Source organism: Ferrovibrio sp., from assembly GCF_002796975.1.
In the GTDB taxonomy this organism is placed as follows: domain Bacteria; phylum Pseudomonadota; class Alphaproteobacteria; order Ferrovibrionales; family Ferrovibrionaceae; genus Ferrovibrio.
Genome location: NZ_PEKV01000001.1, coordinates 57,672 through 103,147, shown reverse-complemented (window position 1 = coordinate 103,147; position 45,476 = coordinate 57,672). Strand labels below are relative to the sequence as shown.

Annotated in this window: 48 protein-coding genes and 3 pseudogenes (1 of these 51 only partly in view); 23 read left to right on the top strand and 28 right to left on the bottom strand. The window is 63.8% G+C overall.

The features are described from left to right. Nucleotides 1-241 (top strand): hypothetical protein (locus CTR53_RS00495; protein ID WP_290808218.1); only part of this gene is annotated, 241 nt, incomplete at its 5' end. 1 nt (nucleotide 242) lies between these two features. On the opposite strand, the gene CTR53_RS00490 is transcribed toward CTR53_RS00495, so the two are convergent. Beyond that, nucleotides 243-767: a PaaI family thioesterase gene (locus CTR53_RS00490; protein ID WP_290808216.1), complete on the bottom strand. Its 525-nt coding sequence runs from the start codon at nucleotides 765-767 to the stop codon at nucleotides 243-245. Between the two features lie 115 nt (nucleotides 768-882). Between CTR53_RS00490 and CTR53_RS00485 the strand changes: the two genes are divergently transcribed. The 3 genes from CTR53_RS00485 to CTR53_RS00475 all read left to right on the top strand — a co-directional run bounded on the left by CTR53_RS00485 (nucleotide 883) and on the right by CTR53_RS00475 (nucleotide 3,997). Further along, entirely contained in the window at nucleotides 883-1,401 is a 519-nt protein-coding gene (locus tag CTR53_RS00485) for a MarR family winged helix-turn-helix transcriptional regulator (RefSeq protein ID WP_290808213.1), read from the top strand. A gap of 205 nt (nucleotides 1,402-1,606) precedes the next feature. Beyond that, nucleotides 1,607-3,550, top strand: coding sequence for an acetate--CoA ligase (gene acs / locus CTR53_RS00480; RefSeq protein WP_290808210.1), 1,944 nt, complete (start codon nucleotides 1,607-1,609; stop codon nucleotides 3,548-3,550). Between the two features lie 261 nt (nucleotides 3,551-3,811). Beyond that, a complete protein-coding gene (locus CTR53_RS00475) occupies nucleotides 3,812-3,997 on the top strand; it encodes a hypothetical protein (RefSeq protein ID WP_290808207.1) in 186 nt (61 codons plus the stop codon). Here the strand turns inward: CTR53_RS00475 and CTR53_RS00470 are convergent. The 4 genes from CTR53_RS00470 to CTR53_RS00455 are packed head-to-tail and all read right to left on the bottom strand — an operon-like array spanning nucleotide 3,981 to nucleotide 7,802. Further along, nucleotides 3,981-6,164 (bottom strand): FUSC family membrane protein, encoded by a 2,184-nt coding sequence (locus CTR53_RS00470; protein ID WP_290808203.1) that lies wholly within the window; start codon nucleotides 6,162-6,164, stop codon nucleotides 3,981-3,983. The two genes, CTR53_RS00475 and CTR53_RS00470, sit on opposite strands and share 17 nt — an antisense overlap. 47 nt (nucleotides 6,165-6,211) lie before the next feature. Beyond that, nucleotides 6,212-6,733, bottom strand: a complete 522-nt coding sequence (locus CTR53_RS00465; RefSeq protein WP_290808200.1) for a GNAT family N-acetyltransferase — start codon at nucleotides 6,731-6,733, stop codon at nucleotides 6,212-6,214. Next, nucleotides 6,730-7,224 (bottom strand): GNAT family N-acetyltransferase, encoded by a 495-nt coding sequence (locus CTR53_RS00460; protein WP_290808197.1) that lies wholly within the window; start codon nucleotides 7,222-7,224, stop codon nucleotides 6,730-6,732. The genes CTR53_RS00465 and CTR53_RS00460 overlap by 4 nt, the downstream gene beginning before the upstream one ends. Next, nucleotides 7,221-7,802: an XRE family transcriptional regulator gene (locus CTR53_RS00455; RefSeq protein WP_290808194.1), complete on the bottom strand. Its 582-nt coding sequence runs from the start codon at nucleotides 7,800-7,802 to the stop codon at nucleotides 7,221-7,223. Before CTR53_RS00455 ends, CTR53_RS00460 begins: the two co-directional genes overlap by 4 nt. A gap of 121 nt (nucleotides 7,803-7,923) precedes the next feature. Between CTR53_RS00455 and CTR53_RS00450 the strand changes: the two genes are divergently transcribed. Next, entirely contained in the window at nucleotides 7,924-8,169 is a 246-nt protein-coding gene (locus CTR53_RS00450; protein ID WP_290808191.1) for a hypothetical protein, read from the top strand. Nucleotides 8,170-8,438: 269 nt separating this feature from the next. Then, nucleotides 8,439-9,560, top strand: a complete 1,122-nt coding sequence (locus CTR53_RS00445; protein ID WP_290808186.1) for a PQQ-dependent sugar dehydrogenase — start codon at nucleotides 8,439-8,441, stop codon at nucleotides 9,558-9,560. 61 nt (nucleotides 9,561-9,621) lie between these two features. On the opposite strand, the pseudogene CTR53_RS00440 reads toward CTR53_RS00445, so the two are convergent. From CTR53_RS00440 to CTR53_RS00425, 4 genes and pseudogenes are all read right to left on the bottom strand, one after another. Further along, a pseudogene (locus CTR53_RS00440) lies at nucleotides 9,622-11,092 on the bottom strand (TRAP transporter large permease subunit). 5 nt (nucleotides 11,093-11,097) lie between these two features. After that, nucleotides 11,098-11,661 (bottom strand): TRAP transporter small permease subunit, encoded by a 564-nt coding sequence (locus CTR53_RS00435; protein WP_290808183.1) that lies wholly within the window; start codon nucleotides 11,659-11,661, stop codon nucleotides 11,098-11,100. Between the two features lie 262 nt (nucleotides 11,662-11,923). Further along, nucleotides 11,924-12,766, bottom strand: a complete 843-nt coding sequence (locus tag CTR53_RS00430; protein WP_290808180.1) for a hypothetical protein — start codon at nucleotides 12,764-12,766, stop codon at nucleotides 11,924-11,926. A 95-nt stretch (nucleotides 12,767-12,861) separates the two neighbouring features. Beyond that, nucleotides 12,862-14,262, bottom strand: a complete 1,401-nt coding sequence (locus CTR53_RS00425) for an aspartate aminotransferase family protein (protein ID WP_290808177.1) — start codon at nucleotides 14,260-14,262, stop codon at nucleotides 12,862-12,864. 116 nt (nucleotides 14,263-14,378) lie between these two features. Between CTR53_RS00425 and CTR53_RS00420 the strand changes: the two genes are divergently transcribed. After that, nucleotides 14,379-15,314 (top strand): alpha/beta hydrolase, encoded by a 936-nt coding sequence (locus tag CTR53_RS00420; protein ID WP_290808174.1) that lies wholly within the window; start codon nucleotides 14,379-14,381, stop codon nucleotides 15,312-15,314. A gap of 130 nt (nucleotides 15,315-15,444) precedes the next feature. Here CTR53_RS00420 and CTR53_RS21175 read toward each other — a convergent pair. The 11 genes and pseudogenes from CTR53_RS21175 to CTR53_RS00370 all read right to left on the bottom strand — a co-directional run. Beyond that, nucleotides 15,445-15,717 (bottom strand): annotated as a pseudogene (locus CTR53_RS21175) (MarR family winged helix-turn-helix transcriptional regulator); the annotation flags it as partial. Between the two features lie 23 nt (nucleotides 15,718-15,740). Next, entirely contained in the window at nucleotides 15,741-16,133 is a 393-nt protein-coding gene (locus CTR53_RS00415; protein ID WP_290808171.1) for a response regulator, read from the bottom strand. A gap of 103 nt (nucleotides 16,134-16,236) precedes the next feature. Then, nucleotides 16,237-17,289 carry a chemotaxis response regulator protein-glutamate methylesterase gene (locus tag CTR53_RS00410; RefSeq protein WP_290808167.1) on the bottom strand — a complete coding sequence of 351 codons (1,053 nt, stop codon included), beginning with the start codon at nucleotides 17,287-17,289 and terminating at the stop codon, nucleotides 16,237-16,239. A 23-nt stretch (nucleotides 17,290-17,312) separates the two neighbouring features. After that, nucleotides 17,313-18,176 (bottom strand): protein-glutamate O-methyltransferase CheR, encoded by an 864-nt coding sequence (locus CTR53_RS00405; RefSeq protein WP_290808164.1) that lies wholly within the window; start codon nucleotides 18,174-18,176, stop codon nucleotides 17,313-17,315. Between the two features lie 12 nt (nucleotides 18,177-18,188). Continuing rightward, on the bottom strand, nucleotides 18,189-18,710 hold the full coding sequence (locus CTR53_RS00400; protein WP_290808161.1) for a chemotaxis protein CheW: 522 nt from the start codon (nucleotides 18,708-18,710) through the stop codon (nucleotides 18,189-18,191). Between the two features lie 18 nt (nucleotides 18,711-18,728). Beyond that, entirely contained in the window at nucleotides 18,729-20,957 is a 2,229-nt protein-coding gene (locus CTR53_RS00395; RefSeq protein WP_290808158.1) for a chemotaxis protein CheA, read from the bottom strand. Between the two features lie 45 nt (nucleotides 20,958-21,002). Further along, nucleotides 21,003-21,368, bottom strand: coding sequence for a response regulator (locus tag CTR53_RS00390; protein WP_144068627.1), 366 nt, complete (start codon nucleotides 21,366-21,368; stop codon nucleotides 21,003-21,005). Continuing rightward, nucleotides 21,365-21,679: an STAS domain-containing protein gene (locus CTR53_RS00385; protein ID WP_290808150.1), complete on the bottom strand. Its 315-nt coding sequence runs from the start codon at nucleotides 21,677-21,679 to the stop codon at nucleotides 21,365-21,367. Before CTR53_RS00385 ends, CTR53_RS00390 begins: the two co-directional genes overlap by 4 nt. A gap of 188 nt (nucleotides 21,680-21,867) precedes the next feature. Next, the gene (locus CTR53_RS00380) at nucleotides 21,868-22,347 is read right to left on the bottom strand and encodes a hypothetical protein (protein WP_290808147.1); all 480 of its coding nucleotides are present in this window, start codon (nucleotides 22,345-22,347) and stop codon (nucleotides 21,868-21,870) included. A 195-nt stretch (nucleotides 22,348-22,542) separates the two neighbouring features. After that, nucleotides 22,543-23,082 carry a hypothetical protein gene (locus CTR53_RS00375; protein WP_290808144.1) on the bottom strand — a complete coding sequence of 180 codons (540 nt, stop codon included), beginning with the start codon at nucleotides 23,080-23,082 and terminating at the stop codon, nucleotides 22,543-22,545. Nucleotides 23,083-23,191: 109 nt separating this feature from the next. After that, nucleotides 23,192-23,620, bottom strand: a complete 429-nt coding sequence (locus tag CTR53_RS00370) for a hypothetical protein (RefSeq protein WP_290808141.1) — start codon at nucleotides 23,618-23,620, stop codon at nucleotides 23,192-23,194. Nucleotides 23,621-23,983: 363 nt separating this feature from the next. Between CTR53_RS00370 and CTR53_RS00365 the strand changes: the two genes are divergently transcribed. From CTR53_RS00365 to CTR53_RS00350, 4 genes are all read left to right on the top strand, one after another. Next, the gene (locus CTR53_RS00365; protein WP_290808138.1) at nucleotides 23,984-25,174 is read left to right on the top strand and encodes a pentapeptide repeat-containing protein; all 1,191 of its coding nucleotides are present in this window, start codon (nucleotides 23,984-23,986) and stop codon (nucleotides 25,172-25,174) included. Nucleotides 25,175-25,198: 24 nt separating this feature from the next. Then, entirely contained in the window at nucleotides 25,199-25,855 is a 657-nt protein-coding gene (locus CTR53_RS00360; RefSeq protein ID WP_290808135.1) for a chemoreceptor glutamine deamidase CheD, read from the top strand. A 24-nt stretch (nucleotides 25,856-25,879) separates the two neighbouring features. Continuing rightward, entirely contained in the window at nucleotides 25,880-26,431 is a 552-nt protein-coding gene (locus CTR53_RS00355) for a response regulator (protein ID WP_290808132.1), read from the top strand. A gap of 122 nt (nucleotides 26,432-26,553) precedes the next feature. Further along, nucleotides 26,554-26,979, top strand: a complete 426-nt coding sequence (locus CTR53_RS00350) for a DUF2794 domain-containing protein (protein ID WP_290808129.1) — start codon at nucleotides 26,554-26,556, stop codon at nucleotides 26,977-26,979. Nucleotides 26,980-27,046: 67 nt separating this feature from the next. Here the strand turns inward: CTR53_RS00350 and CTR53_RS00345 are convergent, their stop codons facing one another. From CTR53_RS00345 to CTR53_RS00330, 4 genes are all read right to left on the bottom strand, one after another. Beyond that, entirely contained in the window at nucleotides 27,047-27,274 is a 228-nt protein-coding gene (locus CTR53_RS00345; RefSeq protein WP_290808126.1) for a hypothetical protein, read from the bottom strand. 152 nt (nucleotides 27,275-27,426) lie between these two features. Next, on the bottom strand, nucleotides 27,427-28,740 hold the full coding sequence (locus tag CTR53_RS00340) for a tetratricopeptide repeat protein (RefSeq protein WP_290808123.1): 1,314 nt from the start codon (nucleotides 28,738-28,740) through the stop codon (nucleotides 27,427-27,429). A gap of 15 nt (nucleotides 28,741-28,755) precedes the next feature. Further along, nucleotides 28,756-30,261: a M81 family metallopeptidase gene (locus CTR53_RS00335; protein ID WP_290808120.1), complete on the bottom strand. Its 1,506-nt coding sequence runs from the start codon at nucleotides 30,259-30,261 to the stop codon at nucleotides 28,756-28,758. A gap of 177 nt (nucleotides 30,262-30,438) precedes the next feature. After that, nucleotides 30,439-31,164, bottom strand: a complete 726-nt coding sequence (locus CTR53_RS00330) for a Bax inhibitor-1/YccA family protein (protein ID WP_290808118.1) — start codon at nucleotides 31,162-31,164, stop codon at nucleotides 30,439-30,441. A 244-nt stretch (nucleotides 31,165-31,408) separates the two neighbouring features. Between CTR53_RS00330 and CTR53_RS00325 the strand changes: the two genes are divergently transcribed. Beyond that, nucleotides 31,409-32,599: a Bcr/CflA family multidrug efflux MFS transporter gene (locus tag CTR53_RS00325; RefSeq protein WP_290808115.1), complete on the top strand. Its 1,191-nt coding sequence runs from the start codon at nucleotides 31,409-31,411 to the stop codon at nucleotides 32,597-32,599. On the opposite strand, the gene CTR53_RS00320 is transcribed toward CTR53_RS00325, so the two are convergent. From CTR53_RS00320 to CTR53_RS00310, 3 genes are read right to left on the bottom strand one after another with little or no spacing between them, the layout of a single operon-like run. After that, nucleotides 32,596-33,204, bottom strand: a complete 609-nt coding sequence (locus CTR53_RS00320; RefSeq protein ID WP_290808113.1) for a class I SAM-dependent methyltransferase — start codon at nucleotides 33,202-33,204, stop codon at nucleotides 32,596-32,598. The two genes, CTR53_RS00325 and CTR53_RS00320, sit on opposite strands and share 4 nt — an antisense overlap. Next, nucleotides 33,201-35,708: an FtsX-like permease family protein gene (locus tag CTR53_RS00315; protein WP_290808109.1), complete on the bottom strand. Its 2,508-nt coding sequence runs from the start codon at nucleotides 35,706-35,708 to the stop codon at nucleotides 33,201-33,203. Before CTR53_RS00315 ends, CTR53_RS00320 begins: the two co-directional genes overlap by 4 nt. Continuing rightward, on the bottom strand, nucleotides 35,708-36,421 hold the full coding sequence (locus CTR53_RS00310; RefSeq protein ID WP_290808106.1) for an ABC transporter ATP-binding protein: 714 nt from the start codon (nucleotides 36,419-36,421) through the stop codon (nucleotides 35,708-35,710). The genes CTR53_RS00315 and CTR53_RS00310 overlap by 1 nt, the downstream gene beginning before the upstream one ends. Nucleotides 36,422-36,453: 32 nt before the next feature. Between CTR53_RS00310 and CTR53_RS00305 the strand changes: the two genes are divergently transcribed. The 5 genes from CTR53_RS00305 to CTR53_RS00285 all read left to right on the top strand — a co-directional run bounded on the left by CTR53_RS00305 (nucleotide 36,454) and on the right by CTR53_RS00285 (nucleotide 41,236). Continuing rightward, the gene (locus tag CTR53_RS00305; RefSeq protein ID WP_290808103.1) at nucleotides 36,454-37,110 is read left to right on the top strand and encodes an arylesterase; all 657 of its coding nucleotides are present in this window, start codon (nucleotides 36,454-36,456) and stop codon (nucleotides 37,108-37,110) included. 116 nt (nucleotides 37,111-37,226) lie between these two features. Further along, a complete protein-coding gene (locus CTR53_RS00300) occupies nucleotides 37,227-38,285 on the top strand; it encodes an NADP(H)-dependent aldo-keto reductase (protein WP_290808100.1) in 1,059 nt (352 codons plus the stop codon). Between the two features lie 51 nt (nucleotides 38,286-38,336). After that, the gene (gene thpR / locus CTR53_RS00295) at nucleotides 38,337-38,984 is read left to right on the top strand and encodes an RNA 2',3'-cyclic phosphodiesterase (RefSeq protein ID WP_290808097.1); all 648 of its coding nucleotides are present in this window, start codon (nucleotides 38,337-38,339) and stop codon (nucleotides 38,982-38,984) included. Continuing rightward, complete coding sequence (cobB, locus tag CTR53_RS00290) at nucleotides 38,981-39,688, top strand: Sir2 family NAD+-dependent deacetylase (protein ID WP_290808095.1); 708 nt, start codon at nucleotides 38,981-38,983, stop codon at nucleotides 39,686-39,688. The genes thpR and cobB overlap by 4 nt, the downstream gene beginning before the upstream one ends. 126 nt (nucleotides 39,689-39,814) lie before the next feature. Next, nucleotides 39,815-41,236: a HAMP domain-containing sensor histidine kinase gene (locus tag CTR53_RS00285; protein ID WP_290808092.1), complete on the top strand. Its 1,422-nt coding sequence runs from the start codon at nucleotides 39,815-39,817 to the stop codon at nucleotides 41,234-41,236. Between the two features lie 3 nt (nucleotides 41,237-41,239). Here the strand turns inward: CTR53_RS00285 and CTR53_RS00280 are convergent, their stop codons facing one another. After that, nucleotides 41,240-41,647 carry a metallopeptidase family protein gene (locus CTR53_RS00280; RefSeq protein WP_290808089.1) on the bottom strand — a complete coding sequence of 136 codons (408 nt, stop codon included), beginning with the start codon at nucleotides 41,645-41,647 and terminating at the stop codon, nucleotides 41,240-41,242. Between the two features lie 117 nt (nucleotides 41,648-41,764). On the opposite strand from CTR53_RS00280, the pseudogene CTR53_RS00275 reads away from it, so the two are divergent. The 6 genes and pseudogenes from CTR53_RS00275 to CTR53_RS00250 all read left to right on the top strand — a co-directional run. Continuing rightward, nucleotides 41,765-42,088: pseudogene (locus CTR53_RS00275) on the top strand (4a-hydroxytetrahydrobiopterin dehydratase); the annotation flags it as partial. Beyond that, nucleotides 42,085-42,702, top strand: coding sequence for an SCO family protein (locus CTR53_RS00270; RefSeq protein ID WP_290808087.1), 618 nt, complete (start codon nucleotides 42,085-42,087; stop codon nucleotides 42,700-42,702). The pseudogene CTR53_RS00275 and the gene CTR53_RS00270, both read left to right, overlap by 4 nt. A gap of 192 nt (nucleotides 42,703-42,894) precedes the next feature. Continuing rightward, nucleotides 42,895-44,139: a polyhydroxyalkanoate depolymerase gene (locus CTR53_RS00265; RefSeq protein WP_290808085.1), complete on the top strand. Its 1,245-nt coding sequence runs from the start codon at nucleotides 42,895-42,897 to the stop codon at nucleotides 44,137-44,139. Between the two features lie 64 nt (nucleotides 44,140-44,203). Next, complete coding sequence (locus CTR53_RS00260; RefSeq protein WP_290808083.1) at nucleotides 44,204-44,674, top strand: YcgN family cysteine cluster protein; 471 nt, start codon at nucleotides 44,204-44,206, stop codon at nucleotides 44,672-44,674. Between the two features lie 148 nt (nucleotides 44,675-44,822). Next, entirely contained in the window at nucleotides 44,823-45,059 is a 237-nt protein-coding gene (locus CTR53_RS00255; protein WP_290808080.1) for a hypothetical protein, read from the top strand. A 97-nt stretch (nucleotides 45,060-45,156) separates the two neighbouring features. Beyond that, nucleotides 45,157-45,476, top strand: the 5' portion of a protein-coding gene (locus CTR53_RS00250) for an HAD family hydrolase (protein ID WP_290808077.1). 193 nt of this gene lie beyond the right edge of the window; 320 of the gene's 513 nt are visible here — the first part of the coding sequence; the start codon lies at nucleotides 45,157-45,159; the stop codon falls past the right edge of the window.

Sequence of the window (45,476 nt, the reverse complement as noted above, 5' to 3'; positions counted from 1 at the left end):
GACTGCGATTCTCGCCACCCATACGCATGCCAAAACCGCTGCCCACCACGCTGCCGTTCCGCTGTTACATCGTTTGCAGCAAGCCGCCGTCAGCCTGCTGCTGCGCCTCGCCGCCACCGAACGCGAACGGCGCGAGCGTCAGCAGATGGCCGAACTCTGCGATGCCACCCTGCGCGACCTCGGCCTGTCGCGCGCCGATATCTGGGGCGAACTCGACAAGCCGGTCTGGCGTCGCGACTAAGTCAGATCGGGAAAATCAGGCAGGTCGTGGTGCCGGTGGCGAGGATCTTGCCGCCGGCATCGACGATGCGGCCTTCCGCCGTGCCGACGCGGCTGCCGACCTGGATCGCCTTGCCCTCGGCATAGACGGTGCCGGTCTTGTGGCTGATCGCGCGCACCAGGCTGACCTTGTATTCCAGCGTGATGTAGCCCATGCCCCTGGGCAGCAGCGACTGCACGGCGCAGGACATGCAACTGTCGAGCATGGTGCCTGCATAGCCGCCATGCACGCTGCCGATCGGATTGTAATGCTGCAGGTCGGGCCGGCCGGCGAAAACCACGCGGCCCGGTTCGACCTCATGGATCCACATGTTCATGATCTCGGCGATCGGCGCGCCCGGCAGGTCGCCGGCCATGATCTTGCGGAACAGCTCGATGCCGTCCAGCTCGCGCAACGTTTCCAGCGGTACCGGCGCGTAGCTGCCGCCCTTCGGCGGCTGCAGGTCGGCGGAGCGGGCTGGGACATTGTCATTGGGGGCGGCGGACATCGAAGGCTCCTGTCGGATTGTTTTTATCGGCCCAGAAAAAGCGGGGAGGCCGGAAGTTCAGGGTCCGCCGGGAGGATGGCTTGCCGGACGACCCAATATCGTGTATATACACGATATGAGCCGGAGTCCACAATTCTCTGACGAAACCTTCGTCCTGCCGCCACCGATGCCGGACGGCACCGAATTCTGCCTGTGTTTCCAGCTGCGCGCCGCGGCCCGGCGCGCCAGCGCGCTCTATGCCGAGCGGCTCAGCCCCATCGGGCTGGGCCTGCCGCAATACAGCCTGGTCGGCATGGCCTGGGCCTGCGAGAAGCAGAACGGCCGGCCGCCCAGCATCACCGAACTGGCCGCAGCCCTCGATCTCGACCGCACGACCTTGAGCCGCAACCTGAAGCCGATGATCGCCGCCGGCCTAGTGGACGTGACGCCGAGCGGCCATGGCCGCGCCAAGCTGGTGCGGGCGACACGCGAGGGCCGGGCGGCTTACCGCGCCGGTGTGGCGCTGTGGCGCGCCGCGCAGGACGAGGCGCATGCCGCCCTGGGCGGGCAGTTCGCCCCCCTGATGCAGGCGCTGGAAACCACCATCGCCGGCCTGCCTGCGGCAGCCGGTCGCACCATCGCCAACGATCTCTGACAACCGGGAATTCCGGCGCGGCCGCCACGACTTAAGTGGAGGACCGGCCTATGCTTTGGTCGAAAACCGGGGCGGCCCGCCTTGTTCCTGCACAGCCTTGCGGGCATCATCGCTGCATAGGGAAGAACGCCGTCTGGCCTTGGACGTCCGGATCACCATCCGGGCCGACCGGGCCGGCTATCATGCAGGAAGGGGAGCCGTAGTCATGGCTGATAATGAGCTGTTTCCGGTCGCTGCCGACTGGGCCAAACGCGCCTGGGTCGATGCCGGAAAATACAAGTCGATGTACGAGCAGTCGGTAAAGGATCCGGTCGCCTTCTGGGGCGAGCAGGGCAAGCGGCTCGACTGGATCAAACCCTATAGCCAGGTCAAGGACGTGTCCTTCGACAAGAAGGACCTGCATATCCGCTGGTTCGCCGACGGCACGCTGAATGTCTCGGCCAACTGTATCGACCGTCATCTGCCCAAGCGCGCCAATCAGACCGCGATCATCTGGGAGGGCGACGATCCGTCGAAGGCGGACAACATCACCTACCAGACGCTGCATGACGAAGTCTGCCGCCTCGCCAATGTGATGAAGGCCAGGGGCGTCAAGAAGGGCGACCGCGTCACCATCTACCTGCCGATGATCCCGGCGGCGGCCTATGCGATGCTGGCCTGTGCCCGCATCGGCGCCGTTCATTCGGTGGTGTTCGGCGGCTTCTCGCCCGACAGCCTCGCCAACCGCATCCAGGATTGCGACAGCCAGTTCCTGATCACTGCCGACGAAGGCCTGCGCGGCGGTCGCGGTGTACCGCTCAAGGCCAATGCCGATGCGGCGCTGAAGACCTGCCCGAATGTGAAAACCGTGCTGGTGGTGAAGCATACCGGCGGCAAGATCGACATGACGGCCGGCCGCGATGTCTGGCTGCATGACGAGGCCGCCAAGGTGCCGGCAACCTGCGAACCCGAGCCGATGAATGCGGAAGATCCGCTGTTCATCCTCTACACATCCGGTTCGACCGGAAAGCCGAAGGGCGTGCTGCACACGTCCGGTGGCTATCTCGTTTTCGCCGCGATGACGCATCACTATGTCTTCGACTATCACGACGGCGACATCTACTGGTGCACCGCCGACGTGGGCTGGGTCACCGGCCACAGCTACATCCTCTATGGGCCGCTGGCCAATGGCGCCACCACGCTGATGTTCGAAGGCGTGCCGAACTATCCGGATGCCTCGCGCTTCTGGCAGGTGATCGACAAGCACAAGGTCAACATCTTCTACACGGCGCCGACCGCCATCCGCGCGCTGATGCGCGAAGGCGAGGCGCCGGTGAAGAAGACCAGCCGCGCCTCCTTGCGTCTGCTCGGCTCCGTGGGCGAGCCGATCAATCCGGAAGCCTGGCTGTGGTATCACCGCGTGGTCGGCGACGGCCGCTGCCCGATCGTCGATACCTGGTGGCAGACCGAGACCGGCGGTATTCTCATTACACCGCTGCCCGGCGCCATCGACCAGAAGCCGGGATCGGCCACGCTGCCTTTCTTCGGCGTCAAACCGGAACTGGTGGATGGCGAAGGCAAGGTGCTGGACGGCGCCACCGAGGGCAACCTGTGCATCAGCGACAGCTGGCCCGGCCAGATGCGCACGGTCTATGGCGATCATCAGCGCTTCATCGACACCTACTTCAGCACCTTCCCCGGCAAGTATTTCACCGGTGACGGCTGCCGCCGCGATGCCGATGGCTATTACTGGATCACCGGCCGCGTCGACGACGTGATCAACGTGTCGGGCCATCGCATGGGCACGGCCGAGGTGGAAAGTGCGCTGGTCGCCCATCCCAAGGTGGCCGAGGCCGCCGTGGTCGGCTATCCGCACAACATCAAGGGCCAGGGCATCTATGCCTATGTGACGCTGAAGACCGGCATCACGGCGACCGACGAGCTGCGCAAGGAATTGGTGCAGCATGTTCGCACCCTGATCGGCCCGATTGCCTCGCCCGACCTGATCCAGTGGGCGCCGGGCCTGCCCAAGACGCGCTCGGGCAAGATCATGCGCCGCATCCTGCGCAAGATCGCCGAGAACGAACATTCGGCACTGGGAGACACCAGCACGCTGGCCGATCCCAGCGTGGTTGACGATCTCGTCAATAACCGGATGAATCGCGGCTAAGCCAGGCTGCACTGCATTGGAAAGGGCGTCCGGAGCGATCCGGGCGCCCTTTTCGTTTTCGGACTACATAAAAAATGGGATCCCGGCTCGCGCTTCGCTTGGCCGGGATGACGATCAAATTTCTACCGTCACCCCGGGCTTGACCCGGGGTCCCATTTTCTTTTTCTTTCCGTCGAAGCTTTGCCATACGCCGAATTTGTGGAACCCCGGACGCCGTCAGGCCTTTTTCATGGGAATGAGGCAATCAACGGAGGCGCGGCGATGGCTGTCCAGTCGCAATACGGTCCGAAGGAACGCGCGGAATACGATACGAGGGAACGCGTGGTGCCGACGCAGAAGGCGCGTGCCGGTATCGAACTGCATCGCATGCGCTATGTGCTGGGCTTCGGCATCGCAGGCGTGGTGATCGCCTTTGTCCTGGCCTGGTATTTCATGTTCCGCGTTTAAGGGCGTAGGGATTCGGCGCCACCGCCAGCCCGGCCGCCAGTTCGCTGATCTGCCGGGCCACTGTTTCGGCCTGCTGCAGGCGCTGCATCAGTGCCGCCGTCATCTGCCACTGACCTTCCGCCCCCTGTGACGGTGCTGCCGCCTCGACGGCTGGCTCAGCCTCTCCGCCGAGCAGGGTGAGCAGGATCGGGCGGTGCCGGGCCAGCAGGGTTTCGGCTGTGCCTGCATCCAGATCGCGACCGCGCATATGCAGCAGCACATGCAGGGCGGCGAGTTGCGCCATCATCCGGTAATTGGCCGACAGGAACGACTGCAGGCGGGCAATGTCGGCGTCGCGGCTGCCGGGTTCGCTGGCGAGCCGGCGCAGCGCGCCGGCGAAATCGGCGCCCGCATCGAACAGATCCTTGCGCGCGAGGCGATAATTCTGCTCGGGCGGATTCCGCTTCAGCGCCTGGCGCGCGTATTTGCGGCTGGCGCGCAGCAGCGCCGCGCTCAGCTGCGGCAGGTCCTGACGCTCCCAGTAGGGCAGCAGGAAACTGAACAGGGCGGCGATGGCGGCGCCCAGGCCGGTATCCAGCAGGCGTTCGGCCAGCATCGAGCCTGCCGTGGGGCTGAGGAAATGCATCATCAGCAAGGCCATCACGCAGGCTGCCACCGAGGTGATCAGGTAGCGCACCGGGGCATAGGCATGCGCCAGCGCGATACTGGCAAAGTAAATCGCCAGCAGAGCCGGATCGCTCAGCAGATGCAGCGCCACCGCCGCCAGCACGCAGCCGATCAGGTTGCCGATCAGGCGGTCTTTCTGGCGCTGGCGCGTGGCGCTGTAATTGGCGCGCATGATCACCGCCACGGTCAGCAGGATCCAGCTGCCATGGCTGAAATACTTCGTCAGGGTGGCGGCCAGTGCAAAGGCGCAGAGCATGGCGGCGGTCAGCCGCAGCGCATAGCGGAAAATCGGCGAGGTCAGACGCAGGTGCCGGCGGATCAGGCGCAGCCGATACGGTCGTGGCGGCAGGAATTCATCGAGCTTGATCAGACCCAGCAGGTCTTCGGCGGCGTCCGGCGAACGGATCACCGCCTGCAGCCGGTCGATGGTCTCGACGGCATGGCCGATCCGCTCCAGCACGGCGCGCAGTTCCAGCAATGCCGCACCATGCTCGGTCTGGTCGTCGCTGCCCTCATCCAGCGGCGCGACCTGCTGCAGGGCTTCGGCAATGGCGGCAAACTCGTTGCGGATCGCCTGCAGCGACGGGCTCGGTTTGCCGGTGCGGATTTCCTCGGCGATATCCTCCACCAGCGTGGCGGTATGCAGGATGCCGATGCGGATGCGGTTGAGGATCGCGCCGCTGTCGCGCTGGCTGGAGAACTGCCGCTGCAGCAGCCAGTAGTCGGTCTGGCTCGACAGGATGATCTCGAAGGCATCCAGCGTGGCGATCAGGCCCGCCGCCATCTGGCGGTGCCGTGTTGCCTGCATGTGGCGGAACAGCAGATTGCGGGCATTCTCCACCCGCTCCATCAGCGTGACCTGCCGCTCGATCAGGCCGGCGTAGCCGGTCTCGATGCCGATGCGGCTGTCATACAGCGCGGCCTTGGCGCGGATGTAATCGCCGAAGGCCTCCAGGGCGCCGGTCAGCGCGATCTGCTTGTGCCGCGCTTCCAGCAGGTGGCTGAGCGCCAGTCCGAAGGCGGCATAGGCCACCGCGCCGGTGAAGACCAGCAGGGCGTGATAGACGGCCACGATACCCGGCTGGTCCGAATTGGCGCCGACCTGCACACCCAGGGCAAACACCACCGACAGGATCATCGACATGCACAGCGCCAGCGTGGTCTTGCCGTAGATTGTCAGCATCGCGCCGATGAAGCTGGTACCGGCGACGACCAGCGCCTGCAGCAGCGGTTCATGTCCGGCCAGGCCGATGGCCAGGGTGGCCAGGCTGTCGAAGACGATGGCGATCAGGAAAGCGGCGCGCTTGTAGTCATGCGGCACCGGCGTGTCGACGATGCTGACGCAGGTGGCGCCCACCGCCACCACGGCGGCCGCCGCAGGGCCAAGCCACAGCGCGGCGGCCAGCGCCACGATGGCGACGCCGCCTGCGGCGGTCGCGCCGCTCAGCAGCTGCTGCGCCGGCAGGGCGAAGATCGGAAAACTGAAATCGCGCGACATCATGCCGGCCGAGTCTAGCGCGGGACTGCTGCGATGTCAGGCCGGCGATGTCAGGCGAGCTGTTTATAGAAGAACGCGCAGGGCTGCAGCACCGTCCCGTCGGCCGCCAGGGCATAGCCGGGCAGGATGCCCAGCAGGGTATAGCCCAGCGCATGATACAGCGGCTCGGCGGCGCTGCCATGTTCGGTGTCGAGCGTCAGCAAGGTCAGGCCGCGGCGCTGTGCCTCGGCTTCGGCCGCCTGCATCAGGGCGCGGGCCAGACCCTTGCGGCGCGCTCGGCTGTGCACCAGCAGTTTTTTCACATCGGCGCGGTGCTGCTGGTTCGGCGGCATGTCGAGGCCGAGCATGACAGTGCCAACGATTGTCCCGTCGTCTTGTCGCGCGACGAACAGCACGGCGCCGCCGTCGCGCAGGGCCGGCAGCTGGCGCTGCCAGAAGGCACGCGCCTGCTCCATGGCAAAGGGCTGCACGAAATTGACGCTGGCACCGTGCTGCACGCTGTCGTGCAGGATTGCGGCCAGCGTATCCAGTTCGGCTTCGGCCGTGGCGGCATCCAGGATCGCGAGGATCATGCCTGCAGCATCCTCTGCAGGAACACCAGGTCGAGCCAGCGTTCGAATTTCCAGCCTGCCTCGCGGATCACGCCTGCCTGGCTGTAGCCCAGCTTTTCATGCAGGCGGAGGCTGGCGGCGTTGTCGGCGGTAATGCCGGCGATCATGGTACGCAGGCCGCGCTCTTTCGCGATCTGCAGCAGCGGCGCCAGCAACTGCGTGCCGATGCCTTTGCCGCGGCTCTGCGGCGCGATGTAGATGGCGTTCTCCACCGTGTAGAGATAGGCCGGCCAGGGGCGGAACGGGCCATAGCTGGCATAGCCCAGCACGGTGCCGGCGTCTTCGGCCACCAGCACCGGCAGCTGCTGCCCGGCCTTCATCTGCAGCCAGTCGCGCTGCGCCTGCGGCTCGCGTGCGGTGTAATCGAACACGGCGGTGGTGTTGAGCACGGCGTCGTTGTAGATGGCGCGGATCGCTTCCGCGTCTTCCATCCTGGCATCGCGAATCTTCATCGGCTTTTCCGTCGGGCAATGATCACGAGATAGCGGCAGGGCTCGCCGGTTTCATTGGTGAAGACATGCGGCTGGTCCAGCGCGCAATGCAGGCAGTCGCCGGCGGCGATGCTGAAATGGTCGTCGCCGCTGCTGAAACGCAGCATGCCGCTGACGCCGAGAATATGCTGGTCATAGGCGCCCGATGGCAGCGCCGGATAACTGATCTTCGCGCCGGGCGGCAGGGTGGCCTGCACGATCTCCACGCTCGACCCGGTGCCGGCCGGCGTGACGGCGCGGCGCTCGAAGCCGGTTTCGGGGTCGCGCCAGAATGGCTGCGCGGATGCCGTCAGCAGCACCAGGCTCTTGTCTTCCACCGCGGCCATCAGGCCCGACAGCGTGATGTCGAGCCCGGCGCAGAGCCGGCCGAGCAGGGCGGCGGTCGGGCTGGCCTCACGGCGCTCGATGCGCGAGATCATCGCCTTGCTCACGCCGCTGCGTTCGGCCAGGTCGGCCAGCGACAGGCCCAGTTCCTCGCGCCGCGCCTTCAGCCGGGCGGCGATGCGGGTTTCGATATCGGCCTCATGCGTCTTATTCATAAGACAATCGTCTATTATTTAAGACAACGCGGGTCAAGCCTGCTGGTGATTGACTTAATGCCTATATGTACGCATTATGTTCTATATCCACATGTCAACTTCCGGAGGCGGAATGTCACAGATGCCGAATCAGCCCGGTCGTCGGTCCCGGCGATATATCGACTGGCGTGAGGCCGCCCAGATGCTGGCCGGAGGGCAGACACCTGCGGCTGCGGCGAAGGCGATCGGTATTTCCGAAGACCGCCTCATGCGCCATTTCGAAACCAGCCGTCATTTTCTCGACCTGATCATGCGTGCCGGCGAAAGCCGCCGCTGCCTGGCGCAGGCACTGCAGGGCGCGCCGATGGAGCAGGATACGTCGGGATAAAGGCCGATATGGCGCGATAGGCTGCGAGACGCGCCGGCTCGGTCCCGTGTGCAAAATAAGCCTCAAATAAGCACCGAATAAGCATCGAATAAGCCGGAACAACGGTGCAGCAAGGCAGACCCAACACCCGGGAAAGGGGCGGCAAAGCAGGACAAAACTGTATGAGACGGCAGCGTACAAACACAATTGATCCCGCCTAAGCCGGTGTCCGGGCTTATCTTTCCTGGATTGGTTGGTTTCATCATCGCGGATTTTCGAACGGAGCCATCATGCGCAGAACAGTTTTCGCCGGTCTTGGTCTCTCGCTCGCCCTGTCCTCCGGGCTGGCCAGCGCGCAGACTCCGCAGACGATCCGCACGCAGGAGGCCACGGTCCGCGCCGTCACGGTGGCCAGCGGGCTGGAGAATCCCTGGGGCATGGCCTTCCTGCCCGATGGCCGCCTGCTGGTGACCGAGCGGCCGGGCGCGATGCGTGTCGTGAAGAACGGTCAGGTGTCGCCGCCGCTGGGCAATCTGCCGAAAGTGTTCGACAGCGGGCAGGGCGGGTTGCTGGATGTCACGCTCGATCCCGATTTCGTCCGCAACCGCATCCTCTATTTCACCTATGCCGAACCCGGAGACGGCGGTGCCGGCACCGCGCTGGCCAGTGCGGTGTTCAGTGAGACCGAGTTGCGCGACGTGAAGGTGCTGTTCCGCCAGCAGCCGAAAGTCTCCGGCGGGTTACATTTCGGCAGCCGCGTGGTGGTTGGGTCCGACGGCAAACTGTGGCTCGGCCTCGGCGAACGCTATCGCCGCGACGAAGCGCAGAACCTGAACAGCCATCTCGGCAAGCTGATCCGGATCGAGAAAGACGGCCGCGTGCCGTCCGACAATCCTTATCGAGGCCGCAACGATGCGAAGCCGGAAATCTGGTCCTACGGCCATCGCAACATCCAGGGCATGGTCCGGCATCCGCAGACCGGCAAAATCTGGCTGCATGAACATGGCGCGCAGGGCGGCGACGAGATCAACATCCCCGAACGCGGCAAAAACTACGGCTGGCCGGTGATCACGCATGGCATCGACTATTCCGGCGCGAAGATCGGCGTCGGCACCTCGGCGCCGGGCATGGAGCAGCCGCTGCTCCACTGGACGCCCTCGATCGCACCCTCGGGCATGGCGTTTTATACCGGCGACAGGATTCCGGCCTGGCGCGGCAACCTTTTCGTGGGCTCGCTGAAATTCGGCACGCTGCATCGTGTGGTGGTGGACGGCACCCGCGTGCTGCGCCAGGAGCAGATGCTGAAGGAGATCGGCGACAATATCCGCGATGTGCGCGACGGGCCGGACGGCTTTCTCTATGTCGCCACCGACAGCCCGCGCGGCCGTATCCTCCGGCTCGAACCGGCATAAAAAAAAGCCCGGCCCAGAAAATCACCCTGGGCCGGGCTTTTTCCGTTGCGTGAAACCGGGCTCAGTCGGCCTTGGTCTCGCTGTCTTCTTCCTCGGCGTCTTCGGCATCGCCTTCGGTCTCTTCCTCGGCCGGCGAGCTTTCGCTGTCCGCGCCCGGGGAGGAGAGTTCGTCCGGTGTGGCGTAGGGATTCTCGCTGCCCGAGGGATCCATCGGGATTTCGATCTGGATCGTATTCAGATCGACCTTGGGGCCGCGATCCAGCATGCCGGTCACCATCTCGGGGAAGCTGATGACCAGCGCGACCATGATGATCTGGATGCACACGAAGGGCACGGCACCCCAGTAGATCTGTCCGGTGGTGATCTTGGGGATCAGCTTGCCGGTGACCTTGTCGATGTAATCCGCCACCGGGGCGACGCTGCGCAGGTAGAACAGCGCGAAGCCGAAGGGCGGATGCATGAACGAGGTCTGCATGTTCACGCCCAGCAGCACGCCGAACCAGATCAGGTCGATGCCCAGCTTTTCCGCCACCGGACCGAGCAGCGGCACGACGATGAAGGCCAGCTCGAAGAAATCGAGGAAGAAGGCCAGCAGGAAGATCATGACGTTGACGACGATCAGGAAGCCGACCTGGCCGCCGGGCAGGCCGGTCAGCAGATGTTCGACCCAGAGNNGCCTGGCGCAGCAGCGACCAGTCCAGCTTGCGCTTCATCAGCGCCAGGATCAGGGCGCCCGCGGCACCCATGGCGCCGCCTTCGGTCGGCGTGGCGACGCCGAGGAAGATCGTGCCGAGCACCAGGAAGATCAGCACCAGCGGCGGCACCAGCGACACCAGCACGCGCAGGATCAGCTGCATGCCGTGCAATGTGCGGGCTTCCAGCGGCAGGGCCGGGGCGCGCTTTGGGAAGATGAGCGTGACCAGGAGGACATAGCCGGCATAGAGCGCCGACAGGATCAGGCCCGGGATCAGGGCGCCGGCATACATGTCGCCGACCGAACGGCCGAGCTGGTCGGCCATCACGATCAGCACCAGGCTGGGCGGAATGATCTGCGCCAGCGTGCCGGATGCAGCGATCACGCCGCTGGCCAGTCTGCGGTCGTAGCCGTAGCGCAGCATGATCGGCAGCGAGATCAGGCCCATCGAGATCACCGAGGCGGCCACCACGCCGGTGGTGGCGGCGAGCAGCGCGCCCACGAAGATCACGGCATAGGCCAGACCGCCGCGCACCGGGCCGAACAGCTGGCCGACGGTGTCGAGCAGGTCTTCCGCCATGCCGGACCGTTCGAGGATCAGGCCCATGAAGGTGAAGAACGGGATCGCCAGCAGCGTATCGTTGCGCATGATGCCGAACACGCGTTCGGGCAGCGCCTGCATCAGGGCCGGCGTCAGCAGGTTGAGTTCGATGCCGATGAAGGCGAACAGCAGGCCGTTGGCGGCCAGCGCGAAGGCGACCGGGTAGCCGAACAGCAGGAAGAAGACCAGCGCCACAAACATCAGCGGCGCCATGTAGTCGATCAGGAACTGGATCATGTCGGTTACTCCGCGGCGCCTTCGATGGGACTATGGGCGTCTTGTTTCTTGGGCGCCGGGTTCGGGATCAGGCCCTGCAGGAAGGCGATGCGCTTGATCAGCTCCGACAGGCCCTGGATGACGAGGAACAGGAAGCCGACCGGGATCAGCAGCTTCACCGGCCAGCGGATCAGGCCGCCGGCATCGCTCGACATCTCGTGGCGGACGAAGGAGTCAACCAGCACCGGCCAGGACAGGTACATGATGATGATCGAGATCGGCAGCAGGAAGAAGACGGTGCCGATGATGTCGATCCAGGTCAGCGTCTTCTCGGAGAAGCGGCTGACCACCACGTCGATGCGGATATGCTCATTGCGCAGCAGCGTGTAGCCGGCGCAGAGCATGAAGACGGCGGAGAACAGATACCACTGCACTTCCAGCCAGGCATTCGAACTGGTGTGGAACAGGTATCGCACCGAGGCATTGCCGGCGCTGATGACCACCGAGATCAGGATCGCCCAGTAGATGATGCGGCCGACCCAGTCGTTGAACCGGTCAACGGCTGCGCTGAAAGCCAGTAGCAAACGCATGTAACAAATCCCCCTTCACAGCGGGCCGGTTGATGCGGCCGTCGTGACTCGATTGATCAAATGGTGGTGCCGTGCCTGCCTAGCAGGATTGGCCCGGTACCAGCGTTCCCTGTGTCGGGGCGTATTTATTCTATGCGGGTCGTCCGATAAAGCCCCGGATGGCGACCGGCGCCATTTATAAACGAGGGGCCCGGCTAACGGCAGGAAAAAATTCGTAAATCCGGGAAATTGAACAAATATTGCCTCGTGGGCGCAATCCGGATTATCCCATTTCGCCGGTGGTGGCGTTGTAGTTGTTGATCACCCGGTGCAGCACGTCGAGCTGGTTGCGGGCGATGGGATCCTGCCCGTTCAGGATCAGGGTCAGCGCCACCCGGGTGATGCCCAGTTTCGAGGCCACCTGGTCGAGGTTGATGCCACGGGCCCGGCAGGCCACGGTGATCATGTCGAAGGAGCCCTTGTCGAGGAAGACGCGGCCCCATTCGTCGCGGCCGGTCAGGCGGATCGGCTTGATCTCCAGCGGGGCGTTTTTCTGCGGGCGCGGGGCGGGTGCCGCCGCGGGACGACCGGTGGGCACGCTGCGCTGCATCGGGCGCCAGTCGGGATCGCGCTCGAAGACTTCGAGCTGCGGCGCCTGCTCCATCAGATGCTGCAGCATGTTGCGCATATGGACCAGCAGCTGGTCGGCGGTGCCGCCGGCCTCGGGGCCATCGACCAGCAGGCTGCTGAGTTCCTCCAGCCGCTTCAGTCGCGAGGCAAAAAACTCGCGCGCACCATAGGGCAGGGCGATACGCGTCTCGATCAGGTTCTCGAGATAGCTCTGCTTGACGTCGATCTCGACCTTGAGGATTTTCGCGCGCAGCTGCGAGACGAAGCGGCGCAGCTCGTCGCGTCGGCCGGTCTTGAGCACGGACAGCCGGCCTTCGGCGATTTCGGCGGCCTGATGGAAATCGTCGACCAGCGTGGAGAATTTGCGGAAACTCGAAACAGTGTTGCGCTTCTCGTTCACATCTTCGGTGAATCTGAAGATCTGCATGGCGCGCTGCTCGATGCGCGAGACCAGCTCGTTGGCTTCCTGATTATGGTCCTGATTCTCGACGATCATCCGCACGATACTGGCTGGTCAATGTTACATTAACCTTAACACAATCTCTGCAGGTGGGAACCGTCGGTTACTCCGCCAAAAGGATAGGTTGTGCCTCAGGCGGCGGCATTCAGTCCCTGTTGCGCCACCCAAGCCATGGTTTTCGCCAGCGCGCGTTCGAAGCGGTCGAACAGCTCGTCGATCTCGCTCTCGGTGATGATCATCGGCGGGCAGAAGCCGATCACGTCGCCGCCCATCGCGCGAATGATCAGGCCTTCTTCCTGCGCAAAATTCATGCAGGCCGCACCCACGCCGGCCGTCGGCGCGAAGCTGCGTTTGGTCTTCTTGTCGGCGACCAGTTCGGTCGCGCCGATCAGGCCGGTGCCGCGCGCTTCGCCGACCAGCGGATGATCGCCCAGTTTGCGGAGGCGTGCCTGGAAGCGCGGCGCCACGGCGTTCACATGGCCCAGCATGTCGCGCTCTTCGTAGATCTGCAACGTGCGCAGCGCCACGGCGGCAGCGACCGGATGGCCGCCATAGGTGAAGCCGTGACCGAAGGTGCCGATCTTGCCGGAATTGTCGCGGATCGCCTCGTAGACATGCTCGGGCACCAGCACCGCCGAGATCGGCAGATAGGCGCTGGACAGCTGCTTGGCGCAGGAGATGAAATCCGGCTGGTAGCCGAAGGTCTGCGCGCCCCACCAGTTGCCGGTGCGGCCGAAGCCGCAGATCACTTCATCCGACACGCTGAGGATGTCGTATTTCCGCAGCACCTTCTGGATCGCGGGGAAATAGTCTTTCGGCGGCAGGATGACGCCACCGGCGCCCATGATCGGTTCGGCGAAGAAGGCGGCGACGTTGTCCGGCCCTTCGGCCAGGATGAAATCTTCCAGGTTCTTTGCCAGCCTTGCGACGAACTCGGCCTCGCTCTCGCCGGCTTCAGCGAAACGATAGTAATGCGGACAGTCGACATGCTTGATCCGTGCGATCGGCAGGTCGAAATCCTTGTGGTTGGCCGGCAGGCCGGTGAGGCTGGCACTGGCCACCGTCACGCCGTGATAGCCCTTGATGCGCGACAGGATGGTCTTCTTGTCGGTGCGGCCCAGCGCGTTGTTGTAATACCAGATCAGCTTGATCAGCGTGTCGTTGGCGCCCGAGCCACCCTCGGCGAAGAAGATCTTGCCGACGGGAAGCGGGCTCATCGCCTTCAGCTTCTCGGCCAGTTCGACCACCGGTCCGGTCGTCTTGTGGCCGAAGCCATGATAGTAGGGCAGCTTGCGCATCTGCTCGACGGCGGCATCCACCAATGCTGCTTCGCTGAAGCCCAGCCCGGCGCACCACAGGCCGGCCATGCCCTCGATATATTCCTTGTCCTGATCGTCGTAGACATAGATGCCCTTGCCGCGCTCGATCACCAGCGGGCCGACCGTCTCGTGCTTCACCAGGTTGGTGTAGGGGTGCAGCACATGGGCGACATCGCGGGCGGCCGTCGAGTTGGGCAGTTGCGGGCTGGGCATGGTCGGACCTGTCCTGAATGATGCAGTATTCAGTAGACGGCGAAATTGCTTGCCTGTCAAAACAGTCGCGGCAAAGATCGTCCTGCCGAGGACAAAACACTGGCTGGACTGCGCATATGCCGACACCGCCCGCTCCCACCCTGAAACTGCCATCGCCCGCCGGCGACACCGTGCTGCATGGCTACGAGTGGCTGCCGGCTGGCGCACCAGAGGCCGTGGTGGTGCTCTCGCACGGCATGGCCGAGCATGCCGCACGCTACGCGCGTTTTGCCGCCGCGCTGAACACGGCAGGTTTCGCCGCCTACGGTTTCGATCATCGCGGCCATGGCCATACCGGGCAGAAGAACGGCAGTCTGGGTCATATGGGCGATACCGACAGCTGGAACCGTGCGGTGGGCGATCTCGCCGCCGTCTGCCAGCTGGCGAATGAGCGCCATCCCGGCAAGCCGCTGCTGCTGTTTTCGCATTCCATGGGCTCGTTCATGGGCCAGCAGTTTCTCTACGAGCATGGCGACCTGCTGGCCGGGGCCGTGCTGTGCGGCTCGACCGGCAAGCCGCCGCCGATTGCAGCACTGGGCCGGCTGGTGACGCGGCTGGAGCGCCTGCGTCTGGGCCGGCGCGGCGTCAGCAACCTGGTGCAGTCGCTGTCCTTCGATGCTTTCAACAAACGCTTCCAGCCGCAGCGCACCGATTTCGACTGGCTGTCGCGCGATCCGGCCGAGGTCGACAAATACATCGCCGATCCCTTCTGCGGTTTTCCAATCAGTGTGCAGTCCTGGATCGACCTGCTGGATGGCCTGCAGGCCATCGCACGGCCGGAGAACCAGGCGCGCATCCCCAAGACGCTGCCGGTTTTCGTGATTGCCGGAAAGCATGATCCGGTCTCGGCTGGCGGTGCCGCGCTCAAACAGCTGCTGCAGGCCTATGCCGCGGCTGGGCTGACCAGGGTGGAGAGCCGCTTCTACGACGAAGCGCGGCATGAACTGCTGAACGAAACCAATCGCGATGCTGTGACGGCCGATGTGATCGGCTTCTTCCAGCGCTGCCTGTAAGCGGCCTTATTTCCCGGCCGGTTCTTCGGCCGGCAGCGCAGCGAGATTTCCGTAGATCCGTTCGAGCAGGTTTTTCAGCTGCGCGATCTCGGCCTCGCTCAAGCCCGCCAGGGCNNCCGCTGTCGCGGCTGCGGCTGACCAGCCCTGCGGTTTCCAGGCCGCCGACCAGGCGGGAGAGCGTGGAGACTTCAATACTGGTGCGTTGCGCCAGTTCGGTCAGGCGCTGGCTGTCGCGTTCGCGCAGGGCCGCCAGCACGCGCCAGTCCTGCAGGGCGATGCCGGCATCGCGCAGCGCCGCGCTGAATCGTGTCGCCAGCGAAACGCCGGCGCGGTTGATCAGATAGGGCAGGTAACGCTCGAGCCGGAGCGGGGCAGAAGGATCGTCGGGCTGCGGGGCCGCCATGATTGCTGCGCCGCGTCAGCCGTTCACGCGCCGAGCTTGCCCAGCACGGCCTCGATCTTCTGCTTCATGGTCGCCGCGTTGAACGGCTTGACCATGTAATTGTTCACGCCGGCCTGAATGGCGGTCTTCACCATTTCGGTGTCGCGCTGGCCGGTCGCCATGATGAAGGGCATGCGCTTGGTCAGCGGATTGCTGCGGATGGTCTTGAGCAGAGTCAAACCATCCATCCCGTCCATGTTCCAGTCGGAAATGATCAGGTCGAACTTGTTGGAGCCGATCGCGACCAGGGCTTCCGCCCCGCTCTTCGCTTCGACAACGTTCTTGATGCCGATTTCCTGCAAGCAGTAACGCGCAATGCCGCGCATGCTCATCTGATCGTCGACAATCAAAACTCGGAGAGTGCTGGCCGATGGCATATCGCTCGCTCTTCCCTCAACGCAACCAACCGCGGCCATCCTGGCCGGCGGCATTGAAACCAAGGCTTAAGATCGTGGTTTTTATCGTAAAAAACAAGGTTCCTCAACGCTGTTTGCAGCGGTTGAGAATCTCGGCCGCGACCTGGCCGATGCCTACTTCCGCTTGCACCGCCCCCATCAGCTTGGCGGCCTTGGGCATGCCGTAAACCAGGCTGGTCGACTCGTCCTGCCCGATGGTCTGGGCGCCGACCTCCAGCATCTTCTTCAGGCCCACCGCGCCGTCCTTCCCCATGCCGGTCAGGATCACGCCGATGGCGTTGTGGCCGGCATGCTCGGCGACCGAATTGAACAGCACGTCCACGGAAGGACGATGGCCCGAGACCGGCGGATCGTGGTTGATCTTGGTGTAGTAGTGGCCGCCCGAGCGATGCAGCGTCAGATGGTAGTCCCCGGGGGCGATGTAGACATGGCCCGGGAAGATGCGGACATTGTCCTTGGCCTCGGTGACGGTGACGGCCGACAGCGAATCCAGCCGGGCGGCGAAACTGCCGGTGAAACGCGGCGGCATATGCTGGGTGATCAGCACCGGCGGGCTGTCCGGCGGCAGGATGGTGATCACTTCCTTCAGCGCCTCGACGCCGCCGGTGGACGAGCCGATCGCCACGATGATGTCGGTCGAGTTGAAGCCGGGGCCGGGAGTCAGCCGCTTGGGTGTGGCACCTTCGACCGGCCGGTTGCGCGCCACCACGCGGGCGGTGGAGGCGGTCTTCACCTTGGCGATCAGGTCGATTTTGATCTCTTCCAGGGCGTGCTTGATGTCGAGCGTCGGCTTGGGCACGAAATCGACGGCGCCCATTTCGAGCGCCTGCATCGTGATATTGGCGCCCTTCTGCGTCAGGGTCGACACCATCACCACCGGCATCGGCCGCAACCGCATGATCTTTTCCAGGAAGGAGATGCCGTCCATATTCGGCATCTCGATATCCAGGGTCAGAACATCAGGGTTCAGTTCCTTGATCATCGTGCGGGCGACCAGCGGATCGGGCGCGGCGCCCACCACGTCGATCTCCGGGTCGCTCGACAGGGCCGCGGTCAGCAGCTGGCGGATCAGCGCACTGTCGTCGACGATGAGAACCTTGATCTTCTTGCCGGCCACTGGCTGCTCCGACGCCTGGATGACTACGCGATCTTGCGGTGGATATTGCGGCCCAGCAGCTTGAACCGCTCGGTGATGCCGAACAGGTTCTCCGAATGGCCGATATAGAGGAAGCCGCCTGGCGCCAGCAGGTTGGCGTAGCGGTCGAACAGCACGCGCTGCGTGTCCTTGTCGAAATAGATCACGACATTGCGGCAGAAGATGACGTCGAACGGGCCCTTCATCGGCCAGTTGCCGACCAGGTTGAGATGCTTGAAGCTGATCAGGTTGCGGGCCTCTTCGACCATCCGCACCTTGTCGTCGCCATACGGCTCGAAATACTTGCGCGAAATGTCGGCCGGCATGCCTTCCAGCGCGGCGGCCGGATAGATGCCTTCGTTGCCGCGCCGCACCATCTCGGTGTCGATGTCGGTGGCGAGGATTTTCGCATCCCACTGCTTGATGTCGGGCATCGAGCGCAGCAGCGTGATCGCAGTTGAGTAGGGCTCTTCGCCAGACGAGCAGCCGGCCGACCAGATGCGCAGGCGGCGCCCCTGGCTGACGGCGCGTGCGCGGATTTCCTGCAGCGCAGTGGTGGCAAGATGCTCGAAATGATGGTTCTCGCGGAAGAACTTGGTCAGGTTGGTGGTCAGCGCGTTCAGCGTGGTGCCCAACTCGCCGCTGCCGGCATCCGAACCGATGAATTCGATATATTCGCGGAAGCCGCTCATGCCTAATTTACGCAGCCGCTTGGCTAGGCGGGCATAGACCATGTTGTGCTTGGTCGGGCCCAGTTCGATGCCGGTCTTTTCCTTCAGCATCGCACGCAGATAATCATAGTCGCTCGTCGAGAAGGCGAATTCGCGATCCTCGGCGGTCGGGCTATCGGCGACGGTGCGGTTTGCCATGGGACTCAGGAATCAGGCTGCCGCCTCGTTCGGGCCGGCCAGCAGCGGCTTGCCGGTGGAGTCGGCGGCTTCGAGCATACGGCCGGAGAACATGCGCTCCAGGCCGATCAGGCCGACCATACGGTCGCCGACGGTGATCAGGCCTTCCATGAAGCCCAGGCCGCTGACCTGTTCCATGTCCGGCATCGGGCGGATTTCATCTTCGTTGATCGTGATGATGTCCGACACCGCGTCGACCAGGATGCCGACGATACGCGCCGAGACCGAGACGATGATGACGACATTGTATTTGGTCGGCTCCGTGCGCGGCATGCCGAAGCGGGCACGCAGGTCGAAGATCGGCACGATGGCGCCGCGCATGTTGATCACGCCACGCACCACTTCGGGCGTGTTCGGCAGCGGCGTGGTTTCCGACCAGGCGCGGATTTCGCGCACCGCCATGATATCGACGCCGTATTCCTCGTTGCCGACCGTGAAGGATACCAGCTGTACCGTGCGGGTGGAGCGGGCGGCCTGTTCTGCTGCGGTTGCCATAAAGCGCGCTCTCCTGCGTTACGCTGCCGGTGCGGCCAGCCGCGGCGGGCGCTGCTGGCTTTCATGTTCGGCGATGTGCTTGATACCGGCGACGTCGAGAATGAGCGACACGCGGCCGTTGCCAAGGATGGTGGCGGCGCCGACGCCGCGGATCGGGTCGAAATTCTCTTCCAGGCTTTTGATAACCACCTGCTGCTGGCCGATGATTTCGTCCACCACCAGGCCCATCTTCGAGCTGTCTTCCATCTCGACGATGATGACCAGTGCCTTGGTCGGGTCGTCGATGCCTTTCGGCACCTTGAAGATGCGATGCAGGTAGACCAGCGGCACGTATTCGCCGCGGATGCGCAGCAGCTCGCTCTGGTTGGCCACCACGTTGATCTGGTCCTTCTCGGGACGCAGGCTCTCCACGATGTTGGCGAGCGGCAGGATGTACGACTGCACGCCGACCTTGAGCACCATGCCGTCCAGCACCGCCAGCGTGAGCGGCAGGGTCAGGATGAAGCTCGATCCCTGGCCGGGACGCGACTGGATATGCACGCGGCCGCCGAGCGACTGGATGTTCTGGCGCACCACGTCCATGCCGACGCCGCGGCCGGAAATGTTCGACACCGTATCCGCCGTCGAGAAGCCGGGCAGGAAGATCAGGTTGTCGATTTCCTCGTTGCTCAGCACGGCATCGGGGGCGACCAACTTCTTCTCGATCGCCTTCTTCATCACCTTTTCGCGGTTGATGCCGCGGCCGTCGTCGGTAATCTCGATCACGATGCGGCCGCCGCGCTGGTCGGCCGAGACATGGATCACGCCTTCCGGCGGCTTGCCCGCGGCGGTGCGGTCGTCCGGCGTTTCGATGCCATGATCGCAGGAATTGCGGATCATGTGGGTGAGCGGATCGCCAAGCTGCTCGATCACCGTCTTGTCGATCTCGGTGTTCTCGCCGCTCATGTCGAGGCGGATCTTCTTGTTGGTCATCATCGCCAGTTCGCGCACCAGGCGCGGCAGGCGAGCGAACACGCTCTTCACCGGCTGGGCGCGCATCGCCATCACACTTTCCTGCAGATCGCGGATGTGATGCGACAGTTCGGCCAGGCCGTTGGCAAGTTCGGGATGCTGGTCGGCGTGCAGATGCTCGGTCTGCTGCGCGATCATGGCGTGCGTGATCACCAGCTCGCCGACCATGTTGACCAGCTTGTCGACGCGGTCGAGATCGACGCGGATCGAACGTGCGGCCTTGGTTTCGCCACCGCCACCGCCGCCAGCTTCCGCCTTGGGCGCAGCAGCGGCAGGCTTCGGCGCTTCCGTTTTCGGAGCTGCAGCCGGTGCAACGGCAGGCGCGGCTTCCGCCTTGGGAGCCTCGGCCTTCGGCGCTTCGGCTGCCGCAGCCTTCGGGGGTTCAGCTGCCGGTTTCGCTGCCGCAGTTGGGGCAGGCGGGTTCAGGCAGGTCACTTCGAGCAGGCAGTCGTCGAGCACGAATTCGAAAACGTCGCGGATCGCCTGTTCGCCGCGGTCGGTCTCGATTTCGAATTCCCACTTGATATAGGCCCCTTCAGGCTGGATCTGGTCCAGCGACGGGACTGCCTCGGCATCGGCCTTGGCGAGGAAGCCGCCGAGTTCGCGCAGTTCGCGGATCAGGATCAGCGGCTCGTTGGCGCGCTGGTACAGCGCATCGCGCGGTTCGAATTTCACCACATATTTCAGCAGCGGTGCCTTGGCGGGTGCGACCGGTGCAGCTTCCGGTTCCGGTTCCGGCGCAGCGGCCACCACCGGCTCGGGCTCGTCATCCAGGCCGCCGCCGCCGGCCAGCTGGGCATCCAGTGCGGCAAGGGCGGCATCGGCGGCGTTGGGATCGGCGTCGACGCCGATGCTGGCGGCAAGGTCGATCAGCGACTTGCGGCCGTCGTTTTCATGTCCGGGCGAAAGTTCGGTGCCGTTCTGCGCCGCCTTCACCAGGTCGGACAGGATGTCGGCGCAATGCAGCACCAGCAGCACGGAGTCCGGTGTCGGTTCCAGCCGGCCGTCGCGCATCAGATCGAGCACGGTTTCGAAGATATGCGCGAAAGCGACCAGGCGTTCGAAGCCGAAAGCGCCGGCGCCGCCCTTGATCGAGTGGATGGCGCGGAACACGGCATTCAGCGTGCCGTTGTCGCCTTCGCCCGCCTGAAGCGCCATCAGATGACCTTCCAGGTCGCCGAGCAGCTCCTCGCACTCGGAGAAGAAAGTCTGTTTGAACTGGGCTAGATCATCCATGGGGCGCGTCCTGCTTCTGCTCCGCGTCGCCGTTCCGTCGGCCCGTTACGGGCTGACCTTGCGGATCACCTCAAGCAGCTTGCCCGGATCGAACGGCTTGACGATCCAGCCGGTGGCTCCCGCGCTGCGACCCTCTTCCTTCTTGGACTGGCTGCTTTCGGTGGTAAGAATCAGGACCGGCGTCGCCTTGTTCTTCGGCTTCTTGCGCAGTTCCTTGATGAAGGTGATGCCGTCCATCACCGGCATGTTGATGTCGGTGATGATGACGTCGACGGTATTGGCTTCCAGCAGGTCGAGACCTTCCTGACCATTCTCGCCCTGAATGACTTCGAAACCGCCCTGCTTCAGCGCGAATTGCAGCATCTGCAGCATGGTCTTCGAGTCGTCGACAGTGAGAACACGCTTGGTCATGTCTGTACCGGCCATTTCATGAGAAACGAGAAGAGGCCCAGGTCGTCGAAGGCGCTCACGAAGGCATCGCTGGGCGATTTCACGACGAAGGGGATGCCATGCTGCTCCATATGCTGGGCAGCCGACAGCAGGATCTGGACGCAGGGGGTCGAGAGCCGCTCGACGGGCGAGGCGTCGATCACCACCTTGCCGCCCTGCGCCATCATCTCGTGCAGGCTGTGCAGCAGCGGTTCGGCCGCACGCAGATCCATGCTGGCCACCAGGCCGAGCTGGGTCGCATCGTCGGTTTTCGTAACCGTGAACGGTTCCATCAACTCCCCCACAGCACCCGCGGAGCGGGCGCTGGCTGCTCCCATATCTGCAGCCGTAAACCTTTATCAGGGCGAGCCTAACCGACGGCCCGGCGCGACGGAAGAGGGATGCTTCAGGGGTTATTAAAAAACCACGTGCCTACCGGTACTTCGGCTCACCCAAGGGGATTGCCCAAGAGATTGCGAAGCTACTGGTTGCGGCCCAGATCGATGGTGGAAAGCATCTCCGCGCGCATGGCGACCTTGAGATCCTGGTAGCGCTGGCGCAGTTCCAGGCGGGTGCCGCCGGCAAGCTGGAACATCATGATGATGGCGCTTTCCAGGTCGTCGGCGCAGTGGCTGATGCTGTCGAGATCGCCATCCGCCATCTCGGTCTCGCCGAGCTGGCGCAGATAATCGGCGATCCACAGGGAATGAACCGCAAGTTGCGAAAGCGACTGGCCCTGGAAGCGGGTTTCGGTATTGAAGCGGTCGCCGATCCGCGGCAGGCGGCTCACGGTCGTCGTGCGCGGCGCAGGCTCGATATCCTCGGCCTCGACATCGATGATCGGATCGTCGGCGCCATAGCCGAGGCTCGCCCCATGACCACAGGCGGCCCCATCGCCATAAGCGCTGTCCTGGCCGTAATCCTGGTCGTGTTCTGCGAACAACCCTTGATCGAGATCCACGGGTGTTCCAATCCCTGAAGGCAGACTCTGACATCGCGAATCGGGACTTTGCCCGATTCGGTTTGACCTTACTGGGCGCGACTCGGAGGGTCAAGGAGAACCGCTAGATGACGGGGTTCAGCCTGGAGTCAACACAATCCGTTGGGGTTACGCGGAAATCCGCGGTCGGTGACCGCGATAGCGGAGCGGGGCCGTTCAGCCGCTGATGCGGGCGCCGGTCTTGAGCACCACTTTTTCCAGGCCCGACACCAGTTCGCGGCCGATGGCGCCGCCGTCGCCGCTGATCTTCTGGCTCAGCACGACATAGAGCGCATCGATATGCGGCGACACCACGGCCGCGCTCACATGCGCGGCTTCCGAATTCAGACAGTGTTCGAGATAATTACTCAGGTAATGCGTGATCGTGGTGACCAGCGGATAGCCGAAGGTGCCGCCCAGGCCCTTCATGTCCCAGCAGATGCGCAGCATCTTCTTGACGCTGTCCGGCGCGTCGAGATCGGTCGCCTTGAGTTCCTCGAAGGACGCGCGCATGCGGCCGAGGTCGTCATCGGCCCATTTCGCATACATCTTGTGGCCGAGTACCTGGACGGCGATCTCGGCTTCCTTGATGGCTTCCTTGTCGATGCCGCCGCCGCCAACCTTCATTTTGAGGTAGTTGGGCGGGGTGACGAATTCCGCACCGCCCTTCGAGGGCTTGGCGGCACCATCCGTCTTTGCGCTGTCGTTGTCGGCCATTCTAGCGTTCAAGCTCCCGCAGTGCCGTAACATGGCCCTGCAATAACACAGGCAAAGTAAACGTCCCGTTTCACAGCCGCAACCGAATAGACGCTAATCTGCATAAAGACTAGAACAGCTCCACGTCGCTTCTGGTTGCGACTGTAGGTGCGCTGCGGCCTGCATCTTCAAATGGGGAGCCCAGCAGGTAATGCTGGAAATGCGCGCGAACCTGCTCCAGCGTCTGGCTGGCGATCAGGCCTTCGCCCCAGCCGGCGGCGCGCTCGGTCAGGCGCGGCGCCCAGTCCCGTCCGGACTGGTCGCGGATGATGTCTTCGACATAGCGGAGCGCGTTGATCACATGCTGCTGGCGCTGGCTGCGCAGGTCGTCGCCCTGCATCAGCGCAATGGCCTCGCCCATCAGCGGCGAGTCCGGCAACTGCCGACCCAGCTCCACCAGTTTGGCGGCAAAAGCCTGGCCATTGGCATTCTGCGCCTTCTGCAGATCCTCGACCTCTTCCTTCAGGGCGAGCAGCACCAGCGCGATAAAGTCCAGCAATTCACGCGACCCGGCAGGGCTGATGCCCTCCGTGCTGCCTGACTGCGTATTGTGACTGTCCCTCGGCAATGCCCGAGCCTTCCCCATTTGCTGACTTTTGGCACAGTTCACGCCGCTTTGCACCCGTCCTGCCGGCTGCCGTCGCGGTAATCTTTGATCCTGGTCCGGCGCCCTGCGATCTGGGCTCACCCCTGCGGACTACGACCGGTGGTTGTTATCAAACCCGCCATTGCCTGCATTATCCACTTTGGTCAAAACCGGTGCGGGTTGGTAATTAAAAGCCGATAATCATCGCCAGCATGCGTATGCCGTAGCGGAGAAACATGCTAACTAGCTGACAGATAAGGGGGCGCCGCGCGGACGATGGATCCGATCGACATCAAAGAGATGCTGCACCATCACCATCTTTGGCTGAAGGGCATGCCCAGCGGCAAGCCGGCGGATTTCGCCGGCCGCGATCTGACGGGCGCCGACTTCAGCGGTGTCGATCTGCGTCGCGCGTCTTTCCGCATGGCAAAGTTGCGCGATGCCCGCCTGAACAAGGCACAGCTCGTGCAGTGCGATCTCTTCAAGGCCGATCTCAGCGGTGCCGATCTCAGCGAGGCCGACCTGAGCCGTGCCGATCTGCGCGGCGCGACGCTGGAAAGCGTCAACATGGCCGGCGCCAATCTCACCGGTGCGAATTTCCGCCGCGGCCTCGAACTCGGCCAGGATGCCGGCGAAGGTGTCGAGGTGCTGCGCCAGAATGTCACTGGTAGCAATTTCGCCGGCGCCACGCTGGTCGGTGTGGATGCATTGGGTGCGGATTTCAGCGGCAGCAACCTGGCGGGCGCGAACCTGCAGGATGCCGCGCTCACCGACTGCCAGCTGGTCAGCGTCGATCTCACCGGCGCCGATCTTGCGGGCGCCACGCTGGCAAGCGCCAATCTGGTCGGTGCGGAACTGAGCGGTGCCAATCTGACCGGCGCGACGCTGCAGGGCGCTAATCTCACCGACGCGCACCTGCATGGCGTCGACCTCAGCGACGTCGATACCTTCGGCGCCAATGTGGTGATGGCCAACATGGCACCCGAACCCGCCACGACCGCGCCCAGGCCGCTGACAGAAGCCGAAATCCAGGCAGCGCTGGCCGCCCACAAGAGCTGGGTCGGCGGCGGCGATGGCCGGCCAGCCAACCTGCGCGGCCAGGATCTCAGCGGCTTCGACCTTGCCAACCTCGACCTCTCCGGCATCAAGCTGCGCGGTGCGGCCCTGCGCGACGCCAGGATCGACAATACGACCTTTCAGTTCGCCGACCTGTCCGGCGTCGACCTGCGCGGTTGCAGTGCGCGCAATACAACCTTTGCCGGTTGCAACCTGACGGGAGCGGACCTGCGCAATGGCCGGTTCAGCGGCAGCCGTTTTGCCAGCGCCGAAATCCTCTCGGCGACAGGGGAGCGGACCGGCCGCCGGATTTATACGGATTTGTCGAATGCGCGGCTGGCCGGCGCAACCTGCGACGGAGTCGAGTGGGCGGATGCGATCCTCCACGACGTCAGCGGTCTTGAACCGTGACCGGCCCATAGCCATGATGATCCGATGAGTACCACACCCGGCAGCATCCTGCGGCGCCCCGCCGCCACCGAGGGCAGCGCGGCTGGCCCTTCGGCGGAGCGCCGGCGGTATTACGATCCGATTCTGAAAGTTAACGTGGTTCAGGTTTTCCAGGGCGATTTCTTCGTCTCCACCCGCGAGGGTGAGATGCTGGCGACAGTTCTGGGGTCCTGCGTCGCCGCCTGCATTCGCGATCCGGTGGCCGGCGTGGGCGGCATGAACCATTTCCTGCTGCCTGACAAGGGCGGCGACGCCAACCCGGATTTGCCGTTCTCCGCCTCGCTGCGCTACGGTAGCTATTCGATGGAGCAGTTGATCAACGGAATCCTCGGTGCCGGCGGCCGGCGCGAGCGGCTGGAGGTGAAGATCTTCGGCGGCGCCAATGTACTGGCCGGCCTGCGCGGCATCGGCCATCAGAATGCCGACTTCGTCGAACGCTATCTGAAGGACGAAGGTTTTCGGGTCATGGGCGCCGATCTGCGCGGCACGCTGCCGCGCAAGGTGCAGTATTTCCCGGCCACCGGCGTGGTGCGTATGAAGCAGATCGAGGATGCCAGCGCCAAGGCCGTGTTCCAGCGCGAGAGCGCCAAGAAGATCACCGCGGTGCAGACCACAGCGGGCAGCATCGAGCTGTTCGACTGAGGCCGGCTTACAGAGCACTGTTCCATGGCATACAAACTCAACAACATTGCGGTGCTTGTGGTCGACAGCAACCACAACCACATGCAGCTTATTAAAGAGGTTTTGCGACCCCTCGGAGTTACGCGCATTGCCGAATGCCTGAACGCGAAAGACGCGCTCGCGTATCTCGAAAACAACGTCGTCGACATCATCTTCACCGAGTGGCACATGGACGGCGAGATGGATGGTCTCGGTCTCGTCGAATGGATCCGCAAGAACCCGGCGTCGAAGAATGTGTTCGTGCCGATCGTGATGGTCACGGCGCAGTCGGAAGAGCGGAAGGTGATGAAGGCGCGCGATGTCGGTGTCACCGAATTCCTGGTGAAGCCTTTCTCGGCCAAGACGATGGCGCGCCGCATCACCATGGTGATCGAATATCCGCGCCAGTTCGTGCGCACCGACGATTTCTTCGGCCCCGACCGTCGCCGCCACAAGGTGTCGAATTACACCGGCGAGGAGCGTCGCAAGGACATGCTGGACAAGGGCGACCAGCAGATGGACGACAGCGCGGTCGAGAACCTGCTGAACGAACTCTGAGTATCGCCCTGATGGCCGGCCCGGTTGGTAGTCCCGACTTGCCAATATCCCGTCTTGACGGACCGCGCTTGCGGGACCAAGATTCGCATCACCGAAACAGACAGGAGGTCGGTCGTTCCGGTATGAGCGAGGTTGTCACCTTGCAGCAGTTCCGGCGTTTGCCAGAGGACTCCGCCCATGATGCGGCGAGGCAGGGTGCGGACGTCAAGCTGATCGTTGCCAGAAGCACCGACCCGAGGCCGGCAATAGAGCCGGCCGTTTTTTTCGACCGCCGCGAATTCAATCTGATCCTCAATCTTTATGCCCGCATGGTCGGCATGGGCGAGTGGCGTGACTATGCCATCGGGCATGACCGCGAAAGCTGCAGCTTTGCCGTGTTCCGCCGCACCGCCGACGGCGCGCTCTATCGCATCGTGAAAACGCCGAAGCTGGCGCGCAAGCAGGGTGCCTTCGCCATTGTCGCGCAGGGCGGTCGCATCGTGCGGCGCGGCAAGGAACTGGCCGTCATGCTGCGCTTCTTCGAGCCCAAACGCGAAGCCACGCTTTAACTCTGCGCAAAAAGAAAAGGGCCTCCGCCGGCAGGCGGAGGCCCCGACCGAAACGCTCAGCGGGCGATCAGGCCTTCTTGGCCTTCTTCGCGGCCGGCTTGGCAGTGGCCTTCTTTTCGCCAGTCTTCTTCTTGGCAGGCGCAGCAGCCTTTTTCTTTTCCGCCTTCTTGGCGGGCTTGGCACTCTGCGTCTGGCTGGCGGCCTGGGCGGCCGGAGCGAAGGCGGGAGCAACAGCACCGGCCAGGAAACCGGTCATGGCGAAAGCGGCGGCAATCATTTTTACGCGGGTCAACATCGGGGTCCATCCCTTGATGCAATGTGCTGCAAACCGGCGCCTCGCGATCATTCGACGAATCGCCGGCTGCATCGGCTCCACGTTGCGCCTGTCGCAGGCAATCGGCAATGGGCGATATTTTTCCTGCGGCGCCATACCGGTTCACAGAAAATTTACACCCGCAGCAGCTGGCTGAGTTCGCGACGATGTTTCGCGACACCCGGACGCTCCTGCAGACGACGCTCCAGATACGGCTTTATCGCGGCTTTCTCGCCGGCTTTCGCACCGGCCTGCAGCCAGAGCTGCCAGAACAGATCGCGCTGCGCATGGCTGCCGCCGATCTGCTGCAGGCCCTCCAGCGCCCGAGGTAATTTTTCGTATACCTGCCGCCAGTCGCCGCGTCCGTAGGCCGCTGTCCCTTCGGCCAGCGGCAGGCCGACCATGCGCCAGATGCGCGTCGTCAGCTGTTCGGGCTGGCCGGCGACATAGTCGCGCAGGCTGCGGAGCAATTCCTGTGCTGCGGCCTCGCGCCCGGCGCGGCTGAGTGCCAGCAGGTAATGCGCATCCAGGAACGGTTCAACGTGTTCGGGGCCGCGCTTTTCGATGTAATCGGCGACATCCTGCCAGCGTGCGCCGATCTCCAGCCCGGCAAATTCCAGCCGTGCCAGCAGCGCCACGGCATTCACCTGGTCCTGGCTATACTCCTTCCATACGCCCCAGACCTGCTCGTCATAGAGACGCAGCGCCTCGTCGGGCCGGTCGGCATCGATGGCGAACAGCGCGGTATGCCACCAGTTGTGGCTGCGCATGAAGGAATTTTTGTCGGTCCAGCAATCGGCGAAACCGAGCATGGTCTCCAGACCCTCGGCGCAGCGCCCCTGGGTTTCCATCACATGCGCCAGCGCGTGATGCGCCCAGGGTTCGCAGCGTTTCAGCGCGATGGCCTGCCGCGCCGCGGTTTCGGCCTCATCCAGCCGGTTCATCTCTTCCAGGCCGAAAGCCAGCATGCCGTGCATTTCAGCCGCATCGCGGTGATGCGGCAGAGCGAATTCCGCGATGCGCAGCATGCCGGCCAGGTCGCCGACATGGAACATGTGGAATTGCGTCATCTTCACAGCGGCCAGATCCTGCGGCCAGCGCGTGGCGATCTCCTCGGTTAGCGCGATGGCTGTCTCGACATCGCCGGCCACCCAGGCGGACACCTGCGCATGCCACAGCCGCTCGCGCTCTGTTGTTTTTGCAAGATGCGGGTCCGCATTGCGCAGCCAGAGTTGCGCTTTCGTGATCGACTCACCGGTCTGCAGGAACATCTCCAGCGCCGCCGCCTTGGCCTGCGCCATCACGCAGGCTGGGTCCGCGCGCGCCGCATCCCAGATCGCGCCTGCCGTGGTGCCGTAGGTCAGAAAGCTGGTGTCGAAGGTGTTCAGGCCTTCAATGGCCGCCGGATTATCGGTGGCGATGTCGAGATCCCAGCGATCCTTGAGCATGCTATTTCGCCCAACTCACTTGGCGGCGTCCTGCCAGTCGTTGATCTTGTCGAGCGGATAGATCGGCCGGCGCACGTTCTTGTAGGGGATGATGCTGTTGTCGGAGGTGGTGACGCCTTCGCCGTCCAGGGTGAAAGTTGCTTTCGCAAGGGGCGCGAAACCGGCGCGATAATGGATGCGCGATTTCAGCAGCAGGAATTTCTTGTGCTCGGGCTCGATGCCGACCGAGCGGAACACGCCGGTATCCCAGGGTTCGTGATGGCGCGAGACGATCACGATCTGCATGCGCCCTTCGACGTCCAGTACCGCCGTCGGGCCCATCATCACCTTGTAGCCGTTATACATCGGGCCACGCACGATCCATTCGCCGTCGGTCAGTGTCTTGACCTTGCCGGTCACCTTGAGCGGCTTGCCCTTCAGCTGCAGCGACGGCATGTCGCTCTTGCCGCCGAGATCGAGTGTGACGGTCGCGCCGACGCCGGCCTTCTGCATTGCCTCGACAGCCGCCGGATCCCAGACCGCGCCGACGGCGACGTCTTCCAGGCCCTGCTTCAGCACTTCGGCGATCACCATCATCACATCCTGCGTGCCGCCCGAGCCGCAGTTGTCGGCATGATCGAGCAGAATGACCGGCCCGCCGAGATTTTTCGCGCCCTCGCGCTTGGCTTTGGCCACCGTGTCGCCCAGGTCGCGATGCTGGTAGATATGCAGATCGCGCTTGTCCCATACCTTGGCGGCGATGATGTCGGCGGCAGCATCGGCTTCCTTCTGATCCTTGCCGACCGTGATCACAGTGGTGCCGGCTTCCTTGATGTCGGCCATGGCAAAGCCGCCGAACACGCTGGCGCAGGGCAGGCCTTTCGCCTCTTCATCGACACAAGCCTGGATCGCCGACTTCATCGGCTCATCGTCCGTGCCCTGGCACAGCGTCTGCGACAGCAGCGGCAACTGGCGGAGCGCCATCGCCGGCTTGGCCCGCTTGCCCGCGAGATAGTCCATCACCACGCGGCCGACCTGGCCGGCCACCACGTCCATGTCCACATGCGGATAGGTCTTGTAGCCGATCAGCGCCGTGCAGTTGTTCACCATCTTCGGCGTCAGGTTGCAATGCAGGTCGAGCGTGACGGCAATCGGCAGATCGGGTGCGATCTTGCGGATATTCTCCAGCAAGGTGCCTTCGCCGTCTTCCAGGCCTTCGACGGCCATGGCGCCATGCAGGTCGAGCAGGCAGCCATCGCAGCCGGCCCGCACCGCCTCCAGGATCGGATCGGTCAGGCGCTTGTAGGCATCGGCGGTGACCGGCCCGCTCGGCATGGCTTCCGCGGCCATCGGCAGCACCACCTCGGCACCGTATTCCTTCGCCAGGTTCAGATAGACGCCGAGCGGCATGTTGGTCTTGCCATAGGCGTCGATGGCGGCCTGGCCGGTATACAGCCCCCAGGCTTCGAAACGGGCGAAATCGGTGACGAGCGGCGAGAAGGTGTTGGTCTCGTGCTTCACCATCGCGAGGACAAGTTTCATGGGGCCGGCAATCCTTGTGTTCTGGGTCTTGTTCGTAAGCAGATGAATTCAGCTTACGGCTGCCGGATCGGGCTTGTCACGGGGGAAGCGAATGGTTTGATACTGGTTCGGCACTGCACAAAAAAAGACCCCGGCAGTTGCCTGCCGAGGCCTGTCTGAAACCGGGTTAAGCCGGGATCACTCGTTCTTCTGGCCGAACAGCTGCAACAGGGCCATGAAGATGTTCAGGAAGTTCACATACAGCGAGGTGGCGCCGAAGATCGCCTGCTTGGTCTGGATATCGGCGGCGTCGCCTTCATAGAATTCCGACTTGATGCGCTGCGTATCGAAGGCAGTCAGGCCGGTGAAGACCAGCACGGTGATCGCCGAGATGGCGAACTGCAGCACGCTCGAGCCCAGGAAGATGTTCACCACGCTGGCGATCAGCAGGCCGACCACGCCCATGAACAGGAACGTGCCCATGCCGGTCAGGTCGCGCTTGGTGGTGTAGCCCCACAGGCTCATCGCGCCGAACATCGCGGCGGTGATGAAGAAGATCCGCAGGATTGAGGTGCCGGTATAGACCATGAAGATGGTCGACAGCGACAGGCCCATCGTGGCGGTGAAGGCCCAGTACAGGCCCTGGATCGCAGCCGCCGACAGCTTGTTGGCGCCGAAGCTCATCACCAGCAGCAGGCCGAGCGGGGCCAGCATGACGACAAAGCCGAGGCCGCCGGTGAACAGCGTGCTCATCAGGGCGGGAGACTGCGAAACCACGAGGGCGACGATGGCGCTCAGCGCCAGGCCCGAGCCCATGTAGTTGTAGACCCGCAGCATGTAGCTGCGCAGGGCCTGATCCACCACTGCACGGTCGACCGTGGTGGTGCCGTAGCCATAGCGCGGCTGATTGAACGGGGTCGCCATAGGTTGCCTCCTCAGACAAATGTTGTTCCCAGCATATTGTCAGTGCCGGGGCGAAATTCAAGAATAAAACTGGCATAAAATTTCTTTATAAGTCTTTCTGGTGACGGCGATTTTTCAGAAAGCGGTACGGAAACCGCCCAATGCCGATTGCGTGATGCCGGCTCTCGTCAGGTGCGGACGCATGGCGTACAAAGGCGGGGTTCCCAGTTGATGGCGGAAAACCGCCAAATTCTATGAAAGTTTCATGACCGACAACCCGCGCGCGACCACCTCGCTGTTGCGCCTGACCCTGATTCTCGGTGCGTTGAGCGCCTTCACGCCGCTGGCGGTCGATATGTATCTGCCCGGCCTGCCGGCGCTGGAGCGCACGCTGAATACCGACTCGGGCGGGGTACAGCGTACGCTGTCGGTGTTTTTCCTCGGTCTCGCCATCGGCCAGCTGATCCTCGGGCCGCTCAGCGACCGCTATGGCCGGCGCGGCCCGCTGCTGGTCGGCAACCTGCTCTATATCGGCGCCTCGGTCGCCTGCGCCCTGGCGCCCAGTATCGACAGCCTGATCGCTGCGCGTTTCGTGCAGGCCTTCGGCTCCTGCGCCGGCATGGTGATTTCGCGTGCCATGGTGCGCGACCTGTTCGAGCCGCGCGAGGGCGCACGGGTCATGTCGCTGCTGATGCTGGTCACCGGTGTGGCGCCGATCCTGGCACCGATGCTCGGCGGTGCGGTTCTGGCGGTATTCGACTGGCATGCGATCTTCTGGCTGATTGCGGGGTTTGCCACGCTGGTGATGATTTCAGCCCGGCTCTGGCTGCGCGAGACGCGTGGGCCCCAACCGGACATGCGGCTGACGCTCGGCTCGGCTTTGCGCGTCTATGCCGAGTTGCTGACCACGCGGCGCTATATGGGCTATGCGCTGGCTTCCAGCTTCGGCCTCGGCGGGCTGTTCTCCTATATCGCGGCCTCGCCCTTCGTGTTCATCGATCTCTACCAGCTGTCGCCGCAGGCGTTTGGCTGGGTCTTCGGCATCAATGCGGTGGGCATCATCGGCTTCTCGCAGGTCAACCGCGCGCTGCTGCGTCATTTCACGCTGGATGAAGTGCTGATCGTTGCGCTGTTTTCCATGGCGACGGCCGGCCTGCTGCTGCTGGTCTGCACGGCCTTTTCCATCGGCGGCATCTGGGGCGTGTGGATTCCACTGTTCCTCTACATCACCAGCCTGGGTGCGGTGCTGCCCAACGCCGCCGCCAGTGCGATGGCAACCGAGGCGCATCGCGCCGGGTCGGCCGCAGCGCTGATCGGCACGATGCAGTTCGGTCTGGGCGCGCTGACCAGCGGCCTCGTCAGCCTGCTGCATGCCAGCCCGTCGCTCGGCATGGGCATGATCGTTGCCGCCTGCGGTATTACCGGCCTGTCGGTGCGGCTGATCCTGGTGCGCTAACGCTGTCGCTGCGCCAGCCACACGGTATGGCTGGTGCAGTCGGCGTCATTCGCCGTGTAGCCCACCACATCGAATCCTGCCGCTGACAGCAATGCGCGGTATTCCTCTGGCGCCAGGCTGGCGTGATACAGTGCCTCGCCGGCATGGTCGCCAAAGGCCTCGCCATGTTCAGGCCCGCTGGTGAACATCAGCGCTGCACCGGGCGCGGCATGGGCGCGGAAGACCTCGAACATGGCGCGCTGGTCGTCATGTGACAGGTGGAAAAAGCTGTCCCAGGCGATAATGCCGTTGAATCTGTGCTCCAGTGCAAGGCCGCGCATGTCGCCCTTGATCCAATGATGGTCCGGGAAGCGCTGGCGGCAGAGCGCAAGCAGGCTGGGCGATGTATCGACACCGGTGACGCTGAAACCCTGCGCGATCAGCCAGCTTGCGATCGGCTCGGCATGGCCGCAGCCTAGATCCAGCACGGCGGCGTTTTCGGGCAGCAAGGCGGCGAAGCGCTCCAGCCACGCGCGCTCAAACAGCACACGGCTGCGGCCGGTATCGAATTCGCGCGCCTTGCGTTCGTAGATGCCGGCGATGTCTTCCGGTCGCGCGGTCGTCATACGCTGCGCAGCAGCGGTGCGGGTTTCGCCGCCAGTGCCTGCCAGGCGCCGGCCAGGCCCAGCAGCAAGGTAGCCGCCACGCCGCCCAGAGCGGTCGCCGCCGCCACGCCGGGTGCGAAGTAGAATTGTGCGCCCATCATCACTGTCACCATCGCCCAGGCCGCCGCCCAGCCGAGCAGGAAGGCCAGCGTCGCACCGACCAGGCCGACGCTGCCATATTCGATCACATGCGCCAGGATCACGTCGCGGCGTGTCGCACCCAGCGCTTTCAATATGGCGCCTTCCTTCAGGCGGCGGCGATGTTCGGCAGCCAGTGCGCCGGCCAGGACGATCAGTCCGGCGACCAGTGTGATCGCAGCTGCGCCGCGCACGGCAGCGCCGAGTTTCAGCACGATGGTGTTCAGTTCGGTGAGTACATCTTTCATGCGCACGACCGAGATATTGGGATAGGTCTGCGTCACACTGCGGAACAGGTTCAGTTCCGCCGCCGGGCCGGCTTTCACGGTGGCGAGGAAGGTATGCGGTGCGCGTTCCAGCAGGCCGGGCGAGAAGACCAGCACGAAATTGATGCCCATCGAACTCCAGTCGAGCCGGCGGATGCTGGCGATCTCGGCCTCGATGTCGCGGCCCAGCACATTCACCGTCAGCTTGTCGCCGACGCCCACATTCAGCCCGGCTGCGGCCTTCTCCTCGATGGAGATCAGCGGTGGGCCATTATAGTCGCGCGGCCACCATTGCCCGGCCGTCAGGGTCGAGCCGGCCGGCAGGTCGCGCGCGTAAGTGAGGCCGCGGTCGCCCTGCAGCACCCAGCGCTGTTCCGGTGCCACGTCGATCTGCGCCGAGGGGACGCCCTTCACCTGTGTGATGCGGCCGCGCATATTCGGCACGGTTTCAAGGTCGCGCGCACCGGCTGACCCCAGCACGGTAGCGCGGAAGTCGTCCATCTGGTTCGGCTGGATGTCGACAAAGAAGAAGGCCGGTGCCTCGTCAGGCAGGCGTTCCTCGACCTGGGCATGCAGGTTGCTTTCCACCAGCGTGATCGCCACCAGCAAGGTGAGTGAGACGCCGAGCGACAACAGCAAAGCGGCGGTGGCGGCACCCGGCCGGTGCAGGCTGGCAAAGGCGAGTTTCAGCCGCACGTCGCGCGGGCGGATGCGCCGCGCCACTTTCGCCACGCCGGCGGCGATCACGCGGAACAGCACGAAGGCAATGACGGCGGCAAAGACGAAGGACATCGCGAAGCGGCGTTCCTCGGTGCCGAGGATGGCGAGGGCGGCCAGCGCAACAAACAGTGCCAGCGTGGCGACCACATAGCCGGGGCGGGGCAGGCGGCGGCCCGGCGCGACCAGATCGCGATACAAGGCGGCCGGCCGAATTTCGGCGGCACGCGCCAGCGGCCAGATGGTGAAGGCCAGCGCCACCAGCAGGCCGTAGCTTGCTGCAAGCGCCAGCGGCTGCCAGTAGAAACCCGGCACCAGCGGCAGCGGCAGGATTTCGGCCAGCGCGCCGGCGGCGAGGTTGGGCAAAGCAGCACCTACCACCAGACCGATACCGATGCCGACCACCGCCAGCACCAGCGTCTGCCAGAGATAGACGCGAAAAATGAGTCCGGATGTGGCACCGAGCGATTTCAGCGTCGCAATCGTCGGCGTCTTGCCGCTCAGATGCGCATGGACCGCGTTGGCGACGCCAACACCGCCGATCAACAGAGCAGTGAGCCCGACCAGCACGAGGAACAGACCGGCGCGGTCGAGGAAGCGCCGCACGCCGGGGCTGCCTTCCTTCCAGTCGCGGATGCGCCAGCCGGATTCGGCAAACTCGCGCTTGGCCATCTCCTGCATCTGCGGTGCCATCAGGCCGGAGGTCAGCTTCACGCTGTAATGCCAATAGGCCAGCGTGCCGGGCTGTACGAGTTTCGTGGCGTCGAGCGCTGCGGTCGCAATCATGACGCGCGGGCCGAGCGTCAGGCCTTCGGTGGCGCGGTCGGGTTCACGCGTGATTACGCCGCGGATCTCGAATTCGGCTTCGCCGATGCTCAGCCTGTCGCCGATGGCCGCATCCAGGCGAATGAGTGTCTGCGGATCGACGGCCGCGCCCGGCACGCCGTTCTTCATCGCCAGCAGATCGGAAAGCTTGCCCGGCTGTTCCAGATCAATGCGGCCATAGAGCGGGTAGGCGTTGTCGACGGCTTTCAGCTCTATCAGCGTGCGCTGGTCGCTGCGCAGCGCATGCGCCATGGCGCGCATCTGCACGGCCTGCGACACCTGACCCTGACTTTCGAGGAAAGCCTGCTCCTGCGGCGTGGTCGGGCGATGGATCAGGCGGAATTCGATATCGCCGCCCAGCAGGCTGCGGCCGTCGCGTTCCAGACCGGCGACGATGGACGCGCCGAGCGTGCCGATACCGGCAATGACCGCAACGCCAAGGCCGAGGCAGGCGACGAACAGGCGGAAGCCGCGCAGGCCGCCGCGCAGTTCACGAAGCGAAAATCGCAGCGACAGCATCAGTCGGCCGCCTGCTGTGTGCGATTCTCGATGCTCTTCACCTTGCCATCCTCGATGCGCACCACGCGGTCACAGAGTGCGGCAAGGTTCTCGTCATGCGTGATCAGGATCAGCGTGGAGTTCAGCTTTGCCGCTTCGCCGAACATCAGATCGATGATGGCATGGCCGGTGCTGCCATCCAGATTGCCGGTCGGCTCGTCGGCCAGCAGCAGGGCCGGATGCGGCGCCACGGCGCGGGCCAGCGCCACACGCTGCTGCTCGCCGCCCGACAGCTGCGCCGGATAATGCGTCTCGCGCTGCGCCAGCCCGACCTGCGCCAGGGCTGCGCGCGCATGTTCGGTGGCATCAGTTGCACCCGCCAGTTCCAGCGGCACAGCGACATTTTCCAGCGCCGTCATGGTGGGGATCAGATGGAAACTCTGGAACACGATGCCGACGCGGCTGCGGCGCCACAGCGCCAGCCTGTCCTCGTTCAGCGCATTGAGGTCGGCGCCGGCGACCTGAACCTTGCCGCTGGTAACGCGTTCCAGCCCGGCCAGCACCGCCAGCAGGGTGGACTTGCCGGAACCCGACGGCCCTACGATGCCGATGCGCTCGCCCGGCATCACATCCAGGTCAATGCCGCGCAGGATATTGACCGGCCCGGCCGTGCTGGCGAGAGTGAGGTGCACATCGTTCAGTTGAACGATGGGGTTCGCGCTGGATGACGCCATTATTGGTCAGGTCCCCGTCAGGAAGGCAGATCGTGAAGTTATACGAAAGATATGGGTTTTTCCGTGGCTGTCACAATGTCGCAGTCCTGCTGGCGGTGATGCTGATCACGCTGTTGTCAGCCGGTGCCCATGCTCAGGCGCCCATCAAGCTGCTGGTGTTCGGCGACAGCCTTGTGGCGGGCTACAGCCTGCCACCGGATGCCTCCTATCCGGCCCAGCTTGAAAAGGCGCTGAAGGCGAAGGGCGTCCACGCCACGGTGATGAATGCCGGCGTCTCCGGCGATACCACGGCGGCGGCGGCGTCGCGGCTCGACTGGGCGCTGGCCGACAAGCCGACCCATGTGATCGTCGAACTGGGCGCCAATGACATGCTGCGCGGCCTGGCGCCGGAGCAGGCGCGCACCAATCTGGATGGGATTCTTACAAAACTGAAACAGGCCAACCTGCCGGTGCTGCTGATGGGCATGCTGGCCGCTCCCAATCTGGGCGCCGATTACGGCCGCCGCTTCAACGCCATCTATCCTGATCTGGCCGCCAAGCATAACGTGCCGCTCTATCCCTTCTTCCTGGAAGGCGTGGCCGGCGAGGCCCGGCTGAATCTGAGCGACGGGATCCATCCGACCCGCGAGGGTGTTGCCATCATGGTAGACCGCACCATGCCCCACATTTTGCGGTTCCTGGGTCAGTAACCCTCAATTCGTTGTTGAAAAAGCCGAGTCTGGCCGACAAAATGGCCCCATCGCCGAAACACACCGCCATATAACTGGGGCGGTGTTTCATACCCGTATTGAGTTGGGAGTTTGTCATGGAGTTCCGTCGCTTAGGCCGCACCGACATTCAGGTCAGCCTGATCTGTCTTGGAACCATGACCTGGGGCGAGCAGAACACCGAAGCCGAGGCGCATGCCCAGCTGGATTATGCGCTGGACCACGGCATCAACTTCATCGATGCCGCCGAGATGTATCCGGTGCCGCCCAAGGCTGAAACGCAGGGCCGCACCGAGAGCTACATCGGCACCTGGCTGAAGAAGCGCAAGGATCGCGACAAGATCGTGCTGGCCACCAAGGTGGCCGGGCGTGGCGGCGGTCCGCGCGGTGAGTTCGACTGGCTGCGCAATGACAAGCAGCCGCCGAATTTAGGCCGCAAGCAGATTTTCGAAGCGGTCGACAAGAGCCTGAAGCGTCTGCAGACCGACTATATCGATCTCTATCAGACGCACTGGCCGGACCGCCTGACGACCAATTTCGGCCGCGCCGAATATCCGTGGAACGACGAAGCCTCGATTGCCATCGCCGAAACGCTGGATGCGATGGGTGAGCTGGTGAAGGCCGGCAAGATCCGCCATATGGGCGTGTCAAACGAAACCGCCTGGGGCGTGATGCAGCATCTGAAGGATGCCGATGCCGACAAAGCCCGGCCGCGCCTCGTGTCGATCCAGAATCCCTACAGCCTGCTCAATCGCTGGTACGAATCCTCGCTGTCTGAAGTCACCAGGATGGAAGAGGTCGGCCTGCTGGCCTATTCGCCGCTCGCCATGGGCGTGCTCAGCGGCAAGTATCTCGGCGGCGCCAAGCCGCCGGGCGCGCGCCTCACGCTGTTCAGCCGTTTCACGCGCTACAGCAATCCGCGCGTCGAGAAGGCGACGGAAAAGTATGTGGCGCTGGCGCAGCAGCACGGCCTCGATCCGTCGCAGATGGCGCTGGCCTTCGTAAATGCCAAGCCCTTCGTGGCCAGCAACATCATCGGCGCCACCAGCATGGAACAGCTGAAGGCCGATATCGACAGCATCAACGTGAAACTCTCGAAGGAGGTACTCGACGGGATCGAAGCGATACACCGCGAATATCCGAACCCGAGCGCATAACCTCAGCGTTCGTTCCGGGCCGCAAGGTCACTTTCAGCGGAGGGCCCAGCCATGATCCGCTTGTTCGTCGCCCTGAGTTTCCCCGAAGAGATTCGCCGTTCGCTGGCCGCACTCTGCGCTGGCGTGCCTGGCGCGCGCTGGGTCAATCCCGACCAGTTTCACCTCACGCTTCGCTTTATCGGCGAAGTCGACGGCCGCACCGCCCGCACGGTGTCGGACGCCCTCGCCACCATCACGATGCCGGATTTCGACCTCGAACTGTTCGGCGTCGGCACCTTCGGCGACAAGCGCAAGGCCAACTCGCTCTGGGTTGGCGTGCGCCCCAATGCGGCGCTCAACCGCCTGCAGGAAAAGGTCGACAATGCCGTGCTGCGCTCCGGCATCGCGCCCGATCGCCGCAAGTTTGCGCCGCATGTCACGCTGGCGCGACTGAACAATGCACCGCTCGATCGCATCGGCGCCTTCCTGAGCCATCATGCGCTCTATGCCGGTCCGCGCACTCGCTGCGACCGCTTCACACTCTATTCCAGCTTCCTGTCCTCGTCGGGCGCGATCTATACGCCGGAACAGGTCTATCGCCTCGACGGCGGCATCGCCGAAGATGCCGAACACGACTGGATGGCCGATGAGGCGGATGCCTGGGATCAGGATCACGGCGACTGGGACAAGGCGGAAGCGGCGGCCTACGGTGCTGAGTGACGCGACCTAAGTCGATTGTTGTCCTGACCGGCGCCGGTATCTCGGCCGAATCAGGTCTGGGCACCTTCCGCGACAAGGACGGCCTCTGGACCAAATACGATCTCAACGATGTGGCGACGCCGGAAGGCTTCGCGCGCAACCCCGTGCTGGTGCATGACTTCTACAATGCGCGACGCAGGAACCTGGTCGAAGCCATGCCCAATGCAGCGCATGTGGCGCTGGCGGACCTGGAGCAGAGGTTCGACGGCGACTTTTTGCTGGTGACGCAGAATGTCGATGATCTGCATGAGCGCGCCGGCTCGCGCAAGCTGCTGCACATGCATGGCGAGCTGCTGAAGATCCGCTGCGAGGCCTGCGATGCCGTGCGGGCCTGGCGCGAGGATCTCGATCTCGCCACCACCTGTCCGGCCTGCGCCACCACCGGCCGGCTGCGTCCGCATGTGGTCTGGTTCGGCGAAATGCCGCTCTACATGGAGGCGGTCTACGACGCGCTGGCGCTGTGCGACCTGTTCGTCTCGATCGGCACCTCGGGTCAGGTCTATCCGGCGGCCGGATTCGTCGCCGATGTGCGCCGGCGCGGCATAGCCCATACGGTCGAACTCAATCTCGACCCTTCCGACGGCTTTTCGCTGTTCGCCGAGAAAATATACGGTCCGGCGACAGAAGTGGTACCAACCTTCGTCGAACGCCTGCTTAAATCATGACCTGCAGACCTGATACTCGCGGCTTAGATTCTGTGTGGCTATGCGCCGCAGAGGTTGAAACTGGTTCCGTGTCTTGATTCCCGGTTGCGGGCAAGTGGCGGGTATGACTAGTTCTTGTCACCCGCCATGACTGTTTCTCCGAACACCTCCGTATACTCGTCTGCGACCGCCCTGCGCTGGTACGACACTGCTTTTGCCGATGCGGCCAAGGAGCGCGAGTTCCAGCAGGCCGAGGGGCCGAGCGCGATCGTCTATGCGCGGCTGGCACTCGGCCTGGCCGCCGTGCTGTTCGCCAGCTTCGGCATCACCGACTGGCTGTTCGCACCAGCCGCGCTGGCGATGAGTGTCATCCGCGGCACCAGCATCCTGGTGCTGCTGGCGGCCTTCGCTGCCTCATATTCCCCGCGCGTGCAGCCGCATCACCAACTGGTCATGCAGATCGGCGCACTCTCGGTCGGCATCGGCTATATCGGTATTGTCGCGCTGGCGCCGCCGCAGCTGCTGCCGCTCTATCTCGACTGCGTCATCCTGATCATCATCGGCATCTTCGTGGTGCTGCGCCTGGGCACGCTGCGTGCCTCGCTGTCGGTGCTGATCGTGGTGGCGCTGCTGGATGCTGCCTACCTCGCCTTCGGCCTCGGCACGCAGGAGGATTTCGTCGTTTACCAGCTGATCATGATGACGGCTTTTGCGATCGGCTTCTTCTCGAACTACATCTACGAACGCCAGCGCCGCGTCACCTATCTCGGCCGCCGCGCCGCCGAACAGCAGGCCGCCCGGCTGGAACAGGCGTTGCGTCGCGCCGCGGAAGCGCAGATGCAGGCCGAGCAGGCCGCCCGTGTCAAAAGCGATTTCGTCGCCCATGTCAGCCATGAGCTGCGTACGCCGCTGAATGCCGTGATCGGTTTCGGCGAGGTGCTGGAGCGGCAGATTTTCGGCCCGCTTGGCCACAATAAATACATGGAATATGCGCGCGACATCCGCGAAAGCGGCCAGCATCTGCTGTCGCTGATCAACGACGTGCTCGATCTCTCCAAGGTCGAGGCCGGCCGCATGGAGCTGCATCGCGAGCATCTGGCGCCGCACGAACTGGCGCGCGCCAGCCTCGTGCTGGTGTCCGGCCTCTCGCATATGCGCGGCACGCGGGTTGCGGTCGATGTGCCGCCGGATCTGCCATCGGTCTTCGGCGATGCGCGCGCGATCAAGCAGATGCTGGTCAACCTGCTGTCGAATGCGCTGAAATTCTCGCCGCCCGGCGGCGAGGTCGGCATCGTCGCCGAAGCCGGCGAGCGTCACATCCGCTTCGTCATCAGCGACAACGGTCCGGGCATGACGACCGAACAGATGCAGATCGCGATGACGCCGTTCGGCCAGGTCAGCGGCATGGTGGCCGACAGCGAACGCGGCACCGGGCTGGGTCTGGCGCTGGCCAACAGCCTGGCCGAACTGCATGGCGCACCGCTCGAACTCGATTCCGTGCCCGGTCGTGGCACGCGTGCCATCGTCACGCTGCCGCGCGGTCATGCGCGGGATAGTGCAGCGGATTAAACGCTAATCGGGAACGCTGGCTTCGATGCGGTCCATGTCGTCGTCCGACAGGCCGACATGATGGCCGATCTCGTGGATCAGCACATGGCGCACGACATGGCGCAGGGAGTCGCCGTTCTCGCACCAGTAATCCAGCAGCGGCCGGCGATAGAGGAAGATCATCGCCGGCATCGTGCCGGTCTCGCCGCGCTGCTCGGTCAGGAAGCTGCCGCCGGTATAGAGCCCGAGCAGGTCGAACGGCGTCTCGCAGCCCATTTCCTGCAGCACCTCGTCATCGGGAAATTCCGCCACCTGGATCGGCACACCGTCGATATAGCGGCCCAGCGCGGGGCGCAGGCGTTTCAGCTCGGCCTCGGCAATCGCGGCGAGATCGTCCAGGCTGGGCGCGGTCAGTTTGGCGACATCGGTCATGCGGCAGAAGGTCTCAGCGGAACAGGCAAGGTTGAACCGGCATATCCGGCGCGTTACTTTCTGCGCCGGAAATCAGGGCGCATCTTCACAGCCCCGTGAAGACGAAGCCGTGAGGAGGATGACATGGCCATTGCGAAACTGGAAGGTGCCGCCCGCCAGGCTGCATTGCAGGCACTGGCCGGCTGGCAGGAAGTCAAAGGCCGCGATGCCATCGTGAAGACTTTCGTCTTCGCCGATTTCAACACCGCCTTCGGCTTCATGACCCGCGTCGCCATCCAGGCCGACAAGGCCGATCATCATCCCGAATGGTTCAACGTCTACAATCGCGTCGAGATCACGCTGACCACGCATGATGCGGGTGGCCTGAGCGAGCGCGACGTGAAGCTGGCGGCCTTCATCGACGGCGCCGCCGCATCAATGGGCGGAAAGGTGAAGTCATGAGTGCGGCATCCCGCGGTCTGAAACGCGGCCTGGTTCTGGCCGCCATCATCGCGCTGTTCGGCGTCGTCGGCTATCTCGCCATGCCTTATCTGCTGCCGCAGCGCGGCGACGACACTGCCGGCAGCGGCGTGGTCAGCATCGGCGGGCCGTTCGCGCTCACCAACCAGGACGGCAAACCTGTCACCGACAAGGATTTCGCGGGCAAGCTGATGCTGGTCTATTTCGGCTTCACCAACTGCCCCGATATCTGCCCGACCGGCTTGCAGACGATTGCGCTGGCGATGGACCAGCTTGGCGCCGATGCCGCCAAGGTGCAGCCGATCCTGATCACTGTCGATCCCGAACGCGACACCGCGCCAGTGATGAAAGAGTATGTGCAGGCCTTCCACGAGCGCCTGATCGGCCTGACAGGCACACCGGAGCAGATCGCCGCCGTGGCCAAGGCCTATCGGGTCTACTACCAGAAGGTCGTGCTGAAGGATTCGAGCCTCGGCTACTCGGTCGACCATTCCGGCTTCATCTACCTGATGGACGGAAAAGGGCAGTATCTCACCCATTTCCGGCATGATGCGACGCCGGAGCAAATGGTGCAGCGGATCCGCCAGCGCCTTTAATCATTTGAGATTACTGGATTTCTACTTGCCTGCACGCATATGTTGCGGCGCAAAATAAATCGTGCGGCCACTGACGAAGCAGCGTAAGCTGTGACCGAACGGTGGCAGAGCACGATTCTCTAACGCTTTTGTCCGAGGTTTGTTTTGCGGTCGCCTTACTCCGGCCGCGCCCCCGCAGAAGGGTGGGACCTGATGCTCTACTCACTTTATGAACTTCAGCATGCCGCCCTGCAGCCGGTCCGCGCCATGGCCGAGATGCAGACGCTGGCGCTCAAGCTGCCCTACCTGCCGATGAACTACACGGCAGCGGCACGCACGCTGGCCGCCGGCCTGGAAGTCTTCAGCAACATCACCCGCCGTTACCCGAAGCCGGAATTCGGCCTCGCCACCACGATGGTGAATGGCACCGAGCGCAAGGTGACCGAGCATGACGTGCTCAACCTGCCATTCTGCCGCCTCAAGCATTTCGAGCGCGAAGGCTGCGAGGACCGCAACGACCCCAAGCTGCTGATCGTGGCGCCGCTGTCGGGCCACTATGCCACGCTGCTGCGCGGCACGGTCGAGGCGATGCTGCCCAATCACGAGGTCTATATCACCGACTGGATCGACGCACGCGACGTGCCGCTGCGCGAAGGCAAGTTCGATCTCGACGATTACATCGACTATATCCGCGAATTCTTCGTCACGCTGGGCCCCGGCGCGCATGTGATGGGCGTGTGCCAGCCCTCCGTGCCGGTGCTGGCCGCCGTGGCGCTGATGTCGGCCGAGAATGACGCCCATACCCCGCGCTCGATGACCCTGATGGGCGGGCCGATCGACACCCGCATCAGCCCCACCGTGCCCAACAACCTGGCGCAGGAACATTCCATCGAATGGTTCGAGCATAGCGTGATCGACCGCGTGCCCTTCCCGCATGATGGCTTCATGCGCCCGGTCTATCCGGGCTTCATCCAGCTCACCGGTTTCATGACCATGAACCTGGACCGCCATGTCGGCGCGCATGTCCGCCTGTTCCATCACCTGATCAAGGGCGATGGCGACAGCGCCAAGGCGCATACCGATTTCTATGACGAGTATCTCGCGGTCATGGACCTGCCGGCCGACTACTATCTGCAGACCGTGAAGACCGTGTTCCAGGACCATGCCCTGCCGCGCGGCATCATGACCTGCCGCGGCGAGAAGGTGGAGACCAAGGCGATCCGCAAGACCGCCCTGATGACGGTGGAAGGCGAGAAGGACGATATCTCCGGCGTCGGCCAGACCATGGCGGCGCACGACCTCTGCCCGAATATCCCCAAGGCCATGCGGGCGCACCACCTGCAGGCCGGTGTGGGTCATTACGGCGTGTTCAACGGCCGGCGCTGGCGCGACGAGATCGCCCCGCGTGTCACGGCCTTCATCCGCCAGCATGACGGCAACTCCGCCAAGAAGCGCTAATTGGGAAGCGCTAAGTCCCCACTGCCGCCTTTATAGACGCGCCGTCCCGGCGTAATCTGCCGCCATGTCCCGTTCCGAGCCTTTCTGGCGCCGCAAGCGCCTGGACCAGATGACGCCTTCCGAATGGGAGTCGTTGTGCGACGGCTGTGGCAAATGCTGTCTCTACCGGCTGGAAGACCGGGATACCGGCGAACTGGAGCAGACCAACGTGGCCTGCAAGCTGCTGAATTGCGCCACCGGCCAGTGCAGCAACTATCCCAAGCGAAAGAAGATCGTGCCCGACTGCATCCAGCTGACGCCGGCGAAAGTGCAGAAGATGAACTGGCTACCGGCCACCTGCGGCTATCGCCTGGTGGCCCAGGGCAAGGATCTCTACTGGTGGCATCCGCTGAAAAGCGGCAGCAGCCAGACCGTGCACCAGGCCGGCATTTCTGCGGCCGGCCGCTGCATTTCCGAGAAAGACGCCGGCGAGCTGGAAGACCACGTCGTCTACTGGCTCGACGACAAGGGTCCGCCGAAGCCGAAGAAGCGTTAGGCCTCAAAAACCTTGTCCCGTTTTACGCATGGCAATCGTGGAACAGGATTGCCACTGCAGCGTTTCTCTTTGCAGTAGCGTTATCCGGGACAGGCAGATGTCACCTACATCCTCTCGCTTATGGCTGATTACTGGCACTCTGCTCGGCATGGCTGCCGGCCCTGCCTACGCGCAGGGCTTGCCGCAAACGGAAGCTGACCGCATCCAGGCCGAGACCCGCCGCGTGGAGCAGGAACGCGAGCAGCGCTTCCAGCAGCAGCAGACCGAGCGCCGCCTGGAAGCCGAGCGGCAGGATCAGCGCCGCCAGCAGGAATTGCGGCTGCAGGAACGCACCCCGCCATCCTCGCGCCCAACACCGCTGACTCCGCAAAAACCGAAGAACTGACGGCCTGGTGACGTAGCGATACGTCCTTCCCGATACTGGAATACCGCCCGGCTTCCCCGCTAATCTGCGCAGCCATTACGGGACGTCGGGGAAATTCATGTTCAGCCTGCCAGCGATCGATGCCGACCTTGCCGCCAAATTCCGGGCGGTGAAGCTGCTGTCGCTCGATCTCGACGGCACGCTGACCGATGGCGGGCTCTACTATGCCGAGGATGGCAGCGAGCTGCGCAAATACCATGTGCAGGACGGCTTCGGCATTCTGCTGGTGAAGGATGCCGGTATCGAGGTCGCGCTGATCACCCGCAGCGACACGCCGGCGATCCAGAAACGCGTCGACCGGCTGAAGATCCGCTTCGGCCTGATGGGCGTCTACGAAAAGCTGCCCAGGCTGAAAGAGATTTGCGCCGAACTCGGCAT

Excerpts from the sequence above, each read along its gene's own strand:
- CTR53_RS00300 (WP_290808100.1), top strand. The coding sequence starts at position 37,227 with ATGGAGTTCCGTCGCTTAGGCCGCACCGACATTCAGGTCAGCCTGATC.
- CTR53_RS00445 (WP_290808186.1), top strand. The coding sequence starts at position 8,439 with ATGCGCAGAACAGTTTTCGCCGGTCTTGGTCTCTCGCTCGCCCTGTCC.
- CTR53_RS00315 (WP_290808109.1), bottom strand. The coding sequence starts at position 35,708 with ATGCTGTCGCTGCGATTTTCGCTTCGTGAACTGCGCGGCGGCCTGCGC.
- CTR53_RS00420 (WP_290808174.1), top strand. The coding sequence starts at position 14,379 with ATGCCGACACCGCCCGCTCCCACCCTGAAACTGCCATCGCCCGCCGGC.
- CTR53_RS00350 (WP_290808129.1), top strand. The coding sequence starts at position 26,554 with ATGAGCGAGGTTGTCACCTTGCAGCAGTTCCGGCGTTTGCCAGAGGAC.
- CTR53_RS00270 (WP_290808087.1), top strand. The coding sequence starts at position 42,085 with ATGAGTGCGGCATCCCGCGGTCTGAAACGCGGCCTGGTTCTGGCCGCC.
- CTR53_RS00340 (WP_290808123.1), bottom strand. The coding sequence starts at position 28,740 with ATGCTCAAGGATCGCTGGGATCTCGACATCGCCACCGATAATCCGGCG.
- CTR53_RS00320 (WP_290808113.1), bottom strand. The coding sequence starts at position 33,204 with ATGACGACCGCGCGACCGGAAGACATCGCCGGCATCTACGAACGCAAG.
- CTR53_RS00400 (WP_290808161.1), bottom strand. The coding sequence starts at position 18,710 with ATGGCAACCGCAGCAGAACAGGCCGCCCGCTCCACCCGCACGGTACAG.
- CTR53_RS00490 (WP_290808216.1), bottom strand. The coding sequence starts at position 767 with ATGTCCGCCGCCCCCAATGACAATGTCCCAGCCCGCTCCGCCGACCTG.
- CTR53_RS00430 (WP_290808180.1), bottom strand. The coding sequence starts at position 12,766 with ATGATCGTCGAGAATCAGGACCATAATCAGGAAGCCAACGAGCTGGTC.
- CTR53_RS00285 (WP_290808092.1), top strand. The coding sequence starts at position 39,815 with ATGACTGTTTCTCCGAACACCTCCGTATACTCGTCTGCGACCGCCCTG.
- CTR53_RS00310 (WP_290808106.1), bottom strand. The coding sequence starts at position 36,421 with ATGGCGTCATCCAGCGCGAACCCCATCGTTCAACTGAACGATGTGCAC.
- CTR53_RS00485 (WP_290808213.1), top strand. The coding sequence starts at position 883 with ATGAGCCGGAGTCCACAATTCTCTGACGAAACCTTCGTCCTGCCGCCA.
- CTR53_RS00395 (WP_290808158.1), bottom strand. The coding sequence starts at position 20,957 with ATGGATGATCTAGCCCAGTTCAAACAGACTTTCTTCTCCGAGTGCGAG.
- CTR53_RS00390 (WP_144068627.1), bottom strand. The coding sequence starts at position 21,368 with ATGACCAAGCGTGTTCTCACTGTCGACGACTCGAAGACCATGCTGCAG.
- CTR53_RS00325 (WP_290808115.1), top strand. The coding sequence starts at position 31,409 with ATGACCGACAACCCGCGCGCGACCACCTCGCTGTTGCGCCTGACCCTG.
- CTR53_RS00455 (WP_290808194.1), bottom strand. The coding sequence starts at position 7,802 with ATGAATAAGACGCATGAGGCCGATATCGAAACCCGCATCGCCGCCCGG.
- CTR53_RS00460 (WP_290808197.1), bottom strand. The coding sequence starts at position 7,224 with ATGAAGATTCGCGATGCCAGGATGGAAGACGCGGAAGCGATCCGCGCC.
- CTR53_RS00260 (WP_290808083.1), top strand. The coding sequence starts at position 44,204 with ATGTCCCGTTCCGAGCCTTTCTGGCGCCGCAAGCGCCTGGACCAGATG.
- CTR53_RS00265 (WP_290808085.1), top strand. The coding sequence starts at position 42,895 with ATGCTCTACTCACTTTATGAACTTCAGCATGCCGCCCTGCAGCCGGTC.
- CTR53_RS00415 (WP_290808171.1), bottom strand. The coding sequence starts at position 16,133 with ATGCCATCGGCCAGCACTCTCCGAGTTTTGATTGTCGACGATCAGATG.
- CTR53_RS00470 (WP_290808203.1), bottom strand. The coding sequence starts at position 6,164 with ATGATGTCGCGCGATTTCAGTTTTCCGATCTTCGCCCTGCCGGCGCAG.
- acs (WP_290808210.1), top strand. The coding sequence starts at position 1,607 with ATGGCTGATAATGAGCTGTTTCCGGTCGCTGCCGACTGGGCCAAACGC.
- CTR53_RS00405 (WP_290808164.1), bottom strand. The coding sequence starts at position 18,176 with ATGGCAAACCGCACCGTCGCCGATAGCCCGACCGCCGAGGATCGCGAA.
- CTR53_RS00465 (WP_290808200.1), bottom strand. The coding sequence starts at position 6,733 with ATGATCCTCGCGATCCTGGATGCCGCCACGGCCGAAGCCGAACTGGAT.
- CTR53_RS00360 (WP_290808135.1), top strand. The coding sequence starts at position 25,199 with ATGAGTACCACACCCGGCAGCATCCTGCGGCGCCCCGCCGCCACCGAG.
- CTR53_RS00475 (WP_290808207.1), top strand. The coding sequence starts at position 3,812 with ATGGCTGTCCAGTCGCAATACGGTCCGAAGGAACGCGCGGAATACGAT.
- CTR53_RS00345 (WP_290808126.1), bottom strand. The coding sequence starts at position 27,274 with ATGTTGACCCGCGTAAAAATGATTGCCGCCGCTTTCGCCATGACCGGT.
- CTR53_RS00425 (WP_290808177.1), bottom strand. The coding sequence starts at position 14,262 with ATGCCCAGCCCGCAACTGCCCAACTCGACGGCCGCCCGCGATGTCGCC.
- CTR53_RS00385 (WP_290808150.1), bottom strand. The coding sequence starts at position 21,679 with ATGGAACCGTTCACGGTTACGAAAACCGACGATGCGACCCAGCTCGGC.
- CTR53_RS00280 (WP_290808089.1), bottom strand. The coding sequence starts at position 41,647 with ATGACCGATGTCGCCAAACTGACCGCGCCCAGCCTGGACGATCTCGCC.
- CTR53_RS00335 (WP_290808120.1), bottom strand. The coding sequence starts at position 30,261 with ATGAAACTTGTCCTCGCGATGGTGAAGCACGAGACCAACACCTTCTCG.
- CTR53_RS00450 (WP_290808191.1), top strand. The coding sequence starts at position 7,924 with ATGCCGAATCAGCCCGGTCGTCGGTCCCGGCGATATATCGACTGGCGT.
- CTR53_RS00330 (WP_290808118.1), bottom strand. The coding sequence starts at position 31,164 with ATGGCGACCCCGTTCAATCAGCCGCGCTATGGCTACGGCACCACCACG.
- CTR53_RS00365 (WP_290808138.1), top strand. The coding sequence starts at position 23,984 with ATGGATCCGATCGACATCAAAGAGATGCTGCACCATCACCATCTTTGG.
- CTR53_RS00375 (WP_290808144.1), bottom strand. The coding sequence starts at position 23,082 with ATGGCCGACAACGACAGCGCAAAGACGGATGGTGCCGCCAAGCCCTCG.
- thpR (WP_290808097.1), top strand. The coding sequence starts at position 38,337 with ATGATCCGCTTGTTCGTCGCCCTGAGTTTCCCCGAAGAGATTCGCCGT.
- CTR53_RS00435 (WP_290808183.1), bottom strand. The coding sequence starts at position 11,661 with ATGCGTTTGCTACTGGCTTTCAGCGCAGCCGTTGACCGGTTCAACGAC.
- CTR53_RS00255 (WP_290808080.1), top strand. The coding sequence starts at position 44,823 with ATGGCTGCCGGCCCTGCCTACGCGCAGGGCTTGCCGCAAACGGAAGCT.
- CTR53_RS00355 (WP_290808132.1), top strand. The coding sequence starts at position 25,880 with ATGGCATACAAACTCAACAACATTGCGGTGCTTGTGGTCGACAGCAAC.